Source organism: Micromonospora sp. NPDC023814, from assembly GCF_040639595.1.
Taxonomy (GTDB): Bacteria; Actinomycetota; Actinomycetes; order Mycobacteriales; family Micromonosporaceae; genus Micromonospora.
This window is the reverse complement of record NZ_JBFAAF010000050.1, coordinates 1-56,243: the sequence shown is the minus strand read 5'-3', so window position 1 is coordinate 56,243 and position 56,243 is coordinate 1. Positions and strand designations below refer to the sequence as shown.

55 protein-coding genes (1 of these 55 running past the window's edge) are annotated in these 56,243 nt (G+C 74.4%); 31 read left to right on the top strand and 24 right to left on the bottom strand.

Annotated elements, in window-relative coordinates:
* The 8 genes from AB0G14_RS24235 to AB0G14_RS24200 all read left to right on the top strand — a co-directional run.
* A protein-coding gene (locus AB0G14_RS24235) for a sugar ABC transporter substrate-binding protein (protein ID WP_357700982.1) crosses the window boundary here: on the top strand, nt 1-410 show its 3' portion. It extends 877 nt beyond the left edge of the window; only the last 410 of its 1,287 coding nucleotides appear in the window; its start codon lies beyond the left edge, outside the window; it ends in the stop codon at nt 408-410.
* An 81-nt stretch (nt 411-491) separates the two neighbouring features.
* Nucleotides 492-1,442: a sugar ABC transporter permease gene (locus AB0G14_RS24230; protein ID WP_357700980.1), complete on the top strand. Its 951-nt coding sequence runs from the start codon at nt 492-494 to the stop codon at nt 1,440-1,442.
* The gene (locus tag AB0G14_RS24225; RefSeq protein WP_357700978.1) at nt 1,439-2,254 is read left to right on the top strand and encodes a carbohydrate ABC transporter permease; all 816 of its coding nucleotides are present in this window, start codon (nt 1,439-1,441) and stop codon (nt 2,252-2,254) included. The genes AB0G14_RS24230 and AB0G14_RS24225 overlap by 4 nt, the downstream gene beginning before the upstream one ends.
* A gap of 7 nt (nt 2,255-2,261) precedes the next feature.
* A complete protein-coding gene (gene dgoD / locus AB0G14_RS24220) occupies nt 2,262-3,410 on the top strand; it encodes a galactonate dehydratase (protein ID WP_357461346.1) in 1,149 nt (382 codons plus the stop codon).
* A 4-nt stretch (nt 3,411-3,414) separates the two neighbouring features.
* Nucleotides 3,415-4,053, top strand: coding sequence for a bifunctional 4-hydroxy-2-oxoglutarate aldolase/2-dehydro-3-deoxy-phosphogluconate aldolase (locus tag AB0G14_RS24215; RefSeq protein ID WP_357700976.1), 639 nt, complete (start codon nt 3,415-3,417; stop codon nt 4,051-4,053).
* Nucleotides 4,050-5,003, top strand: a complete 954-nt coding sequence (locus AB0G14_RS24210; RefSeq protein ID WP_357700974.1) for a sugar kinase — start codon at nt 4,050-4,052, stop codon at nt 5,001-5,003. Before AB0G14_RS24215 ends, AB0G14_RS24210 begins: the two co-directional genes overlap by 4 nt.
* A gap of 33 nt (nt 5,004-5,036) precedes the next feature.
* Entirely contained in the window at nt 5,037-6,266 is a 1,230-nt protein-coding gene (gene manD, locus AB0G14_RS24205) for a D-mannonate dehydratase ManD (protein WP_350708225.1), read from the top strand.
* Nucleotides 6,256-6,813, top strand: coding sequence for a gluconokinase (locus AB0G14_RS24200; protein ID WP_357700971.1), 558 nt, complete (start codon nt 6,256-6,258; stop codon nt 6,811-6,813). The genes manD and AB0G14_RS24200 overlap by 11 nt, the downstream gene beginning before the upstream one ends.
* A gap of 99 nt (nt 6,814-6,912) precedes the next feature.
* On the opposite strand, the gene AB0G14_RS24195 is transcribed toward AB0G14_RS24200, so the two are convergent.
* Complete coding sequence (locus AB0G14_RS24195) at nt 6,913-7,329, bottom strand: YchJ family protein (protein ID WP_357700969.1); 417 nt, start codon at nt 7,327-7,329, stop codon at nt 6,913-6,915.
* Between the two features lie 178 nt (nt 7,330-7,507).
* Here AB0G14_RS24195 and AB0G14_RS24190 point away from each other — a divergent pair, with 178 nt between their 5' ends.
* Nucleotides 7,508-7,945 carry a hypothetical protein gene (locus tag AB0G14_RS24190; RefSeq protein WP_357700967.1) on the top strand — a complete coding sequence of 146 codons (438 nt, stop codon included), beginning with the start codon at nt 7,508-7,510 and terminating at the stop codon, nt 7,943-7,945.
* A gap of 182 nt (nt 7,946-8,127) precedes the next feature.
* Here AB0G14_RS24190 and AB0G14_RS24185 read toward each other — a convergent pair whose 3' ends face one another.
* From AB0G14_RS24185 to AB0G14_RS24165, 5 genes are all read right to left on the bottom strand, one after another.
* Nucleotides 8,128-9,012, bottom strand: coding sequence for an STM4015 family protein (locus tag AB0G14_RS24185; protein WP_357700965.1), 885 nt, complete (start codon nt 9,010-9,012; stop codon nt 8,128-8,130).
* A 422-nt stretch (nt 9,013-9,434) separates the two neighbouring features.
* Complete coding sequence (locus AB0G14_RS24180; protein ID WP_357700963.1) at nt 9,435-10,538, bottom strand: magnesium and cobalt transport protein CorA; 1,104 nt, start codon at nt 10,536-10,538, stop codon at nt 9,435-9,437.
* Between the two features lie 63 nt (nt 10,539-10,601).
* The gene (locus tag AB0G14_RS24175) at nt 10,602-11,222 is read right to left on the bottom strand and encodes a class F sortase (RefSeq protein ID WP_357700961.1); all 621 of its coding nucleotides are present in this window, start codon (nt 11,220-11,222) and stop codon (nt 10,602-10,604) included.
* Between the two features lie 91 nt (nt 11,223-11,313).
* On the bottom strand, nt 11,314-11,802 hold the full coding sequence (locus AB0G14_RS24170; RefSeq protein ID WP_357700959.1) for a hypothetical protein: 489 nt from the start codon (nt 11,800-11,802) through the stop codon (nt 11,314-11,316).
* Between the two features lie 466 nt (nt 11,803-12,268).
* Nucleotides 12,269-12,643 (bottom strand): hypothetical protein, encoded by a 375-nt coding sequence (locus AB0G14_RS24165; protein ID WP_357700957.1) that lies wholly within the window; start codon nt 12,641-12,643, stop codon nt 12,269-12,271.
* Nucleotides 12,644-12,824: 181 nt separating this feature from the next.
* Here AB0G14_RS24165 and AB0G14_RS24160 point away from each other — a divergent pair, with 181 nt between their 5' ends.
* Entirely contained in the window at nt 12,825-13,361 is a 537-nt protein-coding gene (locus AB0G14_RS24160) for a GNAT family N-acetyltransferase (protein ID WP_357700955.1), read from the top strand.
* A 36-nt stretch (nt 13,362-13,397) separates the two neighbouring features.
* On the opposite strand, the gene AB0G14_RS24155 is transcribed toward AB0G14_RS24160, so the two are convergent.
* Nucleotides 13,398-14,222: an inositol monophosphatase family protein gene (locus AB0G14_RS24155; protein ID WP_357700953.1), complete on the bottom strand. Its 825-nt coding sequence runs from the start codon at nt 14,220-14,222 to the stop codon at nt 13,398-13,400.
* 44 nt (nt 14,223-14,266) lie between these two features.
* Nucleotides 14,267-15,376 (bottom strand): hypothetical protein, encoded by a 1,110-nt coding sequence (locus AB0G14_RS24150; RefSeq protein ID WP_357700951.1) that lies wholly within the window; start codon nt 15,374-15,376, stop codon nt 14,267-14,269.
* Nucleotides 15,377-15,530: 154 nt separating this feature from the next.
* On the opposite strand from AB0G14_RS24150, the gene AB0G14_RS24145 reads away from it, so the two are divergent.
* Together AB0G14_RS24145 and rnhA are read left to right on the top strand one after the other, a co-directional pair.
* The gene (locus tag AB0G14_RS24145) at nt 15,531-16,781 is read left to right on the top strand and encodes a lycopene cyclase family protein (RefSeq protein WP_357700949.1); all 1,251 of its coding nucleotides are present in this window, start codon (nt 15,531-15,533) and stop codon (nt 16,779-16,781) included.
* A gap of 131 nt (nt 16,782-16,912) precedes the next feature.
* Entirely contained in the window at nt 16,913-17,392 is a 480-nt protein-coding gene (gene rnhA, locus AB0G14_RS24140; protein ID WP_357700947.1) for a ribonuclease HI, read from the top strand.
* A gap of 30 nt (nt 17,393-17,422) precedes the next feature.
* Here rnhA and AB0G14_RS24135 read toward each other — a convergent pair whose 3' ends face one another.
* From AB0G14_RS24135 to AB0G14_RS24115, 5 genes are all read right to left on the bottom strand, one after another.
* Complete coding sequence (locus tag AB0G14_RS24135; protein WP_357700945.1) at nt 17,423-17,650, bottom strand: hypothetical protein; 228 nt, start codon at nt 17,648-17,650, stop codon at nt 17,423-17,425.
* Between the two features lie 49 nt (nt 17,651-17,699).
* Complete coding sequence (locus AB0G14_RS24130) at nt 17,700-17,936, bottom strand: preprotein translocase YidC (protein ID WP_357700943.1); 237 nt, start codon at nt 17,934-17,936, stop codon at nt 17,700-17,702.
* A 79-nt stretch (nt 17,937-18,015) separates the two neighbouring features.
* Nucleotides 18,016-18,918: a pentapeptide repeat-containing protein gene (locus tag AB0G14_RS24125; RefSeq protein WP_357700941.1), complete on the bottom strand. Its 903-nt coding sequence runs from the start codon at nt 18,916-18,918 to the stop codon at nt 18,016-18,018.
* Between the two features lie 151 nt (nt 18,919-19,069).
* On the bottom strand, nt 19,070-20,749 hold the full coding sequence (locus AB0G14_RS24120; RefSeq protein ID WP_357700939.1) for a serine hydrolase: 1,680 nt from the start codon (nt 20,747-20,749) through the stop codon (nt 19,070-19,072).
* A gap of 74 nt (nt 20,750-20,823) precedes the next feature.
* On the bottom strand, nt 20,824-21,072 hold the full coding sequence (locus tag AB0G14_RS24115; protein WP_357700937.1) for an SDR family NAD(P)-dependent oxidoreductase: 249 nt from the start codon (nt 21,070-21,072) through the stop codon (nt 20,824-20,826).
* A gap of 252 nt (nt 21,073-21,324) precedes the next feature.
* On the opposite strand from AB0G14_RS24115, the gene AB0G14_RS24110 reads away from it, so the two are divergent.
* The 7 genes from AB0G14_RS24110 to AB0G14_RS24080 all read left to right on the top strand — a co-directional run bounded on the left by AB0G14_RS24110 (nt 21,325) and on the right by AB0G14_RS24080 (nt 30,461).
* Complete coding sequence (locus AB0G14_RS24110; RefSeq protein ID WP_357700935.1) at nt 21,325-24,117, top strand: sialidase family protein; 2,793 nt, start codon at nt 21,325-21,327, stop codon at nt 24,115-24,117.
* 26 nt (nt 24,118-24,143) lie between these two features.
* Complete coding sequence (locus tag AB0G14_RS24105) at nt 24,144-24,998, top strand: carbohydrate ABC transporter permease (protein ID WP_357700933.1); 855 nt, start codon at nt 24,144-24,146, stop codon at nt 24,996-24,998.
* A gap of 26 nt (nt 24,999-25,024) precedes the next feature.
* Entirely contained in the window at nt 25,025-26,347 is a 1,323-nt protein-coding gene (locus tag AB0G14_RS24100; protein WP_357700993.1) for a sugar ABC transporter substrate-binding protein, read from the top strand.
* Complete coding sequence (locus AB0G14_RS24095) at nt 26,344-27,381, top strand: ABC transporter ATP-binding protein (RefSeq protein WP_357700931.1); 1,038 nt, start codon at nt 26,344-26,346, stop codon at nt 27,379-27,381. Before AB0G14_RS24100 ends, AB0G14_RS24095 begins: the two co-directional genes overlap by 4 nt.
* Nucleotides 27,382-27,419: 38 nt before the next feature.
* On the top strand, nt 27,420-28,289 hold the full coding sequence (locus AB0G14_RS24090; protein ID WP_357700992.1) for a sugar ABC transporter permease: 870 nt from the start codon (nt 27,420-27,422) through the stop codon (nt 28,287-28,289).
* 98 nt (nt 28,290-28,387) lie between these two features.
* A complete protein-coding gene (locus AB0G14_RS24085; RefSeq protein ID WP_357700990.1) occupies nt 28,388-29,014 on the top strand; it encodes a GNAT family N-acetyltransferase in 627 nt (208 codons plus the stop codon).
* A 28-nt stretch (nt 29,015-29,042) separates the two neighbouring features.
* A complete protein-coding gene (locus tag AB0G14_RS24080; RefSeq protein WP_357700929.1) occupies nt 29,043-30,461 on the top strand; it encodes an RtcB family protein in 1,419 nt (472 codons plus the stop codon).
* A 9-nt stretch (nt 30,462-30,470) separates the two neighbouring features.
* Here AB0G14_RS24080 and AB0G14_RS24075 read toward each other — a convergent pair whose 3' ends face one another.
* Both AB0G14_RS24075 and AB0G14_RS24070 read right to left on the bottom strand, forming a co-directional pair.
* Nucleotides 30,471-30,899 (bottom strand): archease, encoded by a 429-nt coding sequence (locus AB0G14_RS24075; RefSeq protein WP_357700927.1) that lies wholly within the window; start codon nt 30,897-30,899, stop codon nt 30,471-30,473.
* A gap of 83 nt (nt 30,900-30,982) precedes the next feature.
* Complete coding sequence (locus tag AB0G14_RS24070; RefSeq protein ID WP_357700925.1) at nt 30,983-32,554, bottom strand: LLM class flavin-dependent oxidoreductase; 1,572 nt, start codon at nt 32,552-32,554, stop codon at nt 30,983-30,985.
* 367 nt (nt 32,555-32,921) lie between these two features.
* Between AB0G14_RS24070 and AB0G14_RS24065 the strand changes: the two genes are divergently transcribed.
* Complete coding sequence (locus tag AB0G14_RS24065) at nt 32,922-34,958, top strand: hypothetical protein (protein ID WP_357700923.1); 2,037 nt, start codon at nt 32,922-32,924, stop codon at nt 34,956-34,958.
* A gap of 65 nt (nt 34,959-35,023) precedes the next feature.
* Here AB0G14_RS24065 and AB0G14_RS24060 read toward each other — a convergent pair whose 3' ends face one another.
* The gene (locus AB0G14_RS24060) at nt 35,024-36,946 is read right to left on the bottom strand and encodes a hypothetical protein (protein ID WP_357700921.1); all 1,923 of its coding nucleotides are present in this window, start codon (nt 36,944-36,946) and stop codon (nt 35,024-35,026) included.
* 182 nt (nt 36,947-37,128) lie between these two features.
* Here AB0G14_RS24060 and AB0G14_RS24055 point away from each other — a divergent pair, with 182 nt between their 5' ends.
* From AB0G14_RS24055 to ygiD, 7 genes are all read left to right on the top strand, one after another.
* On the top strand, nt 37,129-39,393 hold the full coding sequence (locus AB0G14_RS24055; protein ID WP_357700919.1) for a hypothetical protein: 2,265 nt from the start codon (nt 37,129-37,131) through the stop codon (nt 39,391-39,393).
* A gap of 28 nt (nt 39,394-39,421) precedes the next feature.
* Complete coding sequence (locus AB0G14_RS24050) at nt 39,422-40,018, top strand: multicopper oxidase domain-containing protein (RefSeq protein ID WP_357700917.1); 597 nt, start codon at nt 39,422-39,424, stop codon at nt 40,016-40,018.
* Nucleotides 39,976-40,098: a multicopper oxidase domain-containing protein gene (locus AB0G14_RS24045; RefSeq protein WP_357700988.1), complete on the top strand. Its 123-nt coding sequence runs from the start codon at nt 39,976-39,978 to the stop codon at nt 40,096-40,098. The genes AB0G14_RS24050 and AB0G14_RS24045 overlap by 43 nt, the downstream gene beginning before the upstream one ends.
* A gap of 31 nt (nt 40,099-40,129) precedes the next feature.
* Nucleotides 40,130-40,507, top strand: coding sequence for a hypothetical protein (locus tag AB0G14_RS24040; protein ID WP_357700915.1), 378 nt, complete (start codon nt 40,130-40,132; stop codon nt 40,505-40,507).
* Between the two features lie 32 nt (nt 40,508-40,539).
* Nucleotides 40,540-41,142, top strand: a complete 603-nt coding sequence (locus AB0G14_RS24035) for an MBL fold metallo-hydrolase (protein ID WP_357700913.1) — start codon at nt 40,540-40,542, stop codon at nt 41,140-41,142.
* Nucleotides 41,143-41,263: 121 nt separating this feature from the next.
* Nucleotides 41,264-41,482: a hypothetical protein gene (locus tag AB0G14_RS24030; protein WP_350708282.1), complete on the top strand. Its 219-nt coding sequence runs from the start codon at nt 41,264-41,266 to the stop codon at nt 41,480-41,482.
* Between the two features lie 156 nt (nt 41,483-41,638).
* A complete protein-coding gene (gene ygiD / locus AB0G14_RS24025; protein ID WP_357700911.1) occupies nt 41,639-42,508 on the top strand; it encodes a 4,5-DOPA dioxygenase extradiol in 870 nt (289 codons plus the stop codon).
* 30 nt (nt 42,509-42,538) lie between these two features.
* On the opposite strand, the gene AB0G14_RS24020 is transcribed toward ygiD, so the two are convergent.
* Entirely contained in the window at nt 42,539-42,790 is a 252-nt protein-coding gene (locus AB0G14_RS24020; protein ID WP_357700909.1) for a LysE family transporter, read from the bottom strand.
* Complete coding sequence (locus AB0G14_RS24015; RefSeq protein ID WP_357700907.1) at nt 42,744-43,151, bottom strand: LysE family transporter; 408 nt, start codon at nt 43,149-43,151, stop codon at nt 42,744-42,746. Before AB0G14_RS24015 ends, AB0G14_RS24020 begins: the two co-directional genes overlap by 47 nt.
* A 64-nt stretch (nt 43,152-43,215) precedes the next feature.
* On the opposite strand from AB0G14_RS24015, the gene AB0G14_RS24010 reads away from it, so the two are divergent.
* The 4 genes from AB0G14_RS24010 (at nt 43,216) to AB0G14_RS23995 (ending at nt 47,935) form a co-directional block, all read left to right on the top strand.
* The gene (locus tag AB0G14_RS24010; RefSeq protein ID WP_357700905.1) at nt 43,216-44,700 is read left to right on the top strand and encodes a PLP-dependent aminotransferase family protein; all 1,485 of its coding nucleotides are present in this window, start codon (nt 43,216-43,218) and stop codon (nt 44,698-44,700) included.
* A 257-nt stretch (nt 44,701-44,957) separates the two neighbouring features.
* The gene (locus AB0G14_RS24005; protein ID WP_357700903.1) at nt 44,958-46,205 is read left to right on the top strand and encodes a low temperature requirement protein A; all 1,248 of its coding nucleotides are present in this window, start codon (nt 44,958-44,960) and stop codon (nt 46,203-46,205) included.
* A gap of 160 nt (nt 46,206-46,365) precedes the next feature.
* A complete protein-coding gene (locus AB0G14_RS24000; protein ID WP_357700901.1) occupies nt 46,366-46,686 on the top strand; it encodes a hypothetical protein in 321 nt (106 codons plus the stop codon).
* Nucleotides 46,687-46,900: 214 nt separating this feature from the next.
* Nucleotides 46,901-47,935 (top strand): PHB depolymerase family esterase, encoded by a 1,035-nt coding sequence (locus tag AB0G14_RS23995; protein ID WP_357700899.1) that lies wholly within the window; start codon nt 46,901-46,903, stop codon nt 47,933-47,935.
* A 46-nt stretch (nt 47,936-47,981) separates the two neighbouring features.
* Here the strand turns inward: AB0G14_RS23995 and AB0G14_RS23990 are convergent, their stop codons facing one another.
* From AB0G14_RS23990 to AB0G14_RS23965, 6 genes are all read right to left on the bottom strand, one after another.
* The gene (locus AB0G14_RS23990; protein ID WP_357700897.1) at nt 47,982-50,366 is read right to left on the bottom strand and encodes a tetratricopeptide repeat protein; all 2,385 of its coding nucleotides are present in this window, start codon (nt 50,364-50,366) and stop codon (nt 47,982-47,984) included.
* Nucleotides 50,363-52,126 carry an ABC transporter permease subunit gene (locus AB0G14_RS23985; RefSeq protein WP_357700895.1) on the bottom strand — a complete coding sequence of 588 codons (1,764 nt, stop codon included), beginning with the start codon at nt 52,124-52,126 and terminating at the stop codon, nt 50,363-50,365. Before AB0G14_RS23985 ends, AB0G14_RS23990 begins: the two co-directional genes overlap by 4 nt.
* Complete coding sequence (locus tag AB0G14_RS23980; protein ID WP_357700893.1) at nt 52,123-53,403, bottom strand: extracellular solute-binding protein; 1,281 nt, start codon at nt 53,401-53,403, stop codon at nt 52,123-52,125. Before AB0G14_RS23980 ends, AB0G14_RS23985 begins: the two co-directional genes overlap by 4 nt.
* Nucleotides 53,400-54,008, bottom strand: coding sequence for an ATP-binding cassette domain-containing protein (locus AB0G14_RS23975; protein WP_357700891.1), 609 nt, complete (start codon nt 54,006-54,008; stop codon nt 53,400-53,402). Before AB0G14_RS23975 ends, AB0G14_RS23980 begins: the two co-directional genes overlap by 4 nt.
* 92 nt (nt 54,009-54,100) lie before the next feature.
* A complete protein-coding gene (locus AB0G14_RS23970) occupies nt 54,101-55,627 on the bottom strand; it encodes a hypothetical protein (protein ID WP_357700889.1) in 1,527 nt (508 codons plus the stop codon).
* Between the two features lie 7 nt (nt 55,628-55,634).
* Nucleotides 55,635-55,940 (bottom strand): hypothetical protein, encoded by a 306-nt coding sequence (locus tag AB0G14_RS23965; protein WP_357700887.1) that lies wholly within the window; start codon nt 55,938-55,940, stop codon nt 55,635-55,637.
* Nucleotides 55,941-56,243 lie beyond the last annotated feature (303 nt).

The window sequence follows — 56,243 nt, the reverse complement described above, 5'->3', positions numbered from 1 at the left end:
CCGCCTTCCCGGCCGGCCCGGCCGGCTCGAAGCCGTACAACATCCCCTCGTGGGCGCTCGGCGTCAACGAGACGTCCAAGAATCAGGACAACGCCTGGAAGTTCATCCAGTGGGCGGCCGGCAAGGAGCAGGCGCTGGCGCAGCAGAAGGCCGGCGTCCCCAGCGCCCGCACGTCCGTCTGGGAGAACCCGGAGGGCTCGGCGAGCTACCCGAAGGACCTCGCCGAGGCCACCACGGTCAGCACCGCCAACGGCGTGGGCCACGACCGTCCGCTGGTCGTGAAGGTCGCCCAGGCGCGGGAGATCGTCGGCCAGCCGATCGTCGACGCGATCACCGGCAAGGACCCGGCCGCCTCGGCGGACGCGGCCAACGAGGCGTTCCAGAAGTTCCTCGACGACGAGGCGAAGTAGCCCGAAGCGTAGGTGGCGGAGCCGACCGGCTCCGCCACCCCGCGTCGGGACGCTGGCCCTGACCCCCCACCCGGAGACCTCATGTCAGCCGTCACCACACCAGTCAAAAGATCGACCGAGGCGCGTCCGGCGTCCCCGGAGACCTCGGCCTGGTCGCGCTGGGCCAACGAGCACCGCAAGTGGCTCTTCGCGGCACCCGCCATGGCGTTCGTCGCCGTGCTGATCGTCTTCCCGGTGGCCTGGACCGGGTACCTCAGCCTGACCGACGCCGAGGGCTCGGTACGCGCCGAGAGTGAGTTCATCGGCTTCCAGAACTACCTCGACGTGCTCACCGACACCGACCGCTTCTGGCCGGCCGTGTGGCGCACCGCCCTCTTCACCGGCGTCGTGCTCCTCTTCGAGGTCGTGCTCGGCATGGCGATCGCCCTGCTGCTGTGGCGGCCGTTCCGCGGTGAGAAGTGGGTCCGCGTCGCGATCCTGCTGCCGCTGGTCGCCACCCCGGTTGCGGTCGGCATGATGTGGCGGCTGATCTTCGACCCCAACATCGGCATGGCGAACCAGGTGCTCGGCTGGGTCGGGATCGACCCCCAGCCCTGGTTGTCCGGGCAGAGCTCCGCCCTGCCCACGACGATGTTCATCGACATCTGGCAGTGGACGCCGATGGTCGTGCTGATCCTGCTCGCCGGCCTGACGTCGCTGTCCGACGAGCCGCAGGAGGCGGCGCTGATCGACGGCGCCAGCACCTGGCAGCGGTTCCGGCACGTCACCCTGCCGCTGCTGATGCCCACCGTGATCGTCGCGGTCCTGCTGCGCGGCATCGACGCCCTGAAGACCTTCGACATCCTCTACGCCACCAAGGGGCGCGGCGGCGGGTCGTTCCACGAGGTGGAGACCCTCAACGTCTACGCCTACGGCCTCAGCTTCGACTACAACGACTACGGCGTCTCGTCGACGGTCCTCATCATCTTCTTCCTGATCATCATCGGGGTGATGTGGGCCCTGACCTACCGCAAGAAGGGGCTGGACCGATGAAGCCGAGCAGGCCGTTCAAGGTCTTCCGGGCGGTGGCCCTGGTCGTCGTGGTGTTCTCGCTGATGGCGCCGCTGCTCTGGATGATCCTCGCGTCGCTGAAGACCAACGTCGACATCTACGACACCGACAAGGCGTTCTCCTTCTCGCCCACCCTGGACAACTACGGCACCGTGCTGGAGCAGGCGAACTACGTCCAGTTCATCGGCAACAGCCTCTGGGTGGCGTTCGCGGCGACCGTGCTGTCGCTCCTGCTCGGCGTGCCCGCCGCGTACTCGATGAGCCGCTTCAACATGAAGAAGTCCGCGCTCGTCGTGCTCATGGCCCGGGTCATCCCCGGCGTCTCGCTGCTGGTGCCCTGGTACTACGTCTTCTCGAACCTGCAGATGGTCGGCGGGTTCACCGTGCTGATCCTCAGCCACATGTTCGTGTCGCTGCCGCTGATCGTCTACATCATGATGGGCTACTTCGACGGCCTGCCGAGCGAACTCGAGGAGGCGGCGCTCGTCGACGGGCTGACCCACATCGGCGCGTTCCGGCGGATCACCCTGCCGCTGTCGGTGCCCGGCATCGCCACCGCGGGGATCCTGTCCTTCATCTTCTCCTGGAACAACTTCATGTTCGCCCTCGTGCTCTCCGGCGCCGACACCAAGACGCTCCCCGTGGCGATCTTCGACTTCGTCGGCTACGCCAGCATCGACTGGGGCGGCCTCATGGCGGCGGCCACCGTGGTCACCGTGCCGATCATGGTGATCGCCCTGTTCGTGCAGAAGTACATCGTCTCCGGCCTCACCGCCGGCGCCACGAAGGGCTGAGGACGCCATGACGACAATCGAAAAGGTCGAGACCTTCCTCGTCGCGCCGCGCTGGCTGTTCGTCCGGGTGCAGACCTCCTCCGGCATCGTCGGCTGGGGCGAGGCGACCTGCGAGGGCCGCTCCGAGACCGTCCGCACCGCCGTCGAGCAGCTCAGCGAACTGCTCATCGGCCAGGACGCGCTGCGCATCGAGGACCACTGGCAGGTCATGACCAAGGGCTCGTTCTACCGGGGCGGGCCGATCCTGGCCAGCGCCGTGTCCGGGCTCGACCAGGCCCTGTGGGACATCGCCGGCAAGCACTTCGGCGCGCCGGTGCACCAGCTGCTCGGCGGCCCGGTCCGGGACCGGATCCGGGTCTACGGCTGGGTCGGCGGCGACGAGCCCGCCGAGGTCCGCGACCAGATCGCCGCCGCCGTCGAGACCGGCCTGACCGCGGTGAAGATGAACGCGTCCGGCAAGATGAGCCCCGTCGCGTCGGTCGCCGAACTCGACGGCGTGGTCCAGCGGGTGGCCGCCGCCCGCGAGGTGCTCGGCGACGAGCGGGACGTGGCGGTCGACTTCCACGGCCGGTTCACCCTCGCCACCGCCCGCCGGGTCGCCCCGCTGCTCGAGCCGTACCGGCCGTTCTTCCTGGAGGAACCGGTGGTCCCGGAGAACTCGCACCTCATCGGCGAGTTCGTCCGCTCCACCACCACGCCGGTGTCGACGGGGGAGCGCCTCTACAGCCGGCAGGAGTTCCTGCCGGTGCTGCAGGCCGGCATCGCGGTCGCCCAGCCGGACCTCTCGCACGCGGGCGGCATCACCGAGGTCCGCAAGATCGCCGCGCTGGCCGAGGTGTACGACGTGCAGCTCGCCCCGCACTGCCCGCTCGGGCCGATCGCCCTCGCGGCCTGCCTGCAGGTCGGCTTCGCCACGCCGAACTACCTGATCCAGGAACAGAGCATCGGCATCCACTACAACCTCGGCGCCGAGGTGCTCGACTACTGCCTCGACAAGACCCCGCTGACGTTCGTCGACGGGTACGTCGAGCGGCTCACGGCGCCCGGACTCGGCATCGAGATCGACGAACACGCCGTGCGAACGGCGGACAAGCGCGGCCACGCGTGGCGCAGCCCCACGTGGCGGCACCGTGACGGCTCCTACGCGGAATGGTGATCACATGACCCTCGACCTCACCGCCGAACTCACCGACGCCCGCATCCTCGCGGTCATCCGGGGCACCGACACCGCCGGCGCGATCGCCGCCGGCACCGCCCTGCTGGAGGAGGGCGTACGCCTCGTCGAGGTGGCCCTCACCACGCCGGACGCTCTGCGGGCCGTCGAGGCGCTGCGCGGGGTCGCCCCCGCCGGCTCCCTGGTCGGCGCCGGCACCGTGCTCACCGCCGCCGACGTGGCCGACGTGGCCGCCGCGGGCGCCCAGTTCGTGGTGACGCCGGCCGTGGTCGAGTCGATCCCCGAGGCGGCCCGCCTGGGCATCCCGGTCGCCGCCGGCGCGTTCACCCCGACCGAGGCGTACACCGCCATGCGGATGGGGGCGTCGGCGATCAAGCTGTTCCCGGTGTCCGTCGGGGGCCCGGCGTACCTCAGGGCGGTGCGCGACCCCTTCCCGGACATCCCGTTCGTCGCGGTCGGCGGCGTGGGCCTGGCCGACGTGCCCGGCTACCTGAAGGCCGGCGCGATCGCGGTCGGCGTCGGCGGGCCGCTGGTCGGCGACGCCGCCTCCGGCGGTGACCTGGACGCGCTGCGGACGCGGGCCCGCACCTACCTCGCCGCCGTGCGGGAGCCGGCCGCGTCATGACCGCACCCGACCTGCTCACCTTCGGCGAGACCATGGTGTCGCTGCGCTCCGCCGGCCCGCTCGCCGCCGGCGGACCGCTGACCATGCACCTGGCCGGCGCCGAGTCCAACGTGGCGGTGGGGGTGGCCCGGCTGGGCCACCGGGCCGCCTGGGCCGGCCGGGTGAGCACCGACGAGTTCGGCGAGTACACGCTGCGGCAGCTGCGCGCCGAGGGCGTCGGCGTCGACGGCGTGACCCGCGATCCGGACCGGCCGACCGGCCTGATGTTCCTGGAGCAGCGCACCGCCGACCTGACCCGGGTGCAGTACCACCGGGCCGGATCGGCCGGGTCGGCGCTGCGTGCCGAGGACCTGCGGGCGCCGCTGGCCGCCGGCGCCGGAATGCTGCACCTGACCGGGATCACCCCGGCGCTGTCCGACACCGCCCGCGCGGCCACCCGCTGGGCCGCCGAGGCCGCCGCCGAGGCGGGCATCCCCGTCTGCCTCGACGTCAACTACCGCGCCCGCCTCTGGTCCCGGGACGCCGCCCGCGAGGTGCTCACCCCGCTGGCGGCGTACGCCTCGATCGTCATCGCCTCCGCCGACGAGCTCGACCTCGTCGGCGACCCGGGGGCCGACGAGTCCGAGGTCGTGGCGGACCTGTTCGGGCGGGGCGTGGACACCGTCCTGGTCAAGCTGGGCGCCGACGGGGCCCGGGCGCACACCCCGGACGGCGTCCAGCACGTCGGGGCGCTGACCGTGACCTCCGTCGACCCTGTCGGCGCCGGGGACGCGTTCACCGCGGGCTACCTGTCCGGCTGGTTCGACGGGCTCGACCTGGCCGGTCGCCTGCGCCGCGCGGCCACCCTCGGCGCCTTCGCGGTCTCCAGCCGCGGCGACTGCGAAGGGCTGCCCCGCCGCGCCGAACTGTCCCTTCTCGACGGCCACGAGACGGGCAGCGTCCTCCGTTAGCCGCCCCGCGCACCTGAAGAAGAAAGGCATCCCGTGAAGATCGTCGCCGCTGACGTCATCGTCTCCAGCCCCGACCGCAACTTCGTCACCCTGAAGATCACCACCGACGACGGGATCACCGGCCTGGGCGACGGCACCCTCAACGGCCGCGAACTGTCGGTCGCCTCGTACCTGCGCGACCACGTCGTCCCGCTGCTGATCGGCCGCGACCCGCACCGCATCGAGGACACCTGGCAGTTCCTGTACCGCTCGGCGTACTGGCGGCGCGGGCCGGTCACCATGGCAGCCATCGCGGCAGTGGACGTGGCGCTGTGGGACATCAAGGCCAAGGCCGCCGGCATGCCGCTGTACCAGCTGCTGGGCGGGGCCTCCCGAACCGGCATCATGGCCTACGGTCACGCCTCCGGCCGCGACATCCCGGAGCTGTTCGACTCGATCCGCCGGCACCTGGAGCTCGGCTTCCGGTCGATCCGCGTGCAGACCTCCGTGCCGGGCATCAACGCCGTGTACGGCGTCGCCGCCCAGCCCAGCGCCGACGGCAAGCGGTACGACTACGAGCCGGCGCAGCGCACCCCGCTGCCCGCCGAGGAGGACTGGGACACCCGCGCCTACCTGCGCCACCTGCCCGGCGTCTTCGAGGCGGTCCGCAACGAGTTCGGCCCGGAGCTGCCGCTGCTGCACGACGGCCACCACCGGATGACCCCGATCCAGGCCGCCAAGCTGGGCAAGGCCCTGGAGCCGTACGACCTGTTCTGGCTGGAGGACTGCACCCCGGCGGAGAACCAGGAGGCGCTGCGCCTGGTCCGCCACCACACCACCACCCCGCTGGCCATCGGCGAGATCTTCAACACGGTGTGGGACTACCAGACGCTCATCCGCGAGCAACTGATCGACTACGTGCGCTCCGCCGTCACCCACACCGGCGGCATCACGGCCATGCGCAAGCTGCTCGACTTCGCCGCCCAGTACCAGATCAAGTCCGGCATCCACGGCCCGACCGACATCTCGCCGGTCGGCATGGCCGCGGCGCTGCACCTGGACCTCGCCATCCACAACTTCGGCATCCAGGAGTACATGCAGCACGGGCCGCTCACCAACGAGGTCTTCCGGCAGTCGTTCACCTTCACCGACGGCTACCTGCACCCCGGCGAGCAGCCGGGGCTCGGTGTGGAACTCGACGAGGAAGCCGCCGCGAAGTTCCCGTACGTGCCGGCCTACCTGCCGTTCAACCGGCTCAAGGACGGAACCGTCCATGACTGGTGAGAGCCGCCGGAGCGGCCCGGCCGCGACCCGGCACGTGGTCGTGATGGGGGTGTCCGGGGCCGGCAAGACGACCGTTGCCCGGGGCATCAGCGACCGTACCGGCCTGGCCTTCGCCGAGGCGGACGAGTTCCACTCGCCGGCCAACGTGGCGCAGATGCGGGCCGGCGTGCCGCTGGACGACGCCGCGCGGCTGCCCTGGCTGCGCGACCTGGCCGGGTGGATGGCGGCCCGCTCCGCCGAGGGCGTGTCGACGGTGCTGGCCTGCTCGGCGCTGAAGCGCTCCTACCGCGACGTGCTGCGTCAGGGGCCGCCGAGCGTCGAGTTCGTCCACCTGGACGGGCCGGCCGAGGTGATCCGGGAACGGATGGCCCGGCGTGCCGGGCACTACATGCCGGCGAGCCTGCTGGAGTCGCAGTTGGCGACCCTGGAGCAGCCCCACCCGGACGAGTCGGTGCTGGTGCTCGACGTCTCGCTGACACCGGACGAACTCGTCTCGGCGGCGGTCGACGGCCTCGGCCTGCACACCGGCGTCCCCGCCGGCGGGTAGCCACGGCCCGGTCGCGGCGCCCCGGCCCCGCGACCGGGCGTCACCCTTGCCCCGCTGATCCCTGCGCCGGCCGGGCAGCCCGGAACCCCAGACCGGGCGTCACCCCGGCAGCGCGTCGAGGTAGACCCAGCGCCCGTCCTCGCGGACGAACCGGCTGCGCTCGGTCTGCGTCCCCGGCCGGCCGCCGGCGCGGTAGTGGGCGCGGAACTCGACGACGCCCGTGGCGTCGAGAAGCCCGCCCCGGTCGGCGTCGACGATCTCCAGCCCCGTCCAGCGCTGGCCCGGTTCCAGGTCGATCCGGCGCGGCCGGGTCGAGGAGTGCCAGCTGCGCAGCAGGTACGCGGTGTCGCCGACGGCGAAGGCGCTGTACCGCGAGCGCATCAGCGCCTCGGCGGTCGCCGCGTCGGCCTCGCCCCGGTGCAGTCGCCCGCAGCACTGCGCGTACGGCTGGGCGGACCCGCACGGGCAGGTCCGGTCGGGGTCCTCGGCCGCGCTCCGGCGGGGTCTGGTCGCCACGGGCCCATTCTGGCCGACGGTCCGCCGCGACCGGCGTCCGGACCCGGCACGCGGGCGTCCGACCCGGCGCCGTACGCCGACGGTGCGGTCCACCGCCGGTCCGCCGCCGGAGCACCCGTCGTGCGGGCCGGGTCAGCGGCCGCTCGTCCGGGCTGTCCGCCGGTTGCCGAAGGACTCCATGGTCGTCGCCTTGCGGGCCGGTGCCTTCGCGGGCGCGCCCGCACGGGTCGCGGCGGCCTTCGCCGTCTTCTTCGCGGGCGCCTTCTTCGCCGGCGCGCTCGTGGCCGGCGCCTTCCGGGCGCGGGCGGGGGTCGCCGTGGCGGAGGTGGCCTTCTTCCGGGCCACCCGGGGCGTCGTCGACGTCGGCTTCTCACCCGGGGCCTTGGCCGCAGTCGTTCCGGTGGCCCGTTTCGTGGCCGTCGCCACCTTCTTCGCCGCCGCCGTCCGCTTCATCGGGGCCTTGCGCGCCCCGGTGGCCTTCCTGGCCCGTCCTGCGTCCGCCATCGTCGCTCCTCGGGAATCGGCCCTGGGCGCACCGTCTTCCCCCGGCCCCGGCGGTCAAACGCCGGCAGGTGCCGGGCGTCCGGCCGGCCGGACGGTACGCGCGGGCGCGTGACGCGGGCCGGATCGGACCAGTCGGCGCGACGGAGATCGGCCCTGCCGGTGGGCCGATCGGTCGGTCAGGCTCGCAGGGACCTTTCCCCGAGCGTCGAAGGACTGGAACCCTCGCCATGACGACCGCCGACATGTCATCTGGAGAGCGCGACGTAGCGCCACTTGCTGTCGCCCGGGTCCTCCCTACCGTCGCTGAGGTCGATTTCGACCGACCCCGGAAGGCTCCAGGGCATCCCGCAGCCGGCGCATCATGGCCGCGCTGAGGTAGTGATGCTGGAGGTCGAGCCACCTCAGGTGAGTGAGCGACCGGCCGTCGAGAAGCGCCGCGGCGCCCGTGTCCGACAGGGCGCCCATGGACAGGGCCAGGGACCGCAACTGCGCCACGACGGGAGCCTCGGCGACCGCCGCGGCAATCTCGTCCTGCAGCGTGCTGTTGAGCAGTCCCAGGTGACGCAGCGCAGGGAAGCGTTCGCCGGAGAGCAGCGCCGCCAGGTCGGCAACGGTGGTGTCGCCTCCCCAATCCCGGACGCCGAGCCACAGCTCCAGTCTTTTCAACGCGGGCAACTCGGAGGCGCAGAGTCCGCGCGCCACCCGGGCCGGAAGGCCGGCGCTCTCGAACTCCAGGTACTGCAGCGAAGTGTGGCGCAGCGGTGAGACGGCCATGCCTGGCCCGCCGCGCGCTTCGAACCGCTCCAGCAGAGGGTAGGCGCTCAGCAGGGGGGTGACATCGGTCTGTCGGATCCACGAGATGTCGCATTCCTCGTAGGAGATGTCTCCGAAGTAAAAGGCTCGCAGGCCGGTCAGTCGGTCCGCTGCGGCGACGGCCAGGTCGAGAATGGGCGCGGGGTCGAACTCGTATGCGTCCGCCCAGCCGCCGAACACCAGGGCTCGTACCTCGGCGAGGTCGACCGCCTGGAGGAACTGCTGCCACGTCTCCGCGAAGCTCTGGTCGCTGTCGCACCCGCCACCACTCACGCGCCAGGCCACCGACGCTGCTTCCTGCAGGTCACCGTCACTGGTGAAGTCGACGACCGGTAGGCCGTGAAACGTGTCTAGGTCACCCGGCATGGTGCAGCTCCTCAGTTGCTGTGTTCTCGGTCATCGCTTTCGGGCAGCTCGACCGGCAGCGGCACGGGTCGCTTGGCGACCCGGTCGTCGCCGGAGGACCGCCCGTGCCGGACCAGTCAGGGCAGCAGGTGCCGGCGGGTCCAGGCCAGCTCGGCGCGGAGCACCTCGTGGCGCCGACGGCGCGGTGCGGTCTCCAGCGGGCGCGTCCAACCGTCGTCGGTTTCCGGCAGCCCGACGGTGTGCGCGAGCGCGGCGGCGATCCGTTCGTGGCCGGCGCTGTTGGCGTGCGGCCGGTCGTCGCTCCACAGCCGCCACGTACCGCTGCCACATCATCTGGGCGAGGGTAGCGGCCGACGGTCAGGCCAACTCGCGGGGCCGGAGGACCTCCGGCTCGGCCTGACCGGGCGGGTGGCGACCTCCGGTCAGAGCCAGCCGGAGCGGCGGAAGAGGCGGTGCAGGGTGACCGCGACCAGTGCCATCAGGCCCAGCGCGGCCGGGTAGCCGTAGCGCCAGTTCAGCTCGGGCATCGTGGCGAAGTTCATGCCGTAGATCCCGGCGATCCCGGTCTGGGTGGCGGCGATGGCGGCCCAGGCGGCGATCTTGCGCATGTCGTTGTTCTGGTCCACCGCGAGCTGCGCCAACCGGGACTGCAGGATCGAGTTGAGCAGGTCGTCGTAGGCGGCGACCCGGTCCACCGCCCGGGTCAGCCGGGCGTCCACGTCGACGAACCGGCGGCGCAGGCCGCGCGGCGGGTTGTCGGGGCGCTCGTCGAGCAGCGACCGCAGTGGCGCCTGCAACGGCTGCACCGCCCGCTTGAACTCCACGATCTCCCGCTTGAGCTGGTAGATGTGCTGGATGTCGGCGGACCGGTCGCGCGCGAAGACCGTCTCCTCGACCCGTTCCAGGTCCCGCTCCACGTGCCCGGCGACCTCCAGGTAGAGGTCGACCATCCGGCCGCAGACCGCGTACGCCACCGCCCAGGGGCCCTCGGCGAGCACTGCCGGGCGGCGCTCGATGTCGGCGCGGACCGGGGTGAGCGCGCCCGCGGCGCCGTGCCGCACGGTGATGACGAAGCGGTCGCCGAGCAGCACCATCACGTCGCCGGTGTCGATCACCTCCGAGGTGTCGGTCAGCTCGGCGTGCTCCACGTACCCGGCGGTGCGCAGCACCAGCAGGGTCACCCCGCCGTCGCGCCGCACCGTGGGACGGTGGCCGTCGGCGAGCGCCTGCTCGACCGTCAGGTCGTCCAGCCCGAACGTGCGGCCGACCGCCGCCATCACCGCCGGGTCCGGCTCGTGCAGACCCAACCAGACGAAGGCGCCGCGGCTGCGGCGACAGCGGGCGTACGCGTCGGCGTAGTGCGGGCGACCCGGCTCGCGCCGTCCGTCGACGTAGACGGCGCAGTCCACCACGGCGTCCGGGTTGGACCGTCGCGGCTCCCGCTCGCGCTGCCCGGGGACCGGCCGGCCGAGCAGCCGGTCGAACATGGCCGACAACCGCAGCCGCTCCCTCACCCGCTGCGCCACCCGTCCACCTCCGCGTCGCCGGCATCCGCGCGGACACCGTACTCGGGCCCGGCGAATCCTGAGTCACGGCACCCGGGTGGCGAAGACGACGACGTTGTCGACGTAACTGCCGACGCGCCGGTCGAACCGGCCTCCGCAGGTGACCAGGCGCAGGCCGGCCGCCCCGCTCGGGCCGTAGACCAGGTCGGTGGGGAAGCGGTCCTTCGGGTACGACGCGACACCGTCGACGGCGAACGTCGCGACGCTGGCGTCGGCGCGGGTGATCCGCACCGTGTCGCCGGCCCGGAGCTGGCCGAGGTCGAAGAAGACGGCCGGCCCGGCGGCGGAGTCCACGTGCCCGACGATCACCGCGTTGCCGGTCTCGCCGGGGCTGACTCCGTGCCGGTACCAGCCGGCGAGGGTGGGCCGGTCCAGCGGCGGCACCTCCAGGCGCCCGGCGGCGTCGGCGCCCACCGGGACGATCGGGGCCCGTACGTCGATGGCCGGGATCCGCACGTCCACCGGTTCGGCCCGGCCCAGCGGCGGCACCGACGGCGCGGCGCGGGCCCCGGGCGGCGCGTCGGCGACCCCGGGCCGGGGCGGGCGCGGCGGGGTCGTCGCCAGTCCGGCGGTGACCAGGGCGAGCCCGGTGGTGCCGAGCAGGGCGACGACCGCGACCGCCCACCCGGGCCTGCGCCAGGACACGTTCCCACCTCCGTACGGGTTCGTCCGGGTGCCCGCTCCGGCGTTCACCGGTGCGGGCACCCGTCGCAGGGATGGACGGCTCGGCCGTCGGTCAGAGCGCGGCGCCGGCCATGTGACGTCGGCGGCGGGCCAGGATCAGGGCGCCGCCGGCGGCGGAGCCGAGCAGGACGCCACCGGCGGCGAGCGCGCCGGCCCCGTCGGTGCCGTCGCGGCCGCCGGCCTGGGCGCCGCCGATCGGGGTGACGGTGAACGTCGCACTGCCGGCCGCGCTGCCGTCGCCGCAGGTCGCGGTCACCGTGTAGGTGCCCAGGGTGAACCCGGCGGTGAAGAGTTCCGCGCTCAGACCGCCGCCGGCCGCCGCCGTGGTGGACCGGACGTTCTGGTCGCGGTCGGGACCGGTGACGTGGAAGATCGCGTCGCCGGACCTGGGGTTGCACGTCGTCGCGGTGAGCACGACCGTCCCGCCTACCGGAGTGGTGGCAGGTGACACGACGGTGTCGGCCAGCGCGGCGCCCGGGAGCAGGAGCGTGCTGAGGCCCACGCCGACCGCCGCCGATACGAGAACTGTTGTGACCTTCATACGCGTCTTCCCTCACTTTTCGTCCGCTGACTGCGTGGGACGTCGTTCGGGTGGCCAACTCCGTGACTAGCACCGGTGTGACCAACCCTAGGAGGGTTGGACCCCCGATCCGGTGAAAATGAGAAATCCTCGTTGCCGTCACGTGTCCACCCCGGAGGCGGAGGGAGCAGCGGAAATGCCGGCACGGCCCGCCCGCGAGGGTTGGCCGGGGTCGATGCCGTCAGTGCCGGGCTGTCGGGGCTGGGTCGGTCTCGGCCCGTTGCGGGGACGATGCGCAGGGCTGGCCGGTCTCGTCCGCGCCGCCGCCCTCGCCCTGTGCGCACCGGGCCGGTGGTGAGGTGTTCGACCCGCACGGAAAAGTGCCCTCCGGAACAGGCAGATGAGACCTCGAGAAATCTCGTCGTGCCAGCTCGGAAGGCACTTTCGCGTTTCCGGCCTACCGGCCGGGTGGCCGTCCAGAAAAGGGCTAACAGGTTGACGAACTGGAAATCCGGATCTTGTCAACGGTGCCGTACTGGGACAGGTAGAGCGGACTGTCCGGGCGGAGGCATACCTGCCTTCCGTTGGTGAAGTGGAAGTAGGCGACGTCGTCGTTGCGAGAGTTGAAAGCGTAGGCGGAGCCACGGCTTGACGAGCCGAGTGTCTGCCAGGTGCTGGTAACGTCCTGGTACGCCGCAGTCGGCCGCTGCGCCGTCCAGTCCCCAGGGGTGAGGTAGAAGCACACGCGCGGATAGGTGCACCCGTAACGAGTGCTGGCCTGGGCGGCCACCGGAACCGCGAGTGCGCCGGCGACCAACGATGAGGCGACAATCGCAGCTGAGGCGACGACTCTCTTCAACATGTAATAGACCTTCCCGTGCGTACCGCCCCCGTGGCAGTACGCATTTAAGGTGACATATGTAACTAATTATTGTCAATGGCTGCGTGCCATTGGTGGTTCATCCGCTGTCGAGGCGCCGAGCGCCAGCGGTGTCCCGCGAATCCCGTGTGCCCGGTCTCGGCGGGGCCGATAGAGTCGCCCGGTGACGGAGATCAGGACCGAACGACTGCTGCTGCGGAGCTGGCGGGATTCCGACCTCGCCCCGTGGGCGGCGATGAACGCCGACCCCGAGGTGCGCGAGCACCTCGGCCCGCTGCTCAGCGCCGAGCAGGCCGCCGCCTCGGCGCGGTCGTTCCAGGCCGCCATCGACACGCTCGGCTACGGCTTCTGGGCCGTCGAGGTCCGCGACGGTGGCCGGTTCATCGGCTTCGCCGGCCTGGACCGCGTCGACGACGGGCTCCCGGTCAGCGGGGTGGAGGCCGGGTGGCGGCTCGCCCGCTCCGCCTGGGGCCACGGCTACGCCACCGAGGCGGCCCGGGCCGTCCTGCGGTACGGCTTCGACACCGTCGGGCTGCCGGAGATCCTGGCGATCACCACCGCGACGAACGGACGCTCCCAGGCGGTCATGCGCCGCCTCGGCATGACCACCGACCCGGCCGACGACTTCGACGACCCGGACGTCGAGTCCGGCCCGCTGCGCCGGCTGGTCGTCTACCGCACCGGGGCGGGGGACCGCTGATCACCTGACGCGCCGTCCGGTCGGCCGGCGTGCCGGTCAGGGCAGGACAGCCGTCCACTCCTGTGCCGCGCGGAACTGCCGGTCGACCAGGGCCAGCAGGGCGGCGTGCGTCTCCGCGTCCGCCGCGACGAGCAGCCCGCCGACGCCGGTGTGCAGGGGCTGCCCCCGCAGGCCGGTCACCACGCACCCCGCGGCCTGGCACAGGGCGATGCCGCTGGCGAAGTGCACGCTGTCCCGGACGTCCCGGTCGGTGACGTACGCGGCCCGCCGCCCGGCGGCCACCCACGCCAGGGCCAGCGTCGTGGAGAGCACCCGGGGACGGAACCGCGCGGCGAACTCCGGATCGGCGAGCAGCCGCAGCGCGTCGAACACGGGGGCGTTCGGGAACGGCGGGTCGAGGTCGACGTCCACCAGCCGCGACCGGGCCGCCGGCACCAGGGCCTCGTCGACGCCGTCGCGGCGCACGTGGGCGCGGCCGTTCCCGACCCAGAACAGCTCCCCGGCGAGCGGGTCGGCGGCCGCCGCGGCGGTGATCTCCGCGTCGACGCGCAACGCCACGTTCACCGCGGCGAGCGGGGTCCGCGCCGCGTAGTTCAGCGTGCCGCAGAGCGGATCGACCAGCCAGGTCCGGGCCGCCGAGCGGGAGCCGCTGTGCCCGCTCTCTTCCCCCAGTACGGCGTCGTCCGGCCGCGCACCGCGCAGGACGTCGAGGATGGCCTGCTCCGACTCCAGGTCGGCCGCGGTGGCGAAGTCGCCGGGGCCCTTGTCGAACCGGTCCAACGTGCCGCCGTAGCGGGCCCGTACGACGGCCGCGCCGGCCTCCGCCGCGGCGATGGCCAGATCGGGGTCGGTGTGCGCCATGGCTGCACGGTAGACCAGCGCCCGCCGGCGTCGGCGAGCGCGCCTCAGTCCCGCCCGGCGGGATCGGTCACCCAGCCGGCGAGCAGCACCAGCCCGGTGAACCGGTGCACGGCGAGGAACCCGAAGGGGCGGTCGACGTCGAGGCGCACCCGCCGCCTGCGTGCGGTGAGTCGCGGCGGGGCGGAACCCGCCCGCATGGAGAGGGCGGTGACCACGGCGGCGCGGAAGCCCGTCGCGCTGAAGGTGGCCGTCGCGCTCTGCCGCGCCTGCGAGACGGACAGCAGCCGGGCGATGCCGGGGAAGTGGTCGCCGTCCCCGGTCGCGGTCGCCAGGCCGAACGTCGCCGGCCGCTTCAGCAGGTCGTGGTCGGCGGAGACGGTGAAGCCGACCGTGGAGACGGACAGCTCCGGCCGGTCGTCGTACGCGTCCACGACCTGTTCGGTGACCCCGGGGCCGGCGGCGACGGGCAGCGCGGACGGCGCGCCGAGGCCGCCGATCGCGGCGGGCAGCACCTCCGCCGCCGTACGCCCGGGCGCGCCCAGGGCGAGCACCACGTCGACGTCCTCTGTGCCGCGCACGGTCAGCAGGCTCAGCGGGCCGGCGGCGGTGTCGGCGACCCGGAGCGCGTCGAGGTCGTGGCTCAACCGGCCCAGCCCGGCGAGCCGGCGGCCCCGCCACGGCCCGCCGGCCGGCTCGCACCAGGCGTCCCGGAACGGCTCGGCCCACTCGGTCAGCAGCGACAGCGCGCTGGCCAGGACCATCGCGGTGTCCGGGGTGACCGGCACCGGCATCCGGGGGACCAGACCGTCGGTGTGGGTGGCGGCCCACTCGTCGAGGGCCCGCTGGTCCTGCGCCTCGTCGCCGGTCAACTCCCCGCGCATGGCCGCCGGCACCTCCCGCAGCCACCGGTCGGTCAGCCGCAGGTCCCGCCGCGCCCAGGTGGCGAGCGCGAGCCGGGTGGTGGGGGAGCGGTCCAGGTCGAACCGGGCCGGGTCGGGGGCGACCGCGAGCAGCTCGTCGCGGGCCGGCCCGGCGGCGTAGGGGGCGAGCAGCGCCAGCAGCGGGTATACGCCCGCGCCGGACAGGACGGTCTGCTCCCCGTCCAGCCTGGACGCCCAGCGGGCGGTGAGCGCGTTGGCGGCCGTGGTGCTCATGCGGTGCGGACCCTCCGGTGGTGGCGACGGTGCCCGTCGCCCGGCGGGGCGACCGCCGGCACCCTACCGCCGTCCGGCGCCCGACGGTGCCCGCGACCGCCGGCCCGGCCGGCCGGTGGCCGGTCGTCGGGAAAGGTGTGGCAGCGTGGTCGGCGTGACCACCTCCGCACCGCCGGACGTCGACCTGGCCCTGGTCGGCGGGGGCGGTGCCGCGTCGCTGGTGCTCGCCGCCCTGGACCGGCACGGTGTGCGTGACCTGCGGGTCGCCGTCGTCGACCCGGTCCACCGGCGCGGCCAGGACCGCACCTGGGCGTTCTGGGACCACCCCGGCAACGACCTGGACCCGATGCTGGCCGCGAGCTGGCAACAGGTCGAGGTCGCGACGCCCGCCGGCCGCCGCGTCCTGGATCTCGCCCCGCTGCGGTACGCCATGCTGCGCTCGGGCCCGGTCTACGACCGGGCTGCCGAGGCCGAGCGGCGGCTCGACATACGGCGGATCGTCGCGCCCGTCGACACCCTGCACGACGACGGCGGGCACGTCACGGTGCACGTCGGCGGGGGCCGGCCGGCGCTCCGCGCGTCCTGGGTGCTGGACTCCCGGCCCCGGCCGCCCCGCCGGCCCGGCCGCACCAACTGGCTCCAGCACTTCCGGGGCTGGTGGCTGGAGTCGGAGGCGCCGGTCTTCGACCCGACCCGGGCCGTCCTGATGGACTTCCGCACCCCGCAGCCCGCCCGGGGCGTGTCGTTCGGTTACGTCCTGCCGGTCAGCGACCGGTACGCCCTGGTGGAGTACACGGAGTTCTCACCCGACCTGCTCAGCGACGCCGGGTACGACGCCGCGCTGGCCGGCTACCGCGACCTGCTCGGCCTCGACCCGGCGCGGCTGCGGGTGCGGGAGGTGGAGAACGGCGTGATTCCCATGACCGACGGCCCGTTCGACGCCCGGCCCTCGCCCCGGGTGGTCCGCCTCGGCACGGCGGGCGGCGCCACCCGGCCCTCCACCGGCTTCACCTTCTCCGCCATGCGCCGCCAGGCCGAGCAGGTCGCCGCTGCCCTCGCCGCCGGCCGGCCGCCGGTACCCGGGCCCGCGTACCCCCGCCGTCACCGCTGGATGGACTCGGTCGCGCTCCGGGCCCTGGACGCCGGCGGCGTCGGCGGGCCGGAGTTCTTCGCCCGGCTCTTCGACCGCAACCCGGCCGGGCGCGTACTGCGGTTCCTCGACGGCGCCACCACCCCGGCGGAGGAACTGGCGGTGATGAGCTCCACCCGGCTGCTGCCGATGGTCGCCGCCGCTGCCGGCGACGTCGGCGCCCGGCTCCGGGACCGCCTCGGCCCGGCTCGCCGGTCGGCGACGTGGACGGTCCCGCCGCCGGTGCTCGGCGGCCGGACCGACGTCGACGGCTGACGGCGGGCGTGCGGTTGCCCTGGTAGGCGTCGCAGCCGGACCGGCCCTCCCGTCTGTGGACCGACAGCCGCGGCGCCGGGTCGGCTGCCCCGACGGCGGGAGAGCCGGTCGGGATTCGGTAGGTTGCCGACATGGCGGACGAGACGGCCGGCAGGGTCGTGCAGATCTGGACCGACGGGGCGTGCAGCGGCAACCCCGGTCCCGGCGGGTGGGGCGTGGTGCTGCGCTACGGCGCGCACGAGCGGGAGCTCTGCGGCGGCGAGGCGACCCCGACCACCAACAACCGGATGGAGCTGATGGCCGCCATCCAGGCCCTGGAGAGCCTGACCCGGCCGGTCACCGTCGAGCTGCACACCGACAGCACGTACGTGCGCAACGGCATCACCAGCTGGCTCGCCTCGTGGAAGCGCAACGGCTGGCGGACCGCCGCGAAGCAACCGGTCAAGAACGCCGACCTGTGGCAGCGGCTGGAGGCCGCGTGCGCCCGGCACCGGGTCACCTGGCTGTGGGTGAAGGGGCACAACGGCCACCCGGAGAACGAGCGCGCCGACGCGCTGGCCAACCGCGGCATGACCGAGGCCCGCGCCGCCGCGGTCCCGGCCGGCCGCTGACCGGTCGGCCGGCGGCCGGCGTCGCGGACGCTACTCGCGGTTCGGGTCGCCGGTGCCGGAGACGTCGGCCACGTCGTAGCCGGCGCGGCTGACCTCCCGGGCCGAGCGCCGGTCCTCGGCCGGCAGGTCCGCGAAGTCGTCGCCGGTGTCGTCGGTGGTGTGCAGGGACTCACCCGGCGGACGCAGCGACGCCTGCATGGCCGTCGCGCCGTCCGGCTCGTCGGTGGCGGCCCGGTCGGTACGGTTCTGTTCGGTCATGCCGCCCCTCCTGCCCCCGTGGGGTGATCGCAAACGTCCGGTCCCGGGCTCAACGCGCCGCGTCCGGGTGACCCGGCATGCCGGACCCACCGCTGGAACTGCCCGACGCGCCGCCCGCCACGCCGGACCCGTCGTCCTCGGTGACCAGGTCGGGCTTCGCCGTCGTGTCGTCCGGCGCCGGGACGTCGGTGTCCGCCTCGACCTGGACCAGCCGGGGCTGGTCGGCCCCGTCCTCGGCGTGCGCCGGGTCGACCGGCAGCTCGCCGTCGCGTGCCCGATACCCCACCGCTGCCTCCCCGTCGCCGCCGTGCCGTTCGGTCCCGGCTACCCGGCGCCGACGGGGTGAAACGTCGGCGGGAGTGGGGTCAGCGCCGCCGGGTGGGACGGCCGGGTCGCCCGGGGGCGCGCGGCGCGCGGCGCACCGGGGTGAGCGCCAGCGGTGACCAGTGCCCGGGGCGCCTCCGGCCGGGCGGCAGTGCGGTGCGCTGGTCGCCCCGGGCCGCGTCGAGCTGCGACTGGTGCAGGAACAGGCTGCCGGACAGGTCCGCGCCGCGCAGGTCCGCCCCGCGCAGGTCGGCGCCGGTCAGGTCGGCCAGGCCGAGGTCGACGCCGCGCAGGTCGGCCCCGATCAGCAGCGCCCCGCGCAGGTTCGCCCGCCGCAGGTCGACCCGGCGCAGGTCGACGCCGAACAGTTGGGCGCCCCGCCGGTCCGCACCCGCCCGGCCGCCCCGCGACCGGGCCGCGTCCCCGGCGCGCGACAGCAGCGGGTTGACCCGCCCCCGGTACGCGTCCACGTCGAGCGCCCGCAGCGTCCCGGGGGGCTCCCGGGTCAGCCGCTCGGTCTCGGCGAGCGCGCCGGCGAGCTCGTCGCGCAGCGGCTGCGGCGGGCGCAGCGCGAGCGCCTCGGTCAGGTACCAGAGCAGCTCGTGCAGCGGCCGCATCACCGCGAACGTGTCGAACATGCTCGCCGCGGTCTCCGGCGCGTCGCGCCAGTCCCGGCCGCCGAAGGTGTGCTGGGCCACCCGCTGCCCGGCGCCGAAGCAGTCGAAGACGGTGCAGCCGGAAAAGCCCCGCTCGCGCAGGTCGGCGTGGATGCCGCAGCGCGAGTCGGACCCCAGGTTCGGGCAGGGGCGCCCGGCCGGCTTGTCGATGGCGAAGTCGGCCGACGCGGAGAAGGCGGGCGCGACGCAGCAGAGCCCGAAGCACCGGGCGCAGTCGGCGCGCAGGTCGTCCGCCGCCGACGATGACGACCGGGGTGTTTCCGACACGCTGACCGTTCTCCTGCCGATCGTGACCCTTCCGCTCGCCGGGACGCGGGCGGACCTCCCATTGTCCCGCGCGGCGCTGGTGGCCCGCCCGGCGGGCCGGGCCACCAGCGCAGAGCGCGCGTCGGGCCCCGCCCGCCCCGCCACGAAACGCTCAGACCCGGGTGACGCGTACGGCGTCCGCGACCACGTAGCCGGTGCCCGAGGTCCACCGGCTCACACCCACCTTGTTGCCGTCGCCCCGGGCGAGGGTGAAGGTGCCCAGCGAGGACCACTTCCCGCCGTTGTTCCGCTGGTCGACGTGCACCGTCTTGTTGCCCGTCGAGGTGGCCACGATGTAGGGGGTGGCGGCGCTGTTGCCGGTGGACGCCGGGTACCAGACGTCGACCCGGTAGGTGCCGGTCTCGGGGACGTCGACCTTGTACCAGGCGACGTCGCTGGCGGCGACCGGGACGGCCCGACGGTAGCTGGTGCCGTACCGGCCGGTGAGGCTGGACGAGACGGCCCAGTTGCTGCTGGCGGTGAAGCGCCCGGCCGTGGTGTTGTCCACCACCGTGCTCCACGGGCTGAAGTACGTCGACCAGAGGTTGTGCGTCGGCCAGCTGGTCACCTGGCGGGAGGCGGCCCACAGCGCGCCGTCGATGTCGCCGTAGTTGAGGCCGGAGGGATCGTCGCGCTGGTTGAACAGCGCCGCCCAGCTCATGCCCTGGTAGCTCTTGACCAGCAGGGTGTAGGTGCCGGCCAGGCTGCCGGTGTGCCAGATGTTGTACTTCGTCCCGCCGCTGGTGGCGAAGGGGCGCACGGCCCAGCCGAGGCCGTAGTACCAGCCGTTGCCGTTCACGCCGGTCGAAGGCACCGCGGTGACCTTGGCCAGCGAGGCGCCGTCGAGCACGCCACCGGCCCCGTCGAGCATGGTGGCCCAGCGGACCATGTCCACCGCCGAGGCGACCCACCCGCCGTTGGCGTCGCGCAGGCTCATGCTGAAGGTGCCGTACGGGGCCGGCACGATGGTGCCCGAGTCGTCCAGCACGGTGCGCCCGGTGTACTGCGACCGGTAGCCGACCTCGCCGGCGAGCCGCGTCAGGGCCTTCCCGTGCGCCATCCGAGTGATGCCCAACGGCGCGAGGAGCTTCTGCTTGACGTACGCCTCGTAGGACAGGCCGGTGACCTTCTCGACGACGCGGCCGGCGAGGAAGTAGCCGTAGTTGCTGTACGCCACGGTGCTGCCCGGGTTGTGTTGCAGCGGCTGGCCGGCCATGTAGCGCAGGACGTCCTCCTTGCGCAGCTCCAGCGGCACGCCCAGCGCCTGCGCGATGACGTGGTCCCGGCCGTGCAGGGGATCGAAGGTGAGGTCCCGGTCCCAGCCGCCGAGGTGCTGCAGCAGCCGCCGCAGGGTCACCTGCGGCAGCCTCGGGTCGACGGACTGCCCGGTCGGCGGGATGAAGTCCAGCACCGAGGTCACCGGGTCGTCGAGGCCGACCAGGCCGTCCTGCGCCAGCCGGAGCACCGCCGCCGCGGTGAGCGACTTGCTGAGGCTCGCGATGCGGAACAGTGACGTCGGCTGGATCGTCTCCGCCGAGTTGTTGCCGTAGCCCCGGGCCAGCACGAGCCGGCCGTTGTACGCCACCGCGAGCTGCCCGGCGCTGACACCGCGCGCCTGCATGAACGACTTCATGGCGTCGTCGAAGCTGCTCAGTCCGGCAACCGCGGTGCCGGTGGCGACCCACCCGTCCGCCGCCCGCGCCGGCCCGTGGAGCAGCGTGCCGGCACCGGCGGCACCGGCGCCGGCCGCGCCGACGAGCTTTCCGAACGTCCTCCTGCTGACTGTCCGCACGACATCTCCCCGTGTAGTTGATCTAGCTGGGGAGACCCTACAAGAGGACTCGAGATTGGACAGTCCGGTCGACGTCACGTCACCCCGGGCCGTTCCCGCGTGAACGAGTCGACGTCCTCCTGGCCGGTCATCGGGGTGGCGATCTCGCCCGGGGCGACCGCGTTGACGGTGATCCTGTCCGCGGCGAGCTTCTGCGCCATCACCTTCGTCAGCAGCCCCGGTCCGCCCTTGGCCGCGCAGTACGCCGCCGAGCCGACCCGGGGCGCGTGCTCGTGCACGCTGGTGATGTTGACGATCCGGCCGCCCAACCCCACTGCCTTCATCCGCGACGGCGCAGGCCTTGCCGATGCCGGAGTCGGCGCCGGTGACGACGGCGATTTTCGGGTAGTTCTCGTGACGCGCTGGCATGGTGCCGCACTGCCCGTTCCATGCGGATGCAACCATACGTTGATCCCGGTCCATGCGGGGGATTGCCCACGTCGATGTGCTCTGCCATTCTCCACCGTGGACGCTGCCAGCGACGGTCGCCAATCCGGAGGGCCGTGCGGCGGCCCCTATCTGCCGGAGGGACCCTCGTGAAGCGCAGACGTCGCCACCTGCTCGTGGGACTGGCGGTCGGTGCCCTGGTGGCATCGACCGGTCTCGTCGGAATCCACTTCGCCGGCGCCCAGGTGCCGGCCCCCGCCGCCGCGTCCGGCGACGGGGAGATGCCCGGCGCGCTCGGCGCCCACATGGAACGGCTGCGCCAGGCCGTGCCGGGCAACGACGGCATGTCGCCGGACGGCCCGGGCAACGCCGCGCAGCAGGAGTTCCTGGAGCGCGCGTACCCGGCCAGCACGATCAGCATCGCCCAGATGGACCGGTCGAAGGCGGCGTACTCGGCCGCGGAGCGGCGCGCCGGCGGCAGCCGGGGCTGGGTCAACGTCGGCCCGAGCGAGGCCCTCTACCCGTTCACCGAGTTCCGCAACGCCGGCAACTACGTGCCGAACGCGTACGTCGCGGGCGGCCGGGTCACCTCGATCGACATCGCGCCGGACTGCAACGCCCTGCTCTGCCGGGCGTACGTCACGCCGGCCGGCGGCGGCGTCTGGGGCACCCTGAACGTCCTCGCGCCCGAGCCGAAGTGGTTCTACCTGGGCGGGCCGTTCGGCATCAACGCCGCCGGCTCGGTCAAGATCGACCGTAACGACAAGACCGGGCTGACCATCTACGTCGGCACGGGCGAGGCCAACACCTGCGCCTCCGGCTGCGTCGCCGGCGTCGGGCTCTACAAGTCCACCAACGGCGGGGTCACCTGGAAGGGCCCGCTGGGCAAGGACGCCCTGGCCGGCAAGGGGATCGGCGAGATCACGATCAAGCCCGGCGACCCGAGGACCCTCTACGTCGCCACCACCACGGCGCTGCGCGGCATGTCCGGCTCCTGCTGCACGGGCGTCACGCGGCCGGTGCCCGACGCCGAGAAGTGGGGCCTCTACAAGTCCACCGACGGCGGCGCGAGCTGGAGGTTCATCCACAACGGCTCGGCCGACGCCACCCAGTGCACCGGCAGCGCCGCGGAGTACGCCAACACCGCCGCCTGCTCGCCGCGTGGGGTGCGCTACGTCAAGCTCGACCCGCGCGACGCGAACGTCGTCTACGCCTCCTCGTACGCCCGGGGCGTGTGGCGCTCGGCGGACGCCGGCGCCACCTGGACGCAGATCAAGCCGTCGCTGAACCCGGCCGTCTTCCAGACCCGGGCCGCGATCGACGTGACCGCCCTGCCGAACGGCAAGACCCGGATGTACGTCTACGAGGGCAACATCGGCAACCCGTACTCGCGGCTGTTCCGCAGCGACGACGTGGCCGGCGGCGCCCCCGCGTTCGCCGACCTGACCAGCGCCAACCCGGCGGACCCGGGCTTCGCGACCTACAACCAGTGCACCGGCCAGTGCTGGTACGACGTCTTCGTGCACACCCCGGCCGGGCATCCGGACATCGTCTACACCGGCGGCGCCTACGTCTACGGCGAGACCGTCGCCCACAAGCGGGCGGTGGTGCTGTCCACCGACGCCGGGGTCAGCGGCACCGACATGACCTACGACGGCACCGACGAACTGCACCCCAACGGCCTGCACCCCGACCAGCACGCGCTGGTCACCAACCCGCGCAACCCGTACCAGTTCTTCGAAGCCAACGACGGTGGCGTGATGCGCTCCAGCGGCCAGTTCGTGGACCGCTCGGCCTGGTGCGACAACCCGGACCGCAACCTCGCCACTGACGCCCAGAAGGCCCGCTGCAAGCAGATGCTGTCGCGGATCCCGTCGAAGCTGGACGGCATCAACAAGGGCATGAACACGCTGCAGTTCATCAGCCTGTCGGCCAGCCCGCACGACCACACCCTGCTCCAGGGCGGCACCCAGGACAACGGCACCTGGGAGAACAAGGGCCAGCGCACGCGCTGGGAGAACACGATGATCGGTGACGGCGGCGCGTCCGGCTTCGACGTCGGCAAGCCGGAGTTCCGCTTCCACACCTTCTACGACGCCTCGCCCGAGGTGAACTTCGACAACGGGGACGTGGGTAGCTGGATCTCGATCTCCGACCCGATCTTCGGGCACCCGGGCACCCTGTTCTACGCCCCGGTGGTGAGCGACCCGAAGGTCAGCGGCACGATGTTCGCCGGCACGTCCCGCACCGTCTACCGGACCAAGACGTTCGGCCTGGGCGACCGGAGCCTGGCGGAGGCCGACCGGATCTGCAACACCTGGACCGGCACCTTCGAGGCGCAGTGCGGCGACTTCGCGCCGCTGGGCACGGTCAACCTGACCGACGCCGCGTGGGGCGACCGGGCCGGCGGCGCCGTCTCGGTGGTCGAGCGGGTCGCCACCGACTCGTCCACCGCGTACGCGGCCACCAGCACCGGTCGGGTGTTCGTGTCCCGCAACGTCGACGCCGAGCCGGCCTCCGCGGTCACCTGGACGCGGATCGACACCGCCGCCACGCCCAACCGCTTCGTCACCAGCATCCACGTCGACCCGGCCGACCCGGCCCGGGCATGGGTCTCCTACAGCGGGTTCAACTCGAACACCCCGGCCACCGTCGGGCACGCGTTCGAGGTGAAGCTGGCCGGCGCCGGCGCGACCTGGGCCGGCCGCTCGTACGACTTCGGCGACCAGCCGATCACCGACCTGGTCCGTGACGACGTCACCGGCGATCTCTACGCGGCCACCGACTTCGGTGTCCTGCGGCTGGGCAGGGGCAGCACGACCTGGGTGAAGGCGGCCCGTGGCATGCCGAACGTCGAGGTCGCCGGGCTGACCGTCGTGCCGGGCAAGCGGGTGCTCTACGCCGCCTCGCACGGCCTGGGCGCCTGGCAGCTCGCGCTCTGAGGAAGTCGACCATCGGCAACGACCGGGTGAGGGGCCGCGCGAGCGGCCCCTCACCGCTGCCCGAGGCGGCCGGCCGGGCCTGGCGCACCCTCGGCGCGGCGTTCGTCCTGCTCGTCTTCGTCCCGCCGCTGCTGCTGCTGATCTCCGGCTCGCTCACCGAGCCCGGCCTGCCCCCGCCGCCCACGCCGCAGCTGGTGCCGGAGCCGGTGTCCACCGTCGGCTACCAGCATGCCCTCGAGTGGGGCGGGCTGCTGCGGGCCTCGCTCAACTCGGTCCTGGTCGCGGTCGTCGCGGTGCCGCTGAGCGTGCTCGTCGCCGCGCTGGCCGGCTTCGCGCTGGCCCGGCTCGCCCCGCGCACGACCGGCGTCGTCGTGGCGGCCTCCCTGGTGGCGCTGATGGTGCCGGCCACGGCCCTGCTGGTGCCCCGGTTCGCGATCTTCCGGATGCTCGGCCTGACCGACACCCTGGTGCCGTTGATCGCCCCGGCGTTGCTGGGCACCTCGCCGCTCTACGTCCTGGTCTACTACCTGGCCTTCCGGGCGCTGCCGGCGGATCTCTACGACGCCTGCCTGGTGGAGGACCTCTCGCCGATGCGCACCTGGTGGCGGGTCGCCCTCCCGCTGGTCCGCCCGGTCACGGCCGGCCTCACCGCGCTCACCTTCGTGCTCACCTGGTCGAACTTCCTCGACCCGCTGGTCTACGTCTACGACCGCGACCTGTTCACCCTGCCGCTGGCGCTGCGCTCCCTGTCGGTGCTGGACCCGACGAACTTCCCCGTGTTCCTGGCCGGCGCGGTGCTGGCCACGGTGCCGGCGCTGGCCGTCTTCGTGCTCGCCCAGCGGCGCTTCCTCCACCACGACGACCCGACGGGACGAGACTGACGATGCGACCGGAGACAGAACCGACGATGAGGCCGAAGGCGCTGCTCGCCCTACTGCTCGCCGCCGTGCTGACCGCCACCGGCTGCGGCTCCGGCTCCGGGTCGTCCGACGACGGCCCGGTGCGGCTGCTGGTCTTCGGCGCGCCCGAGGAACTCGCCGCCTACCGCACCCTTGTCGAGGCGTACGAGAAGGCGCGTCCCGGCACCGACGTGCAGCTCGTCGAGGCCAGCGACCGCAAGGACCTGCTGGCCCGGCTGGCCACGTCGGTGGCCGGCGGCGCCCCGCCGGACCTGTTCCTGATGAACTACCGCTTCTACGGCCAGTTCGCCGCGAAGGACGTCATCGAGCCGCTGGACGACCGGCTGGCCGCCTCCGACGCCGTCGACCCGGCCGACTACTACCCGGTGGCGTGGAACGCGTTCCGGTGGAAGGACCGGCAGCTCTGCCTGCCGCAGAACGTCTCCAGCCTCGCCGTCTACTACAACCGCACCCTCTTCACGAAGTACGGCGTGCCCGAGCCGAAGGCCGGCTGGACCTGGAACGACCTGCTCACCACCGCGTCCGCGATGACCCGCGACTCCCGTGGCGTGGTCGTCAAGGCCACCGAGAGCGAGGGCGCGGCGCTGCGGCCCGCCGTGCACGGCCTCGGCGTCGAGCCGTCCATCATCCGGCTCGCCCCGTTCGTCTGGTCCAACGGCGGCCAGCTCGTCGACGACCCGGCGAGGCCGACCCGCCTGACCCTGGACACCCCGGCCGCCCGGGAGGCGCTGAAGAACCTGGTCGACCTGCGGCTGGCGTACGGGGTGGTGCCCACCGACGAGGAGGTGGAGGCCGAGGACGACGAGTCGCGGTTCGCCAACGGCCGGCTCGCCATGCTGATGAGCTCCCGCCGCTCCACCACCACGTTCCGTTCCATCACCGGCTTCGAGTGGGACGTCGCCCCGCTGCCCGTCTACACCGAACAGGTCGGGGTGCTGCACTCGGACGCGTACTGCATGACCCGGGGCGCGAAGCGCAAGGACGCCGCGTGGCGGTTCCTGGAGTTCGCGATCGCCGAGGAGGGGCAGCGCATCGTCGCCGCCACCGGCCGCACCGTCCCGTCCCACATCGGGGTGTCGCAGTCGCCGGCGTTCCTCGGCCCGGCCCAGCCGCCGCGCAGCGCGAAGGTCTTCCTCGACGCCATCCCCACCGTCCGGGCGCTGCCCACGGTCTCCACCTGGCCCGAGATCGAGGACGTCACGTACGGCATCCTGGAGAACGCCATGCACCGGGGCGACCGGCTCGACGACGTGATCCGCGACCTCGACCAGCAGACCCGTCCCCTGTTCGCCCGCGGCGAGCACGGGTGAACGACCCCGGCCTCGCCCTGGCAGGGGTCTCCGCCGCCTACCGCGGGTCGACGGTGCTGCACGAGGTGGACCTGACCGTCGCCCGGGGGGAACTGCTGGTGGTGCTCGGCCCGTCGGGGGCCGGCAAGTCGACCGTGCTGCGGGTGGTCGCCGGCCTGGAACCGGTCACCGCCGGCCGGGTCCGCATCGCCGGCCGGGACGTCACCGCCGACCGTCCCGGCCGGCGCAACGTGTCGATGGTCTTCCAGTCGTACGCGCTCTTCCCGCACCTGACCGTCGCCGAGAACATCGCCTTCGGCCTGGAGGTACGCGACACCCCCCGCGCGGTCGCCCGGGACCGGGCCCGCGCGGCCGCCGAGGCCGTCGGCTGCGCCGCCCTGCTTGACCGGCGGCCCGGGCAGCTCTCCGGCGGGGAGCGGCAGCGGGTGGCGCTGGCCCGCGCCCTGGTGCGGGAGCCGGACGTGTTCCTGCTCGACGAGCCGCTGTCCAACCTCGACCTGGCGCTGCGGGTGGAGATGCGTGCCGAGCTGCGCGCCCTGCACGACCGGCTGGGCGCCACGATGGTCCACGTCACCCACGACCAGACCGAGGCCCTGGTGCTCGCCGACCGCATCGCCGTGCTGCGCGACGGGCGGATCGAGCAGGTCGGCACGCCCGACGAGATCTGGCGTACCCCGGCCAGCACCTTCGTCGCCCGCTTCGTCGGCTCCCCGGCGATGAACCTGCTCCCGGCCGCGGGGGTGCTCGTGCCGTCGGGCACCGCGCCGATCCGGGCCGCCGAGGAGCTGGAGATCGGCTTCCGGCCCGAGGCGGTCACCCTCGACGCCGCCGACGGCACGGACGCCACCGTCGACCGGGTCGAGGTCGTCGGCGAGGACGCGTACGCGTACCTGACCCTCGCCGGCGGTCACCCGGTCGTCGCCCGGGTGCCGGCCGCGCGCCGGCCCGAGCGCGGCGCGGCGGTGCGCGTCGGCGTGCGCTGGGCCGACGTGCACGTCTTCCACGCCGCCTCCGGCCGCCGGTACGCCCCGTGACGACCACGGACCGCCGCTCCCGCCGGCAGTTGGCGCTGATGCTGGCGCCGTACCTGCTGGGCCTGGTCGGGCTGGTGCTGCTGCCCGCCGCGGTCACCCTGGCGCTGGCCTTCACCGAGTACGACCTGCTGCGCGCGCCGCGCTGGGTGGGGCTGGCCAACCTCGCCGCGCTGGTCGACGACCCGGTGTTCCGGGTGGCGCTGACCAACTCGCTGGTCTTCGCGCTGGTGGCCGTACCGCTGCGGGTGCTCTTCGCGCTCGGGCTGGCGCTGCTGCTGCACCGCTGGGCGCTCGGGGTCGGTCCCGCCCGCACGGCGGCGGTGCTGCCGACGGCGGTGCCGGAGATCGCCTACGGGCTGCTCTGGCTGTGGCTGCTCAACCCGCTCTACGGCCCGATCAACCAACTGCTGCGCACCGGCGGGGAGAACGGCCTGACCGCGCTGGGCCGCACCCCGCCGCAGTGGCTCACCGACCCGACCGACGCCCGGGCCGCGATCATCCTGATGAGCCTGTTCACCATGGGGGAGACGTTCGTGGTGCTGCTGGCGGCCCGCCGCGCGCTGCCCCGCGACGTCTACGAGATGGCCGCGATCGAGGACGCCACCGGCTGGGACGTGTTCCGCCGGATCACGCTGCCGCTGATGGCGCCGGTGCTCGGGCTGCTGGCGGTGCGCGACGCCATCCAGAGCCTGCACTTCACGTTCGTGCCGGCGTTCGTGGTCACCGACGGCGGTCCGCCCCCGTACGCCACCACCTACCTGTCGCTGTTCGTCTACCGCACCGGCTTCGAGTACCTGCGCTACGGCTACGCGGCCGCGGCGACCCTGGTGATGATCCTGCTGACCGTGGCGGCGGTGCTGGTGCAGTGGCGGCTCATCCGCCGCTACCGAGCCTTCTACCGGCTCTGAGGAACCCGGCGAGCCCGATATTCGCGGGCGTCGGCCCCGAACGCCGTGACATGATCGCGCACTGCGCGGGCCAGGTGGCGGCGCGCGAGGAGGACAGCATGGAGTTCGAGGTACGACGGATCGGTCCGGAGTCGACCGCCGCGGCGGCTGGCGTGCTCGCCGACGCCTTCGACGGTTACCCCTGGATGGCCTGGACGGTGGCGGCCGACCGGCACCGGGAGCGGCTGGAGGCGATGTTCGCCGGCACGGTCGACGCCGTCGGGCTGCCCTACGGCGACGTCTGGGCGGCGGTCGACCCCGACGGCCGGCCGGCGGCGGTGGCGGTCTGGCTGCGCCCGGACCGGCCGGTGCCCGACGAGGTCTGGGCCGGTGTCACGGCGCGCAACGCGGATCTGGCCGGTGACCGGCAGCCGGCGCTGCGCGCCGCCGACGAGGCCTGCGCCTCGCTGCGGTCGGTCGAGCCGGCGTTCCTGCTGGCCACCGTCGGCGTGCGCCGGGTCGACCAGGGCCGGGGGCTGGGCAGCCGGGTGCTGCGGCCGGGCCTGGCGGAGGCGGACCGCGCCGGCCTGCCGGCGGTGCTGGAGACCTCGTCGGAGCCGAACGTGCGGCTCTACCAGCGGCTCGGTTTCGCGGTCACCGGCCAGGCCCAGGTGCCCGAGGGCGGTCCCCGCGTCTGGGCGATGCGCCGGCCGGCCGGCCGGGCCGATGCCGGAACACGGGTGTAAGGGGCGCTCGCCCGGGTAGCCGCCGGGAATGGAGCTGGTCGAGGAGTCGCCGTACCGCTTCCGGATCGACCGGCACGACCCGATGCGGGTGCCGGGAGTGGTCTTCGCGTCCCGGTCGTTGCTGCCCGACGCCGGGGCGGACAAGTCGCTGGAGCAGGTCGCGAACGTCGCCACGCTGCCCGGCATCGTCGACGCCTCGTACGCCATGCCCGACGTGCACTGGGGCTACGGGTTCCCGATCGGCGGGGTGGCCGCCACCGACGTCGCGCACGGCGGCGTGGTCTCGCCCGGTGGGGTGGGCTTCGACATCTCCTGCGGGGTCCGGCTGCTCGCCGCCGACCTGGACCGCGACGGGCTGCGGCCCCGGCTCGACGCGCTGATGGACGGGCTGGGCGAGGCCACCCCGCGTGGGATGGGCAAGGGCGCGGTGTGGCACCTGTCCTCGCGCTCGGAACTCGACGCGGTGCTGCGCGGTGGCTCCCGGTACGCGGTCGAGCGCGGCTTCGGCGTCGAGCGGGACCTGCACCGCTGCGAGGACTACGGCGCCGTCGGCGACGCCAACCCGGCCGAGGTCAGCGAGCGGGCGATCGAGCGCGGCGCGCGCCAGGTCGGCAGCCTCGGCTCCGGCAACCACTTCCTCGAGGTGCAGGCCGTCGAGGAGGTGTACGACGACACCGTCGCCACCGCCTTCGGGCTGCGCCCCGGCCAGGTCTGCGTGATGATCCACTGCGGGTCGCGGGGGCTGGGCCACCAGATCTGCACCGACTACGTCCGCGCGATGGAGAAGGTGATGGCCCGGCACAACATCCACGTGCCGGACCGGCAGCTCGCCTGCGCCCCGGTCTCCTCCCACGAGGGCCGCGCCTACCTGGGGGCGATGGCCGCCGCCGCCAACTACGCGCGGGCGAACCGGCAACTGCTGGCCGACGCCGCCCGGAAGGTCTTCGCCCGGGTGACCGGCAGCCGCCTCGACCTGGTCTACGACATCTCGCACAACCTCGCGAAGATCGAGGACCACGACGTCGACGGCGAGCGGCGTGCGCTCTGCGTGCACCGCAAGGGCGCCACCCGCGCGCTGCCCCCGGGCCACGCCGACCTGCCCGACGACCTGCGCGACGTGGGACAGCCGGTGCTGATCCCCGGTTCGATGGGCACCGGCTCGTACGTGCTCACCGGCGTGCCGGGGGCGCCCGCGTTCGCCTCCACCTGCCACGGGGCCGGGCGGGTGCAGAGCCGCAAGCAGGCCGTGAAGGCCGAGCGCGGCCAGGACCCGCGTGGCCAGTTGGAGGCGCAGGACATCGCGGTGCGCGGCGCGTCCCGGCGTGGCCTGGCCGAGGAGATGCCGTCGGCGTACAAGGACGTCTCGGCGGTGGTGGCGGCGGCCGAGGGCGCCGGGCTGTGCCGGAAGGTGGCGCGACTGGTGCCGCTCGGCGTGGTGAAGGGCTGAGCCGGCGGCTCACACGTCGAGGGTCACCGCGCAGGACCAGCCCCCGCCGTCGCGGCCGAAGCGCAGCTCGTGCAGGGAGACGGCCTTCGGCACCGCGCCTACCAGCTCGACGGCGTCGGTGCCCGTCGTGCGCCAGCGCACCGTCAGGCCGCCGGCGCCGTCGTCGGCCACCTCGCTGTGCAGCGGCAGCTCGCCCTCCGTCTCCATCCGGAAGATCACCTCGTCGAGTACGCCCACCAGCAGGTCCTCGTCGTCGCCGGCCGGCGCACGGAACTCCCGCTCGCCGCCCGGCGGTGCCCCGGCGGGGTCGACGAACGTCCCGACCATCGCGGCGACCGCCTCGGCCACGCACTCCTCCCGGGTCGGCGCCCACGCCTCGATGCGGACGTCGGCGGTGTGCGGCACGCAGCGGTGCCCGCGCTCCGGTCGTCGTTCCATGCCCCGATCATCCGTCACCGGGCCGCCGCGCGCGGGCGGGTCCGCGCAGGCCGAGGCGGGCTTCGGTGCGGGCCGACACGGGCTCAGCGCAGGCCGAGGCGGGCGATGGGCTCGACGAGTTCGCGCTCCTCGTAGGCGAGGTGGGACAGCAGCGTGTCGCTGAGCAGGTCGACCGCCGCGCGGAGTTCGGCCATCCCGTCGGAGACGGAGACGAACGCGACGAGGGCGCGGTCGACCCGTTCCAGGACGTCGTGGATGGCGTGGTGCTCCTGCTCCAGCCGGTCGATCACCGGCGCGAGGCGGGGGTCGCCGGCGCGCAGGTGCGGGAAGATCCCCCGGTCCTCGAGGGTGTGGTGGGTGGTGACCACCCGGCAGTACGACTCGCAGTAGGTGCCCAGCGTCCACTTGTTCTGCCGGATCGTCATGGTGTTGATGTGCGAGCGGGCCGTGCCCGCGTCGAGCAGCCCGGTGCCCACCTGCTCGACGAGGTCGTGGAGGCGGGCGAGTTCGGCCCGCAGCCCGTCGTGCACGTCGACGAGGTGCTGCGCGCCGGCCTGGTCGTGCGGGGTGTAGGTGCGGGCGGGGTCCGGCGCGGGGCCCGTCGGCCGGGTGGTCTCGTCCCAGACCCGGATCGCGCTGCGGCGGACGCCGTCGTCGGGCGTCGGCACGACCGCGAAGGCTCCCGCCCCGGCGGGCGGGCGTTCGACCGGCGGCTCCGTCGGGGCGGTCACCGGCACCGGTCCCGGCGCGTCGGGCGCGGTGGCGGCGGTGCGCTCGGCGGCCACGAGGTCGCGTACGGCGGGAGCGACCTCGGCGGCGAAGCGCCGCAGGTCCTCGGGGTCGTCGCTGCCCAGGATGAAGGTGCTGATCCCGTCGCCGAGCGCGAGCTCGGCCAGTTCCTCCGCCCACTGCTCGGGCGGGCCCTGCAACGGGCCGCGGCCGACCGGGGTGAAGCGGCCGGTCACGTTGAGCAGCCGGCGGACGTCGCCAGGAGACCGGCCCGCCTCCCGGGCCGCCTCGTCGATGACGGCGTTGCCCTTCGCGAGGTCGCCGGGCTGGAGGTAGCCCAGCGACGGCAGCCACCCGTCGGCCCGGCGCCCGGTCAGGGCCAGCATGCGCGGCTTGTACGCGCCCAGCCAGATGCCCACGTCGTGGGCGGGCGCGGGGCCCGGCTTCGCGCCGACCACCCGGTGGAACTCGCCGGCGACGCGGACGCCGCCGCGCGCGTCGACGTCCCAGACCTGGCGGATGACCTCGATCGCCTCCGCCAGGGCCCGCACGCCCTGCCCGGGGGAGAGCCGACGCCCGCCCATGGCCTCGATGGCCTCCCAGAACGCGCCGGCGCCCAGGCCCAGCTCGATCCGGCCGCCGGAGAGCAGGTCGAGGCTCGCCACGCTGCGGGCCAGGACGGCCGGCGGGCGCAGCGGCAGGTTCGTCACGTTCGCGGCCAGCCGGACGCTGCGGGTCCGAGCCGCCACGAAGCTCATCAGCGTCCACGTGTCCAGGAACGCCGGCTGGTACGGGTGGTCCTGGAAGGTGACCAGGTCGAACCCGACCTGCTCGGCCAGCACGGCGAGGCCCACCACCCGGCCCGGGTCGGCGTTGCCGGGCGTCAGGAACGACCCGAAGGTCAACGGGTGCCCGTAGTCGCCCATGTCGGCCTCTCTCCCTGTCCCGCGGCTGCGCCGAGCCGCACGGCAGATGGTATGCCGGGCGCGGACGTCGGCCGCCCGCGACCGACGATCCCGAGGGGCGGGGCGAGGACCGGGCAGGGGCCCGGTGGCCCGGCGGAGGGCTGCCCCGCAGCAGGGCGTTGACGCCGGTAGATAGGCCCCCTAGGGTCCTTACGGACCGGACCGTTATGTGCCCTCCCCGAGCCGTGTGCTCGTCGCGCGACGGGTCGGTCCCGGAGTCCGGGGGAGGAAGCCAATCGCCCGGGTGCTCCCGCTGCAATTCCGGATCCGACCGTTACGGCTCGACCGCCGGCGCCTCCGGCGGTCGTGGGAAGAGGAGCAGGCGCTCATGACGAACCGCCGCACGTTGATCCGCTACGCCGCCGCCCTCGCGGTGGCACCGGCCGTCCCCGCCGCCTGGCCCGCGTCGCCCGCGTCGGCCGAGCCGGCCGCCGGGGTGACCGTCGACCTCTTCGGCATCCCGCTGCGCGACGTCCTGCTCATCGGCGGGACCGTCGCACCCGGCCCGGACGGCAGGCCGGTGCTCTGGTCCGCCGTCTCCGGTGAGCCGGCCCGGCTCGCCGCCATCGACCCGGCGACCGGCCGGACGGTCTCCGACCAGGAGCTCACCGGCGCACCCGGCTCGTACGCGGTGGCCGCCGCGCCCGACGGCACCGTCTACGTCGGCGCGTACAGCACCGGCGACCTGTACCGCCGCCGGCCCGGGCCGGACAAGCCCGTCGAGAACCTCGGCCGGCCGCTGCCCTCGGAGACGTACATCTGGCGGATCGCCGTGGACGACGCGGGCGTCGTGTACGGCGGCACCTTCCCCGGCGCCCGGGTCTTCGCCCACGACCCCGTCACCGGAACGACCCGGGACTACGGCCAGGTCCTCCCCGGCGCGCAGTACGTCCGCAGCCTCGCCGTCACCGCCGACAAGGTCTACGCCGGCACCCAGCCGGACGCACACCTCTTCGAGATCGACAAGGTCAGCGGCGAGATCCGGGAGCTGTCCCTGCCCGACGGGCTCGGCGCGGGCACCGGCCAGACGGTGTACGACCTGAACGCCCACGACGGGCGGGTGTACGCCCGGTTCGGCTCCGCCATCAACGGCCGGCTCGGCGTGTACGACACCACGCGGCGGCGGTGGACCGACCTGATCGACGACGTCGCCGGGCTGGACGTCTCCGCGCCCGGACCCGGCGGCCTGGTCTACCTCACCCGCGCCGGCCGGCTCACCGGCTACCACCCGGGCACCGGCACGTTCACCGACACCCCGCTGGTCTTCCCGGGTCGGGTGGTCAACAACCGGGGCATCGGCTGGGTCACCCTCGCCGACCGGGACTGGCCGGGCCGCACGCTCGTCGGGCTGCTCTGGCGGGGCGACATGTTCCGCTGGAACCCGGTCACCGGCCGCGCCGACGTGGTGCAGACGGACGTGCCCGGCGCGCCCATCCCGATCGCCGCGCTGCACGTCGGCGCCTCCGGCGCGGTCTGGGTCGGCGGCTACCTCAACGGCGGCCTCGCCCGCGTCGACCCCGACACCGGGGTGTCGACGTTCCAGCGCTTCGCCCAGGTGGAGAGCGTGCTGGAGACCGGCGGCCAGGTCTGGCTGGGGGCGTACCCGGACTCGCGGCTCTACCGGTACGACCCGGCGAAGCCGTGGAGCAGCCCCGAGTACTCGCCGGGCCTGCCGGGCAGCGCGGACAACCCGGTGAAGCTGCTCGACCTCAAGGCCGCCGACCAGGTGCGGGCGAGGGCGCTGACCGATGCCGGGGACAGCGTCGCCTACGGCACGATGCCCAACACCACCCTCGGCGGGGCGCTGGCCGTCGTGGACAAGGCCACCGGCGCGGCGCGCGTGCACCGGCCGGTGGTGACCGACCAGTCGATCGTCAGCCTCACCCACGTCAACGGCCTGATCGTCGGCGGCACCTCGATCTCCGGCGGGTACAGCGTGCCCCGGCCCACCCAGACCGAGGCGCGGCTCTTCGGCTGGGACGTCGCCACCGACAGCGAGGCGTTCCAGTTCGTCCCGGTGCCGGGCGCGACGGCGATCCCGGCCCTGGCGGTGGACCGCTCCGGCCTGCTCTGGGGGCTGGCCGGCGGTCAGCTCTTCACCGTCGACCTGGCCACCCGCTCGGTCACCCGGCGCATCCAGCTCGCCCCGGGCGTCGCCGACAGCCGCGGCCGGCTGGGCTACGACACCCCCCGCCACCTGCTGTACGCGCTGGTCGGCGGGCGGCTGCTGGTCCAGGTCGACCTGGCCACCGGCGCGACGCGGCAACTGCTGGACCAGCCGACGGAGTTCCTCGCCGTGCACCCCGACGGGCGGCTCTTCGTCGGGGCCGGCGAGCACCTGCACCGGGTCACCGTGACGGACTGACCCCGACGGGGACGGCGGGCCGGATCTCCTGCGATCGCCGGCCCGCCGTCCGTCGTGCCGGGGGCCTAGAGCTGGATGCGGACCAGGTTACGGCCGCGCAGCGCGTAGAGCGCCGAGCCGTCCGGGGCGGCGGTGAGCAGCGCCCCGCCGCCGTACCACTGCGCGTTCAGGCCGGTGACGAACGGGGTGACCGTCATCGTCTCCGGGTCGAGCTGCCACACGTCCCTGCCGTTGGTGCCGTAGATCGTCGCGCCGACCTGCACCAGGGTGCTCTGACCCGGGGCGACGGCGGCGGTCGACACGACCTGGCGGGTGCGCCGGTCGACGGCGAAGAGCACGCCGGTCTCGGTGAGGCCGATGACGCGGTCGCCGGTGGCCACGAGGTCGACGATCTGCTTCGCGCCGGGGACCGGGGTGATCTCCCAGGTCTTCGTCCGGCTGGCGAGGTCGAAGCCGGCGAGCCGGGCCTCGGTGGCGCGCGGGGTGGTGCCGAAGCCGCCGTTGACGCTGCTGCCGAGGAAGGCGGTGCCGTGCTTCACCGCCACCGACCGGATCGACTGGTCGGCGATGACGTCGCGGTGCACGTCCAGGGCCCCGGTGCGGGGATCGTAGAGGCTGACCGCGCCGCCGTACCGGCCGTAGTCCGGTTCGGTGCCGACGACCAGCAGTCTGTCGGCGGGGGACCAGGTGGCGTCGAGCGGCCGGGTCTGTTCCGCGCCGATCGCGGCGACCCGGCGCGGGTCGCCGTCGGGCGCCATCCGGAACAGGTACGCCAGCGTGTAGACCGACATCCAGATCTCGCCCGCGACGGGCGTCATGGCCTTGGCCTCGCCGGGCAGGAACCGCCGGGTGGAGGTGCCCGCCGCCAGGTCGTGCACCTGCACGCCGGCCTTGCCGGAGACGTACACCCGGGGGCCGTCGGTGGCGATCGCCATGGCCAGTTCCGGCGCCGGCGGCATGCCGGCCTGGGTGAGGTCGACGCCGGTCAGCTCGCCGGTGTTCAGGTCGTAGGTGACCACGGTGTTGGTGACGACGCCGCGCAACTGGTCGCCGGTGACGAAGATCCGGCCGAAGGAGGCGCCGTCGTAGGGCACGGCGAGGGTGCTGAGCTGCCCGGTGTCCCGGTCGTACTTGCGCAGTGTGCCGGAGGGGCGGGTGCCGAGGTAGACGTCGTTGCGCGCCGGGTCGACGGCGATGGCGGTGATGAAGCTGTCCGGCGTCTGCACCACCTCGTACCTCGACGGGTTCGCGGTGTCGATCAGCAGCATGGTGCCGGTGGGGGAGAGCGCCGCGGCGAGGAGGCCGTTCTCCAGGGCGAGGGTGCCGACGAAGGTGCGGTCGGCGAACTCGGGCGGCAGGAGTTCCCGCTTCGCGCCGGTGGCCCGGTCGATCGCGATCAGGTGGGCGTGCGCCCCGACGCCGGCGTAGATGGTCGTCGCGTCGACGGCGATGCTGCGCACGTACTGCTCGCCGGGTACCGCGACCCCGTAGTCGCGGGTGGCGCCGGTGGCGGGGTCGTAGGAGAAGACCCGCCCGCCGGGGTAGGTGCCGCCGTAGACGACGCCGTCGGGCGCGGTGTCCAGGGCCCAGATGTACCGGTCGGGGGAGACGTCGGCCACCTTGGTGACCCCGGTGCCGGTGGTGTCCACCCGGTACAGGTCGCCCGGCTCGTAGGTGCCGACGTACAGGTCGGTGCCGACCGAGGTGGTGGCCCAGGCGCCGCCGCCGGTCGGCAGCTCGTAGCGCTGGTCGACCGTCTGCGCGGCCAGGTCGTAGCCGCCCACCACGACCGGGTTCACGCCGCCGGTCGCGGTGTAGATCGTCCCGTCGATCAGCTCGGAGCCGTTGACCGAGGTGACCTCGGAGGCGGGCCCGAGGTCGGTGACGGCGCCGGGCGGGGGCGCCTCGGCGTGGGCGGGCCCCGCCGGGACCGCCAGAGTGGCGGCGGCCAGCAGCAGGGCCGCGGTGAGCGCGGTACGTCGCAACACGACCTCCAGAGTTCAGGTTTCGGTCCAGGCTCTAACCGTCACAGCCCACCACGCTGACCGCGCCGTGTCGAGCCCTCGGTGCGGACTCCGCACCGGTTGGGCGCAGGCATTCATCGGTAACTCTAGAGTTCCGGACGCCACCGTAATAGGGTGCCGGCATCGTCGAACGTGGAGGTCGCGCCGTGTCGCCGTTACGTCGTCCCCTTGTGCCCGCCGTCGCCCTGGCGCTCGCCGCCGCCCTGCTGCCCGCCGCCCCCGCCACGGCCGTGCCGGCCGCCCCCACGCCCGGCGCGGTCACCGACTTCGGGGTCCAGCAGACCGCCCTCACCGTCTTCGAGGGCCACTACGGCACCGGCGCCGCCGGCCGGCCCGTCGTCTACGGGGTCCAGATGGGCTCGCCCGGGGTGCTCAGCGTGGCCGACCCGGTGACCCGGGAACTGCTCGACACCGCCTACCTGCCCGACTCCTCCGGCGCCTGGGGCATCACCCAGGCCGGCGACGGCACCGTCTACGCGGGCAGCTACCCCAACGCCCACCTCTACTCGTACGACCCGGACACCCGGGCCACCGTCGACCTCGGCGCACCCGTGCCGGGGCAGACCGTCCTCTACGGCCTGCGCCCCGGCGCCGACGGCCGGGTCTACGGCGGCACCTACCCCGGGGCGCACGTCTTCTCCTACGCTCCGGGCGAGGGGTTCCGTGACCACGGCCGGATGTACCCCGGCGAGCAGTACGTGATCGACGTCGCGGTCGACGCCGCGCGGAACGTGCTGTGGGCGGCGGTCGGCACGGGTGGCCACCTGATCCGCCTCGACCTGACCACGGGGGAGAAGCGGGACATCTGGCCGGAGGCGCTGCGCGGCGACGCGAACCACCCGTACGACATCAACCTGGTCGGCGGGAAGCTCTTCGTCAAGCGCAGCAAGCTTCAGGCGCTCGTCCTCGACCCGGACACCGGCACCGTCCTGGCCGACGGCTTCACCATGGGCTCCCGGGGCACCTCGCCGCTCGCCCCCGACGGCCGGTCGGTCTACTTCACCTCCGGCACCGACCTCTGGCGCTACGACCTGCCGACCGACACCGCCGGGCCGGTGCGCGACGCCGCGGGCGCGCCGGTGCGCAGCGACGGGGCGGGCATCGGCTTCGGCTTCCTCGACGGCCAGCTCTACGCCGTCGTCGGCAACTACGCCGGGCAGGCGCTGCGGTACGACCCGGCGACCGGCGCCAGCGAGCGCTACCGGCTGCCGTTCCCGCCCCAGGCGCTGGACATCAACAACATCACCGCCGGCCCGGACGGCCGGATCTGGACGAACCTCTACATCAACGGCAACCTCGCCGTGCTCGACCCGGCCACCGGGGTGGTGACGAACGTGGGCCGGCTCGGGCAGGCCGACGGCTTCGGCTGGCACGACGGGAAGATGTACCAGGGCGTCTACCCGTACGGCGGGGTGCTCGTCTACGACCCGACCCAGCCGTACCGCCTCGGCACCAATCCGCGCGAGCTGTTCCGGCTGCAACCCGAGGGCCAGAACCGCCCGATCGCCTTCGCCTCGGCCGGCAGCCGGGTCTACGTCGGCAGCACGCCCGACTACGGCCTCTGGGGCGGCGCGCTGACCGTGTACGACACCGCGACCGGCGCCCGCACCACCCGCCGGGACATCGTCGCCGACCAGGGCGTGATCAGCCTGGCCGTGGTCGGCGACCGACTCTGGGCCGGCACGACGGTCAGCGGCGGCGGGGGCACCGTGCCGCGCGCCACGGAGGCGAAGCTGTTCACCGCCGACCTGGTGACCGGCGAGAAGACGGCCGAGTACACCCCGGTGCCGGGCGCCGACGCGATCACCTCGGTCGTCGCCGGGCCGGACGGCATGATCTGGGGCCTCGCCGACGGCGAGGTGTTCGTGCTCGACCCGGCGACCGGCGCGGTGACGCACCGCGTCGACGTGCCCGGCGGCTACTCCGGGGTGGCCGACGAACTGGTCGTCAGCGCCGCCGACGAGCACGTCTACGCCTCGCTCGACGGCTACCTGCTGAAGATCGACCCGCTGTCGAAGGCGGTGCGGGTGATCCGGGACGCGGAGACCTACCGGCTGACCCAGGACGGCCAGGGCAACCTGTGGTTCCGCAACGGGGTCAAGGCGCCCAACCGGGCGGTCCAGTACGGCTCGCACCTGCTGCGGTACGTGCCCGAGGCGGACGCCTGCCCGCGCTCCGACCTGCGCCGTCAGGTGTACGCGGGCGACGCGACCGCCGTGCCGAACCGGTACGCCGACGGCGGGTGCACGGTCAACGATCTGATCCGCGACGAGGCCGACTGGGGCAACCACGGCGCGTTCGTCGCGCACGTCGCCTCGGTCACCGACGGGCTCGTGGGATCCGGCGTGCTGGACGACGCCGAACAGGACGCCATCGTGGCGGCGGCCGCCGCCTCCTCCGTCGGCCGCTAGGCGGTCGGCGCGGCGTTTCCTGCGCGCCGTGGGCGAGGGCCCGGGCGGTGTACGCCATCCGGGCCCCGCCGAGCGCGCCGAGATCGTGGTGGACGTCCGCTCGGGCGAGCGGGTGACCCCGCGCAGCACCCCGCCCGACCTCGCCGCCGGCGCGCTGGCTGACCGGTTCGCCGGCGGCGCGGACCGCTTCGACGTGCTGCAACTGCGCGCCGCCGGCACCCTCGCGGCATCGCCGTCGGTGCCCGACACGCTGGTCCCGGTCGACCGGCTGGACCCGGCGTCCGCCGGCGAGACCCGGCGGTTCACCCTCACCGGCCGCAGCATCAACGGCCGCTCGATGAAGATGGACCGGATCGACTTCGTCGCCACGAAGGACGCCACCGAGGTCTGGGAGATGGTCAACCAGGACGGCACCCCGCACAACTTCCACGTGCACGACGTGCAGTTCCAGGTGCTGTCGGTCGGCGGTCAGGCCCCGCCGCCCGCGCTGGGCGGCTGGAAGGACACCGTCTACCTCGCGCCGCAGCGGCCCGTCCGGCTGGTCCTGCGCTTCACGACCACAGTGACCCGGACGTGCCGTACATGTTCCACTGCCACCTGCTCTACCACGAGGACGCCGGCATGATGGGCCAGTGCGTGGTGGTGGAACCGGGCCAGCGCGCCGGTACCCCACCCCGGCCCGGCACCCACGCCGGGCACGACTGAGTCTGTCGCACCCGCTCGTTACCCTGCCGGCATGATCATGGACGACGCGGACGCCACCACCGTACGGTTCCTCCGGATGATGCGGGCCACCCTGCGCGAGGAGAAGGCCGGCGAGGACACCCTGGGGCGCACGGTCGAGCTGGCCCGGGCCTGGGGCACGAGCGAGGCCGCCGACGCGCACCTGCGCGCGGCGCTGCGGCGGCTGCACGGCGAGTCCCCGGATCCCGACGACCCCCGGCAGGTGGCCGACGAGTGCGCCGGCCTCGACCCGGACGGCGTGCCCGACACGGCCACGGCAGCGAGGGGCCGGGCGATCGGCCGGTTCGCCGCGAACGCCCGGCGGCTGCGCGAGGGCGAGATCGGCCCCGCCGAGTTCGACCGGATCGTGGGGGAGGGCCGGCAGGGCTGACGGTCGCGGTCCGGCGGCGTACGGTCGGGCGGGTGCGGATCACCAAGTTCACCCACGCCTGCGTCCGGCTGGAACACGACGGCGGCGTGCTGGTCATCGACCCGGGCACGTGGAGCGAGCCGCGCGCCCTGGCCGGCGCGGACGCCGTGCTGGTCACCCACGAGCACACCGACCACGTCGACGTGCTCCGGCTGGCCGGCCTCGGCGTGCCGGTCTTCGCGCCGGAGGGCGCGGCGCTGCCCGGCCCGGTCCCGCTGCCCGTGACCCGGGTGGCCGCCGGGCAGCGGTTCACCGCCGCCGGCCTCACCGTGACCGCGCTCGGCGGCCGGCACGCCACCATCCACGGCGGTCAGCCCGACTGCGCCAACCTGGGCTACCTCGTCGGCGACGACGTCTACCACCCGGGCGACTCGCTGCACCCGCCGGGCCGGCCCGTCCGGACCCTGCTCGTCCCGGCGCAGGCGTCCTGGCTGAAGCTGACCGAGGCGATCGACTTCGCCCGGGCCGCCGGGGCGGAGCGGGTGTTCCCGATCCACGACGCCCAGCTCAACGACCGGGGGCTGGCCAGCGTGAACGGCTGGTTCGCCGAGACCGTGCCCGGCTACCGCCACCTGGCACCGGGGGAGTCCGCCTGAGCGGCCGTCTCCTCGCCCGCCTGCTGTCCTCGGCCCGGGAGCGGGCGCCCCGGCCGGTGGTCGGCCGGATCGCTCCGGTGCCCCCGTGCCGTCCACCGGCCGGTTGCTATACGGTCGCCGGGTGAGGATCGAAGAGCACTGGTGGAACGGCGACACGTCCCAGCGTGGGCGCCGCGACGTGTACATCCGCACGGACGGGCAGCGCTGGGACGTGCAGGTGCAGATCGGCGGGGCCTCCGGCCGGTCCCGGGTGCAGGAATGCCCGGGCCGGGCATCGGCGGTCATTCTCGCCGGCGCCTGGCGGGGCAACCATCCCGCCTGGCGTGAGGTGTCCGCCTGACGGCGCCGACCCGGTCGGTGCACGGCGCCGAGGCCGAGGCCGACGTCGGCGAGGGTCGACCCGTGGTGACGCCACCGGGTCATGGTGGGCGTTGACCCGCCCACTCCCGCCGGCGGCTGGTTACGCTCGGGTCGTCGTCGAGGTCGGGGGAGCAGCATGAGCAGCCAGACGGTCCCCACGGTGATGCCGGCGGCGTTCTTCGGGCACGGCAGCCCGATGAACGCCCTGGAGCTGAACCGGTACACGTCCGCATGGCGCGCCTTCGGCCGGTCGGTGCCGCGACCCCGCGCGATCCTGGTGGTGTCGGCCCACTGGTACATCGGCGCCACCGCCGTCACGGCGATGCCGCGACCGAAGACGATCCACGACTTCTACGGCTTCCCGCAGGAGCTGTTCGACGTCCGCTACCCGGCGCCGGGCCTGCCGGAGCTGGCCGAGGAGATCAGCGACGTCGTCCACCCCACCTGGGTAGGCGCGGACGTCGACTCCTGGGGCATCGACCACGGCACCTGGTCGGTGCTCACCCACGCCTTTCCCGACGCCGACATCCCCGTCGTCCAGTTGAGCATCAACGCGTTCAAGGATCTGGACTACCACCTGGATCTGGGTGCGAGGTTGGCGCCGCTGCGCGAGCGCGGCGTGCTCGTCGTGGCCAGCGGCAACGTGGTGCACAACCTCGGCGGGGTGGATCCGCGAATGGTCGACGAGGGCTTCGACTGGGCGCACCGGTTCGACGAGGCGGCCAGGGAGGTCATGCTCGGCGAGCCGACGGAGGCGCCCGCGCTCGACGCCCACCGCGACTTCGGCCTGGCCGTGCCGACGCCGGACCACTTCATTCCGCTGCTCTACCTGGCCGGCCTGGCCGGGGCCGCCGGCAACGGCTCGGAGGTGCTGGTGGACGGGTACGCGTACGGATCGTTGTCGATGACCGCGTACACCGTCGGGCTGTCCTGCCGGGGGCCGGGCCCGGCGGCCGGCGCGCCGCTGCTCCCGGCCGACGTGCCTCCCGACTCCTCGAACATCTGACCACCCGGCCTCAGCCGGTCGGGTCCTCCCTCAGGACTCGGCGCGGGCCAGCAGCAGCCCGAGCGCCACGAACGAGCCGGCGAAGCCCCGGCGCAGCCAGCGGGTCACCGCCGGCCGGGCCAGCACCCGGTCGCGCACGGCGCCGGCGAGCACCCCGTACACGCCGAACACCACGAAGGTGAGCAGCATGAACACCGCCCCCAGCCCCAGCATCCGGGCCACCTGGTCCGGCTCGTCAGGTCGGACGAACTGCGGCAGGAACGCGACGAAGAAGATGGTCAACTTCGGGTTGAGCAGGTTCGACAGCACCGCCACCCCCGACCACCCGGGCGGGCGACGGCGCGGGCTCCGCCGCCGAGACCGTGAACCCGCTGCGGTCCCGCCACGTCGCCCAGGCCAGGTAGAGGAGATAGGCCACCCCGACGTACTTGAGCACCTGGAACGCCGCGGCGCTGGAGTGCAGCAGCGCGGCCAGGCCGGTGACCGCCGCCGCGAGGTGCGGGGCGACGCCCAGGGTGCAACCGGCGGCGGCGAGCAGTCCCGCGCGACCGCCGCGGGTCAGCCCGGCGGCGAGTGTGTAGAGCGCCCCGGTGCCGGGGGTGGCGACCACCACGAGTGAGGTGAGCAGGAACGCGACGGTCATCGTCGTCCTTTCCGAGCAGTGGGCGGGGTGGCGGCTGCCTTCACTCTGCTGCCAGGATGGTCCGATGAGCAGGGCCAAACCACGCCTGCCCGAGGAGTCCATAACCGCCGGGTCGGACTTCCTGCACCTCGACATCGCCGCCGCGCCGCCCGGCCGTCGCGCCGACTGGCTCGCCGAGCAGCTCCGGCGGGCCATCGCCGACGGGCGCCTCCCCGTCGGCGGTCGACTTCCCGCCACCCGGGTGCTCGCCGCCGACCTCGGCGTCTCGCGGGGTGTCGTCGTGGAGGCGTACCAGCGGATGGTGGAGGACGGCCACGTCGCCGGGCGCGGGCGGGCCGGCACCGTGGTCGTCGCCGCCCCGGCCGCCCCACCCGCTCCGCCGACCCCGGCCGCCGCGCCGACCCCGGCCACCCTCTTCCCGCCGGCCCCGGGCACCGACATCTTCGACGCCGTACGCACGGCGCCCGCGCGGATCGACCTGACGCCCGGCGTACCCGATCTGGCGGCGTTTCCGCGGGCGGACTGGCTGCGCGCCGAACGGGCCGTGCTGCGGCATTTGGCGGCGTCGGACTTCGGCTACGGCGACCCACGCGGCGCACCAGCACTGCGGCGGGCCGTCGCCGTCTGGCTCGCCCGCAGCCGGGGCATCGCCGTCGACCCCGCCGAGGTGATCGTCACGACGGGCGTCTCCCAGGCGCTGGGGCTGCTCGCCCAGGCGCTGCGCCCCGACGGGATCGACACTGTCGCCGTCGAGGACCCGGGCTCGCTCGGCGTGCGGCAACACCTGAACAACTGGCGGGTCGCCACCCCGCCGGTCGCGGTCGACGCCGCCGGACTGCGGGTCGACGAGCTGGCCGCCAGCGGCGCTCCGGCGGTGATGCTCACCCCGGCCCACCAGTTCCCGACCGGCGTGGTGCTCGGCGGCGACCGCCGCCGCCAGCTCGCGGCGTGGGCCCGGGCCGGCGGCCTGGTCGTCGAGGACGACTACGACGCCGAGCACCGCTACGACCGGCCGCCGGTGCCCGCCCTGCGCGCCGTGCTGCCCGGCCACGTCTGCTACGCCGGCAGTGTGTCGAAGCTGCTCGCGCCCGCCCTGCGGATCGGCTGGCTGCTGGTGCCGCCACGCCACCGGGACGCGGTGGTCGACGCCAAGCGCAACGCCGACCTGGGCAACGCGGTGCTGCCGCAACTGGTGCTGGCCGAGCTGATGACCTCGGGTGCGCTGGAGCGGCAGCTGCGGCTGCTGCGTCGACGGCATGTCCGGCGGCGCGACGCGATGGTGGCAGCCGTCGCGCGGCACCTGCCGGGCGCGACGGTGCACGGGGCGGCGGCCGGGCTGCACCTGACGGTCACGCTGCCCGGCGCGGTGGCCGACACGGAGGTGGCGTCGGCCGCGTTGGAGCGTGGGGTGAAGGTGCAGCCGCTGTCGTGGCACTGCCAGCGTCCCCATCCGCCGGGGCTGGTCCTCGGGTACGCGGCCAACACGGCCTCGGCCATCGAGGAGGGCGTCGGGGTGATCGCCGCGGCCCTGGGGGCCGGCCGGAACTGACCGACACCGGAAGCGAGCGGACGCGCCCGGCAGGGCGGCCGCCCGTCGACCGGTGACGACCCGTCGTGTGCGGACCCGCCGCCGTGGGCCTGACCCGGGTGGCCGCAGGGAGTTTGTCCGGTGTAGGCACGGGGACACGTCCCTGCCACCGCCACGCGCGAGGGAGGAGTTGGTGTGCGGTTCCCCAACCGGCCTCGACGCCGTTTCCGGCCCACCCGGGTCATGACGTCGCCGTGTCCGCCCGACGGGTGACGGGAGTGCGGCGTTTCCGCTCGGTGACCGAGCAGTCCCGGGTCGCCACGGAGGAACTCTTCCTCGACGTGGTGTTCGTCTTCGCGTTCATCCAGGTGACCACCCTGATGACGGCGGAGGCGGGCGAGCTCGGAGTGCTGCACGGCCTGCTCGTTCTCACCATCCTGTGGTGGTCCTGGTCGCTGTTCGCCTGGCTCGGCAACCGGGCCCAGGCGAGCTACGGCATGTCTCGGCTGGTGATCCTCTCCGTCACACCGATCATGTTCGTGCTGACGGTGACGATCAACGAGGCCTTCACCGACGTTCCCGGCGGCACGGACACGTCGCTGGCGTTCGTGGCCTGCTTCGCCGCCGTGCGGGTGCTCTACCTGGCGCTGCGGATCTACGCGACCCCCGGGCTGCGCCGCGTCGACCTCGCCGCGCTCACCGTGCCGATGGTCGTCGCGGTCACCCTGCTGCTGGCTGCGGCGCTGCTTCCCCGATCGACCCTCGGCGCCGACCAGGCAAGGGCCGGGCAGGTCGTCCTCTGGCTGCTGGCGGTCATCGTCGACTACGGGGCAGGACAGGCGCTCCGGGTCCCCGAACGCCAGATCTTCTCCGCCCGGCACTGGGCCGAGCGGCACAACCTGATCATGATCGTGGCGCTCGGCGAGGTGCTGGTGTCGGTCGGCATCGCCGGCGGCAGCGTACCGGGCTCACCGGGTCTGCTCACCGCCTCCGCGCTCGCCGTGGTGGTCGCCGGCGCCCTCGAATGGATCTACTTCGACCTGTCCGCCCTCATCGGCGAACGTGCGCTGCGGGACGCGGACCAGGCCCGTCGGGTGGTCCTCGCCAGAGACGGCTACACCTTCCTGCACCTGCCGATGGTCGCCGGGATCATCCTGCTCGCGCTCGGGCTGAAGCACGTGCCGTCGCTGGTCGGCGACGCCCACGCCTACCGGCGGGGCGACCCTCTCGACAGCCTGGGTCTCTACGCCATGTACGGCGGGGTGGCGCTGTTCATGCTCGCGCACGCCGCGTTCCAGTGGCGACTGAGCCGCGCCGTCCGTACCCTCGTGTGGCCGCGGGTCTTCGCGGCGATCCTGCTGGTGGCGCTGATCCCGGTCGTCGCCCGCCGGTCGGCACTCGCGGCGCTGGCGTGGCTGAGCGTGATCTGCGTCGTCACGGCGGTGATCGAGTTCTTCCTGTCCCGCCGCGAGCGGCGGCGGCTCCGCGCGGCGCTGTCGGAGGAAGAGGAGTGCCCGACGCAGTGAGCCCGACCGTGTGGGGGAGCGCGGTGGGTGTCTCCGTGCCGCTTCGGAAGGTCATCGTCGCCGCCCAGGTTGGCGATCATCCGGCGCAGGACGTCCAGGGCCGCGACGTACTCGTGGTCGGGCGGTACCGGTGCCCGACGTCGTGCGTCATCCTGACGGCATGGCCGACGCGAACGCCCCGGAACCGCTCACGCTGCACGTGTACTGCCGGCTCACGGTCGCCGTGACCGACCCGCGAGTGCTCACCGAACACGCGGTGGCCGAGCTGCGGGCGGCGGACATCGACTGGTCGGCGGAGGAGGACGACCTCGACGCGGCCGTGGCGGAGCTGCGTGCCGACGTCGCGGTGTCGCTGGCGTCGGTGGTGGACATCGGCCGGCTGGTCGACGGGCTGCCGGGCGTGGCGGCCAGGGGCGGACTGTGCTGGGCCGAGCCCGGAGCACCTCGGGAACCGAACTGGCCCCGAACGGGTTGTCGATGACGTAGCGCGACCGGCCGTCGTCGCCGGGCCGACCGAGTTCGGTGGGGGTGCCGTCGTGCCGCGTCGGGGTGGGAGGTGCGGGTGCGAGCTGTGGACGGCCGACACCCCGGCGCCGCCCGAGGTGTCGACTCCGCTCATGTCCGATGTGGTCGGTGTCACGCTAGCGTCTGCGCACGCCGACACCACCGCCACCGCTCCCGGACAGGAGAGCGCCATGACCACACCGCTCAAGGCCGCCGCCGCCCTCGTCACCGCGCTGCTGCTCGTCCTCACCGCGGCGGCCCCCGCCCAGGCCGCCACCCCGTACACCAAGACGCCCGTCTCCGGGTCGCTGCGCGCCTACAACGTCTCCGGCGTGTACGTCGCCGGCGTCTCCTCCGGTGGCTACATGGCCACCCAGCTCCACGTCGCCTACTCGTCGCGGATCCGGGGCGCGGCGGTCTTCGCCGCCGGGCCGTACTACTGCGCGCAGAACAACGTCGTCCAGGCGCTCAACGGCTGCGGCGACAACCTGTACCCGACGAACGTGACCGCCCTGCAGACCTACACCCGGACGTGGGCCACCTACGGCTGGGTCGACCCGGTCGGCAACCTCTCCGGCGATCCCGTGTACGTCTTCCACGGCAACAACGACGGCGTCGTCAAGAAGTCCGTCACCGACGACCTGGTCCGCTACTACCAGCACTTCGGCGCCGGCGTGCAGTACGACAGCGGCTCGCCGGCCGGCCACGCCTGGGTCACCCCGTATGGGACGCTGGGGTGCACCGCCACCGCCTCGCCCTTCCTCAACGACTGCGGCACCGACCCGCAGAACGCTCTGCTGCGCAAGCTGCTCGGCAGCGTGCAGGCGCCGAACACGGGCCCGCTCGGCGGCACGCTCATCCGGTTCAGCCAGAACACCCACGCGGTCAACGGTTGGGCCAACGGCCTGAGCATGGACGCCAACGGGTTCGCCTACGTCCCGGCGTCCTGCGCCGCCGGGCAGTCGTGCCGGCTGCTGGTCGCCCTGCACGGCTGCCTCCAGGGCTACGGCGCGGTCGGCACCGCCTTCGTCGACCGGGCGAACCTCAACCAGTACGCCGACACCAACAACCTGATCGTGCTCTACCCGCAGGCGCGGGCCACCGCCGGCACCAACCCGAACGGGTGCTGGGACTGGTGGGGCTACCTCGGCGCGACCAACTATCCGATCAAGGGCGGCGCCCAGGTGGAGACCATCATGAACATGGTCCGCCGGCTGGACGGCTGAGCCGCCCCTCACACGCCTGAGCGGGAGCCTCGCACCGGGCTCCCGCTCAGGCCGGCTCGTCGGCGGGCGCGTCGCTGCCCACCAGGCGCGCGTCCGCCGCGGCCTGACCGTCGGCGTCCCGCGCCTCTTCGCACACCGTGGCGGCGTCCACCCAGTGCCGCCGCGCCTCGGCGGCGTCGCCGAGGGCCGCCGCCGCGTCGCCCAGGTGCAGCAGCGTCCGCCCCAGCCCCGCCGTCGGCCGCCCGTCGCGTAGCCGCCGGCTCTCCGCCAGCAGCTCGTACGCCTGCCGCGCCTGGCCGGGCGCGGAGGCCAGCAGCGCCGCTCCCGCGTTGAGCAGCGCGGCGGCCCGGTTGGTCGGGTCGGCCACGGACTCGTACTCGCGCAGCGCCGCCCGCCACGACTGCGCCGCGTCGAGGTGCTCGCCGAGCCCGGCGTGCACGAGCACCAGGTTGGTCAGCGCCGCCGCGTAGCCCCGGGCGTCGTCGAGCGCGCGGAAGGCGTTCGCCGCCCGCACCAGGTGGTGGTGCGCGGTCTCCAGCTCGCCCCGCGCCAGCCGGGCGGCACCCATCCCGAGGTCGGTCAGGGCGTGCCCGGCCCGGTCCGCGCCGGAGCGGTGCCGCCGGGACAGCTCCAGGTGCTCCACGGCGTCGTCGAGCTGCCCCAGGTCCAGCAGCACCAGGCCGAGGTTCATCCGCGCCTGCGCGGTGCCGCGCCGGCCCCGCTCCGCCACCGCCAGGCTGAGCGCCGTCGCCGCTCCCTGCGGGTCGCCCCGGCGACGGCGCAGCACCCCCAGCTCGTTGTGGGCCCAGCCGGCGATCTCCGGCCGGTCGTCGGCGGTGGGCGTGGCCAGCACCGTGCGGCACACCTCCTCCCACTCGCCGAGCCGCTCCGCGTGGGCGAGCCATCCGCACAGCGCCACCGCCAGCCGGAACCACCAGCGGCGTACCCGCCGCGGCAGCGTCTCCGCCGCGCCCGCCGGCACCTTCACCACCGCCAGCAGCAGCTCCTGGTGCAGGTCGAACCAGCCGTACGGGTCGTCGTCCAGGGCCAGCGTCGGCTCCCGGTCCGGCGAGCCGGCCACCGCGAGGCTCGCGGCGTGCCGCTCGGCGCGGCGGGCCAGGTGCCGGGTGAGCCGGGCCTGCGCGGCCACCCGCCGCCGCGCCGGCTCCGCGTCGCGCAGGTGCATCCGGGCGTACGGGGCCAGCAGCGGGCGCACCTCGTAGCGGTCGCCGGGCGCGCCGGTCACGAACCCGCCGGCGGCCAGCTCGTGCAGCAGCGCGGCCACCCGGTCCGGGCGGCGGCCGGCGAGCGCCGCGATCGTCGGCCGGTCCAGCGGCACCGGGCTGAGCGACATCAGCCGCCACAACCGCCGCGCCTCGCCGCCCAGCGCGTGGTACGCGGTGTCCCGCCCGGTCACCAGCAGGGTCGCCGGGGACGCGGCGACGTGCTGGTGCGGGGGCGTGTCGACGGCGCGGCGCAGCGCGTCGAGCACGTCGGCGTGCCGCCAGCCGTGCTGCGCCGTACGCCGACCCAGCTCCGCCACCGTGCGGGGCTGCCGGCCGCACAGCTCGACGAGGGCGCGTACGGCCGGGTCGGTGCGCGGATCCGGGCGGTGCGGCCGGGCGACGGGCGCGGCGGCGCCCGCGGCGGCGAAGAGCTCGACCGCGTCGTCGGCGTCCGGCTCGGCGAGGCCGTGCGCCACCACCCCCTCGAGGGCGTCGAGCGCGGGCGTGCCGACCAGCAGCAGTCGGCAGGCCCGCGCGGTCGGCGGCAGCAGCGGCCGGACCTGGCCGGGGTCGTCCACGTTGTCCAGCACGACCAGGATCTGTCGGCCGTCGAGCTGCCCGCTCACCTCGTCGGCGGCGTCGGCGAGGTCGTCGGCGTGGCCCGACGCCGGCGGCCGGGTGCCCAGGATCCGGGCCAGCGCGGTGAGCACCTGCCGCGGGCCGTGCGGCCGGCCGCCCCGCCGCAGGTCCAGGTAGTACTGGCCGTCGGGGAAGTCGTCCCGGCACAGGTTGGCGGCCTGGATCGCGCAGGACGAGGTGCCCACGGCCCGCCGGCCGACCACCGCGACCGCGTGCTCCTTCGTCAGCAGGTCGATGATCGCGTCGACGTGCCCGGCCCGCCCGGTGAACCCTGCCGGCCAGGGCAGGGTGGGGGCGCCGACGGCGGGCGAGGGCTCGCCGTCGTCCTGCGTCGTGGCCTGCTGCCGCTGGCGCCGCCACTCCACGATCACGGCGGCGGCGAGGCCGAGCACGATCACCCCGGCGCTCGCGGAACCGAGCTGGGCGACCGACAGCTCGGAGAGCAGGTTGCCCGTGACGTTGCCGAGCACCGCGCTGACCGTCCCGCCGACCACGCCGCCGATCGCCAGCAGCAGGCTCAGCCGCCGCGGCCGGCGGGAGCGGCCGGCGGGGCCCTGCCCGCTCACCGGACGCCCCCGGCGACCAGGCCGGCGACGAGCTGGCGGCGGGCCAACACCACCAGCAGCACCGGCAGGATCGAAGCGATCACCGAGCCGGCGGCGAGCGCGCCGCTGTTGGCGACGAAGCCGCGGGTCTGGCCGGCGAGGAACAGCCCCAGCGGCACCGCGCCCGGGCCGCTGAACAGCAGGCCCACCACCAGGTCGTTCCACACCTGCACGAACTCCAGCACGGCGACGGCGACGACGGCCGGGCGGTTGTGCCGGGCGAGCAGCCGCAGCGTGCCCCACCAGTGCCGCCCGCCCACCCGGGCCGCCCGCACCTGCTCGGCGGGCAGGTCGGCGAAGGCGTTGCGCAGCACCAGCACGGCGAACGGCACGCCCAGCGCGACGTGCACCAGCGCCAGGCCGCGCGCCGTGCCCGAGGACAACGCCACCCCGAGCACCTCGTTGACGGGCCCCGCGATCACCTGCACCGGCACGATGCTGGCGGCCATCAGCAGCAGGCCCGTGCCCTGGGCGGCCGGCCCCGTCAGCCAGGCGAGGGGGTACGCGGCGAGCAGCGCGACGCCCAGCACCGCGGCGGTCACCACCGTCGCCAGCACCAGCGTGAAGCCCAGCGTGCGCCACAGCTCGACGCCGGTGAGCAGTTCCCGGTAGGAGGCGAGGCTCGGCGGTCTCGACCACCAGCCTTCACCCGCGGCGTCCACCGTGCCGTGCAGCGAGGTGGCGAGCAGCACCCCGAGCGGCACCAGCCAGGCGACCGCCGCGCCCGCGGCCAGCAGCCGGGTCGACCGGCGTGGTGCCGGCGCCGCCGGGTCGGGCCCGGCGGGCGCCGGGTCCCGGGGTGGAGGCCAGGCCTGCCGCACGAACAGCGCCGCGACCAGCACCCCGGCGGCCACCGCCACCAGCCAGACGACGCCGAGCGCGGCGCCCTCGCCGGTGGTGGCGCCGTTGGAGGTCTGCCAGACCCGCAGCGCCAGCACCGACGCCTCGTCGCGCACCGAGCCGGGCGCGAGCACCAGGATCAGGTCGAACGTGCGGGTGGTGCCGAGCGCCACCAGGGTGAAGACCACCGCGACCGTACGCAGCAGCAGCGGTCGCCACTGGGCGTCCCAGAGCACGTCGCGGCGGTTGCCGCCGTACGCGCGGACCGCGTCGGCGAGGCTCGACGGCACCGCGTCGAGGGCGGCCCGGAACACCAGCACGGCCAGCCCGACCCAGGCCCACACGAACGCCGACATCAGCGCCACCGTGACCAGGCCGGGGCCGAGCAGGTGCGGCGCGTCCGCCGCCGACCGGCCGGTCAGCTTCGCGGCGACCAGGGTGGCCAGCCCGCGCTCCGGGTCCGGGTCGTACACCAGCCGGAACGTGACCCCGGTGACCACCAGCGGCAGCGCGGTCGGCACCACCAGGATCAGCCGGACCAGCCCGCCCTCCTGCGAGCGGCGGGAGGCGGCGGCGAGCAGGTAGCCCAGGACGGTCACCACGGCCGGCACGACCAGCGCCCAGAGCACCGTGCGACCCACCACCGCGCCGGTGCCGGGCGCGGCCAGCGCGGTGCGGTAGTGCTCCGCGCCGACCCACCGGCCGTCGGTGGTGACGCTGGCGTGCAGCGTACGCAGCACCGGCCACGCCACCAGCCCGCCGAGCAGCAGCAGGGCGGGCAGCAGCAGCGTCGAGGTGGCCCCCGCCGCCGGGTAGGCCCGCCCGCGCCGGGGCGGCCCGACGTCGTCGAGGACCGCCGGCTCGCCCAGCACCCGGCTCATCGGCCCCTCCCCGCGGAGCGGGCCGCCGTGGCCAGTTGACCGGTGGCCCGCCGGACCGCCTCGCCGACGGCGACCCCGTCGGTGACGTCGGCGAAGAAGTCCTGCATGATCCGCCAGATGCCCACCCCGTCGGAGCCGGTGAACGGGCCGGGCAGCCGGTCGGAGAGGTCGAAGCGCACCACCTCGGCCGTGCGCAGCTCGGCGGCGAGGCGGCGGCGCACGGCGTCGCGGTAGTCCGCCAGCGGCACGGACACGTTGGGGGAGAGGTAGCCGCCGGCGCGCAGCCACGGCTCGAACGCCGTCCCGCCGCTGAGCCAGCGCACCAGCTCCGCGCCGCGGGCCGAGCCGGCGAAGGCCACCGCCGCGTCGCCGCCGACGATCAGCGGCTTGTCGGCCAGCCGGGCGCCGGGGAAGCGGAACGTCTCCGGCCGCTCCGGGCCCCGGCGGAACCGGCTGGCGACGTCGTCGACGAAGTCGGCCTCGAAGAGCATCGTGGCCCGCCGGTGGTACACCACCTGGATCACCGACTCCTCGTACTGGGTGAGCAGGGCGCGGCGCCCGCCGCCGGGGAACGCGCCGTCGATCCGCCACAGCTCGGCGAGCCGGTCCAGCGCGACCTGCACCGGCCGGGCCCGCCAGTCGGCCTCACCGTGGGCCAGCGCCTCGTAGAAGCCGGGCGGAGCCACGTCGGCGAGGACGTTCTCGAACCAGTCGGTGAGCACCCAGCCGTCGGCCGCGCCGACGGCCAGCGGGGCGGGGCCGTCGCCGGCCCGGGCGCGCGCGCCGAGCCGCCGGGTGAGGTTGACGAGCTGGTCCCACGTGCGTGGCGGCTCGGGGAGCATCGACGGGAAGTACCAGAACAGCGACTTGTGGGCCGCCTTCACCCAGACGCCGTAGCGCCGCCCGTCGGCGGAGAGCAGGTCGGCCATGCCGGGCGGGAGGGCGTAGCTGGCGGCCGGGGTGAGCTCGCGCAGCCAGCCGCGCCGGGCGTACTCCACGACCAGCCCCGACCTGGGCAGGATCGCCACGTCGGGGCTGGTGCCGGCGAGCTGGCGGGCGCGCAGGAACGCGTCGATGTCGTTGCCGGCGCTGATCACCTGCACGCCGGCGTCGTAGCCGGCCACCACCTCGCGGAACCGGGCCAGCTCCCCGCCGCTCCACACCACCGCGACCTGGACCGACGGCTCCGCCCGGGAGCAGCCGGCGACGGCGGTTGCGCCCGCCGCCGCGGCGGCCCGCAGCAGGGCACGGCGGCGCAGCCGCCCCGATGCGGTCACGCGACCACCTCGGCGGCGACCGGCACGTCGGCCAGCGCGCCCGGATCGCAGGTGCACACCAGCACGGCCGCCCCGGGGGTGTCCGGCGGCGACAGCCGCCCGACCAGGTCGGTGAGCCGCCCGACGCCGGCCGGCCCGGTCGGCAGGTCGATCACCAGCACCTCGGGCAGGCAGGCCACCGCCCGGGCCAGCGCCACCCGGAACCGTTGCGCCTCCGACAGCAGGTGTGGTCGCAGCTCCAGGGTCGGCGCCAGCTCCAGCCGGTCGACCACCGTCGCCGTCCAGTCGTCGGCGACCTCCCGGACCCGCTCCCGCCGGCGCTGGCCGTAGGCGATGTTGCGGCGCACGGTCAGGTGGGGCAGCAGCGCGCCGCCGGCCGGGACGTAGGCGATCCGGCGGCGCGGCGGCGGCATCCCGGTGACGTCCCGACCGCCGACCAGGACCTGACCGGCGACCGGCGCGGCCAGCCCGGCCACCACCCGGGCGACGGCGGTGCCGACCGGCGGGTCGGCCACCAGCGCGGCCGAGGCGCCCGCGGCGACGTGGAGGGTCACCGGCGCGGCGTCGGGCACGGCGACGAGTTCGCGCAGTCGTAACGTGGCCATCACCTCCGGTGACCCGGGCAGTCACCCCCAGGGTGGCACAAGCCGGCGCCCCGCGGTGCCCCGCCACCCTCCCCTGTGGAGTCACGGCGGGTTCAGGCCACCACCTCCGGCGGCACCGGCTCCAGCACGTCGAAGCGCAGCCCCAGGGACGGTGGGATGAGCAGCGGCTGCCGTCGCCGCTGGGTCCACAGCACCGGCCTGCCGTCGGTGGCCCGGGCCAGCATCGCCCGCCGCTCCACCCGTACGCCGTCGGCCGGCACCGCCGCCGGTTCCAACTGGTGGGTGGGGTGCGTCCCGCCGGCGGCCGGGTCGACCAGCAGGTCACTCTCCGCCTCGGGCAGCAGCACCGCCGCGGGCCCGGACAGGTCCACCCCGCGCCCCTGCACGTACCGGCGCCGGCCGGCGACCTCCTCCACCACGTACGGGTGCCAGTGCCGGGGCACCCTCGTCATCGGCCGGTACGCGAACCCGGGCCGGCCGGAGGCGTCCAGGTGGGCCGGGGGCTCGGCCGGGGCCTCCTCGTCGCCGAGCACCCCGCGCCCGCGCAGCCGCTGCTCCACCGCCCAGACCAGGTTGGCGTCCTCGTCGGTGCCGATCACCACCTCGTCGAGCACCGGGCCGACCAGCGGCGTGGCCGCCGTGGCCCAGACCACCAGGGAACGGCTGTCCAGCCCGTCGGTGGCGAAGAGGCTCCAGTCGGTGGGCGGCGTCACCGGCCAGTCCTCGCCGAACGAGTCGTGCACCACCACCTCGTCCAGGGTGACCACGTGCCCGGCCAGACCGGGCACCGCGAAGGCGAACCAGTCGTCGGAGTGGTTGACGATCAGGTCGATCAGCAGCAGCGTCGCCAGGTGGGATCGGTCCGGCGGGTAGCCGGCGACGTCCACCGCGGCGTCCTCGATCTGCCACCATCGGGGCAGCGGCGCGCCCGGATAGCGGACCCGCCGGGGCACGGTGGTCGCCGCGTCGACCGGCACGGGCGGGTCGGGCAGCGGGCGGTCGGCGTCCACCGCGTACCAGTCGAGGTCGCCGCCGTCGTGCCGGCGCAGCGCCAGGGTCACCCCGTCGGCGGTGAAGTCGGCGTCGTAGGCCAGCTCCGCCGGATCCCACAGGTCCACCGGCTCCGGCTCCGGCGGGCGCAGCCCGGCGAACCACGCCACGGGCAGGCCCAGCTCGCCGCGTCGCCGCCACAGCTCGCGGCCGTCCACGCCGGTGCCGTCCAGCACGTCGTACGGCACCGGTAGCGCCGCGAGCAGCAGGCCCGGGTCGGCCGGCAGGGGAGTCCCGGCCGCCCCGGCCGCCGCCGCGACCGCCCGGCCCGCCGCGATCCGCCGGCCGGGCGTCCACCAGTCACCCGGCTCGGACTCGACGATCGCCTCGGCGGGGGTGGTGCGCGGGTCCAGGTGTGGCTGCCCGCCCAGCGGGTCGACGGGAGTGAGCCGGGCCCGGTAGCTGACCCGCACCGGGGAGGACGCGTCCTCGCCCTGGTGCTCGCCGAGCTGCCACTGCCGGCCGAGCAGCCAGGCCGGGTCGGCGACCTCGGCGGCGAAGCCACGGGTCAGGTCCGACCCGGCCTGGTCCGCCTCCAACCGTCGTACCGTGTCGAAGACCAGTGCCATCGCCGGTTCACCTCCGGGTCGGGTCGAGCGGGACCCCCGTGGGTCCGTCGGCGGGCAGCAACCCCGCCGGCAGCAGCCCGCGCAGGCCGGGGGTGAGGTCGGCCGGCCGGGCGACCCGGGCCCGGGCCAGTTCGCGGACGTCGGCGAGGAGTTCCACCAGGGTCTCGGGGTCGAGTGGCCGCGACAGGTCCGGCGGCACGGCGAGCAGGATCGCCTGCGGTGCCCGGGCGGCCGGGGCGTCGAAGCCGAAGGTCGCCGCCGTGGCCTGCGCCGCCTCCGGGACCACCTCGGTGAACCGGTCGAGCACGGCCACCGCGACCGGCGCCCCCGGCGGCGTGGCGGTGAGGTCCAGCGTCGGGTCGGCGTACGCGACGACCAGCCGTCGCCCGTCGGGGCCGCCGCTCTGCCACGGGTCGCCGGGCTTGTTGCTCCAGCCGGTCAGGGCCGGCCCGGCGGCGGCGGGCGTGCCGTCGGCGAGCTGGTGCGCCTCCAGCCTGGCGAGCGGCTCCCGGACGGCGGCGCCGCGACGGTGGATCCGGCCGTGGTGAAGGGGTTCGGCGTCGCTCCCGTCCAGTGCTGGAGGACGGCGGTGCCGGTCTGCCGCCGCTCACCGTCC

Excerpts from the sequence above, each read along its gene's own strand:
- AB0G14_RS24230 (WP_357700980.1), top strand. The coding sequence starts at position 492 with ATGTCAGCCGTCACCACACCAGTCAAAAGATCGACCGAGGCGCGTCCG.
- AB0G14_RS24225 (WP_357700978.1), top strand. The coding sequence starts at position 1,439 with ATGAAGCCGAGCAGGCCGTTCAAGGTCTTCCGGGCGGTGGCCCTGGTC.
- dgoD (WP_357461346.1), top strand. The coding sequence starts at position 2,262 with ATGACGACAATCGAAAAGGTCGAGACCTTCCTCGTCGCGCCGCGCTGG.
- AB0G14_RS24215 (WP_357700976.1), top strand. The coding sequence starts at position 3,415 with ATGACCCTCGACCTCACCGCCGAACTCACCGACGCCCGCATCCTCGCG.
- AB0G14_RS24210 (WP_357700974.1), top strand. The coding sequence starts at position 4,050 with ATGACCGCACCCGACCTGCTCACCTTCGGCGAGACCATGGTGTCGCTG.
- AB0G14_RS24200 (WP_357700971.1), top strand. The coding sequence starts at position 6,256 with ATGACTGGTGAGAGCCGCCGGAGCGGCCCGGCCGCGACCCGGCACGTG.
- AB0G14_RS24190 (WP_357700967.1), top strand. The coding sequence starts at position 7,508 with ATGGTCGTCGCCTTGCGGGCCGGTGCCTTCGCGGGCGCGCCCGCACGG.
- AB0G14_RS24185 (WP_357700965.1), bottom strand. The coding sequence starts at position 9,012 with ATGCCGGGTGACCTAGACACGTTTCACGGCCTACCGGTCGTCGACTTC.
- AB0G14_RS24170 (WP_357700959.1), bottom strand. The coding sequence starts at position 11,802 with ATGAAGGTCACAACAGTTCTCGTATCGGCGGCGGTCGGCGTGGGCCTC.
- AB0G14_RS24165 (WP_357700957.1), bottom strand. The coding sequence starts at position 12,643 with ATGTTGAAGAGAGTCGTCGCCTCAGCTGCGATTGTCGCCTCATCGTTG.
- AB0G14_RS24155 (WP_357700953.1), bottom strand. The coding sequence starts at position 14,222 with ATGGCGCACACCGACCCCGATCTGGCCATCGCCGCGGCGGAGGCCGGC.
- AB0G14_RS24150 (WP_357700951.1), bottom strand. The coding sequence starts at position 15,376 with ATGAGCACCACGGCCGCCAACGCGCTCACCGCCCGCTGGGCGTCCAGG.
- rnhA (WP_357700947.1), top strand. The coding sequence starts at position 16,913 with ATGGCGGACGAGACGGCCGGCAGGGTCGTGCAGATCTGGACCGACGGG.
- AB0G14_RS24135 (WP_357700945.1), bottom strand. The coding sequence starts at position 17,650 with ATGACCGAACAGAACCGTACCGACCGGGCCGCCACCGACGAGCCGGAC.
- AB0G14_RS24115 (WP_357700937.1), bottom strand. The coding sequence starts at position 21,072 with ATGAAGGCAGTGGGGTTGGGCGGCCGGATCGTCAACATCACCAGCGTG.
- AB0G14_RS24100 (WP_357700993.1), top strand. The coding sequence starts at position 25,025 with ATGAGGCCGAAGGCGCTGCTCGCCCTACTGCTCGCCGCCGTGCTGACC.
- AB0G14_RS24090 (WP_357700992.1), top strand. The coding sequence starts at position 27,420 with ATGCTGGCGCCGTACCTGCTGGGCCTGGTCGGGCTGGTGCTGCTGCCC.
- AB0G14_RS24085 (WP_357700990.1), top strand. The coding sequence starts at position 28,388 with ATGGAGTTCGAGGTACGACGGATCGGTCCGGAGTCGACCGCCGCGGCG.
- AB0G14_RS24080 (WP_357700929.1), top strand. The coding sequence starts at position 29,043 with ATGGAGCTGGTCGAGGAGTCGCCGTACCGCTTCCGGATCGACCGGCAC.
- AB0G14_RS24075 (WP_357700927.1), bottom strand. The coding sequence starts at position 30,899 with ATGGAACGACGACCGGAGCGCGGGCACCGCTGCGTGCCGCACACCGCC.
- AB0G14_RS24070 (WP_357700925.1), bottom strand. The coding sequence starts at position 32,554 with ATGGGCGACTACGGGCACCCGTTGACCTTCGGGTCGTTCCTGACGCCC.
- AB0G14_RS24065 (WP_357700923.1), top strand. The coding sequence starts at position 32,922 with ATGACGAACCGCCGCACGTTGATCCGCTACGCCGCCGCCCTCGCGGTG.
- AB0G14_RS24045 (WP_357700988.1), top strand. The coding sequence starts at position 39,976 with ATGTTCCACTGCCACCTGCTCTACCACGAGGACGCCGGCATGATGGGC.
- AB0G14_RS24040 (WP_357700915.1), top strand. The coding sequence starts at position 40,130 with ATGATCATGGACGACGCGGACGCCACCACCGTACGGTTCCTCCGGATG.
- ygiD (WP_357700911.1), top strand. The coding sequence starts at position 41,639 with ATGAGCAGCCAGACGGTCCCCACGGTGATGCCGGCGGCGTTCTTCGGG.
- AB0G14_RS24015 (WP_357700907.1), bottom strand. The coding sequence starts at position 43,151 with ATGACCGTCGCGTTCCTGCTCACCTCACTCGTGGTGGTCGCCACCCCC.
- AB0G14_RS24010 (WP_357700905.1), top strand. The coding sequence starts at position 43,216 with ATGAGCAGGGCCAAACCACGCCTGCCCGAGGAGTCCATAACCGCCGGG.
- AB0G14_RS24000 (WP_357700901.1), top strand. The coding sequence starts at position 46,366 with ATGGCCGACGCGAACGCCCCGGAACCGCTCACGCTGCACGTGTACTGC.
- AB0G14_RS23995 (WP_357700899.1), top strand. The coding sequence starts at position 46,901 with ATGACCACACCGCTCAAGGCCGCCGCCGCCCTCGTCACCGCGCTGCTG.
- AB0G14_RS23985 (WP_357700895.1), bottom strand. The coding sequence starts at position 52,126 with ATGAGCCGGGTGCTGGGCGAGCCGGCGGTCCTCGACGACGTCGGGCCG.
- AB0G14_RS23975 (WP_357700891.1), bottom strand. The coding sequence starts at position 54,008 with ATGGCCACGTTACGACTGCGCGAACTCGTCGCCGTGCCCGACGCCGCG.
- AB0G14_RS23970 (WP_357700889.1), bottom strand. The coding sequence starts at position 55,627 with ATGGCACTGGTCTTCGACACGGTACGACGGTTGGAGGCGGACCAGGCC.